Raw genomic sequence first — 57,671 nt, 5'->3', positions numbered from 1 at the left:
TCACCGGCGCCTACTGGCTCTTCTTTTTTAGGAAGGTCAGCAATCATGCACTCGGTAGTGAGCATCAAGCTGGCTACAGAAGCAGCATTTTGCAGAGCAGTACGAGTCACTTTGGTTGGATCCAGGATACCCATTTCAACCATGTCACCATATTCACCACTGGCTGCGTTAAATCCAAAATTGTCTTTGTTATCAGCAACTTTGTTAACAATTACGGAGGATTCGTAACCAGCATTAGCAACGATTTGACGCAATGGTGATTCAATAGCACGACGCAGAATGTTAATACCCATGTCTTGATCAGCATTTTCACCTTTTAAACCATCCAGTGCTTTTTGTGCACGAATCAAGGCAACACCACCACCTGCAACGATACCTTCTTCAACAGCAGCACGAGTTGCATGCAGAGCATCTTCTACGCGAGCTTTTTTCTCTTTCATTTCTACTTCAGTAGCTGCACCAACTTTAATCACGGCAACACCACCGGCTAGTTTGGCAACGCGCTCTTGTAACTTCTCACGATCATAATCAGAAGTAGTTTCTTCCATCTGTGCGCGAATTTGAGTAATACGTGCATTGATTTCAGATTCTTTACCTTCACCATCAATAATAGTGGTATTTTCTTTAGTCACTACAACGCGTTTTGCAGTACCTAAGTCCTCTAATGAGGCACCTTCAAGGCTCTTGCCCACTTCTTCAGAGATCACTTGGCCGTTAGTCAGAATAGCGATATCCTGCAACATTGCCTTGCGACGATCACCAAAGCCAGGCGCTTTCACCGCACATACTTTAACGATACCACGCATGTTGTTAACAACCAATGTAGCCAATGCTTCGCCTTCAACATCTTCTGCAACGATTAACAAAGGACGACCGGACTTGGCAACACCTTCCAATACAGAAAGCATATCGCGAATATTAGCAATCTTCTTATCAACCAAAAGAATAAATGGATGCTCAAGCTCAGCACTCATGTTTTGTTGGTTGTTAATGAAGTAGGGAGAAATGTAGCCACGGTCAAACTGCATACCTTCAACTACAGATAATTCATTTTCCAGGCTGTTACCGTCTTCAACAGTAATTACGCCTTCTTTACCCACTTTTTCCATTGCTTCAGCAATAATATCACCGATAGATTGATCAGAGTTTGCAGAAATTGTACCAACTTGAGCAATGGCTTTGCCATCTTTGCAAGGTTTAGACATTTCTTGTAGTTTCTTAGTCACTGCTGTAACGGCTTTGTCGATACCGCGCTTTAAATCCATTGGATTCATACCAGCAGCAACCGCTTTGTTACCTTCAACCATAATAGCGCGAGCCAATACGGTAGCAGTAGTTGTACCATCACCGGCTGCATCAGACGTTTTAGAAGCAACTTCTTTAACCATCTGAGCGCCCATATTTTCAAAGCGATCTTCCAATTCAATTTCTTTAGCAACAGACACACCATCTTTGGTGACTGTAGGAGCACCAAAAGATCTTTCCAATACAACGTTGCGTCCACGAGGACCCATCGTTACGCGTACGGCATTTGCTAAAATATTTACACCGGAAATCATTTTTTGACGTGCATCGTCACCAGAACGTACTTCTTTAGCCATTATAATAGTCTCCTTTAAATCCTAGATAGTCGATTTACTTCTCAATAACACCCATGATGTCGTCTTCACGCATCACAACCAATTCTTGGCCTGCTACTTTAACTTCTGTACCAGAATATTTGCCAAAGAGAACTATATCTCCAATTTTCACAGCCAAGGCGCGGACATCACCATTATCTAATACCTTACCTGCACCAACAGCGATAACCTCGCCACGCATGGGCTTTTCAGTAGCGCTATCTGGAATAACGATACCGCCGGCTGTAGTGCGCTCTTCTTCCATACGACGAACAACAACACGATCGTGTAAAGGACGAATTTTCATACTTGTTTTCTCCTGGTTTTTTTGATTATCACCTATAATTTTCAGAGTAAGCTCTGATTTTTTAGCGTTACACAATGCCGATACATAATGTTTCATTCATTGTACTTCGCTGATGACTGCCATATGGGGATTCCTCCAATAGCTTTCAAGGGGTACGTTAAAATTTTTTTTGGTTTTTTTTAATACTGCTACTACAATGAATTACTATTTGGCTAGCTATAAGGTATCAATGAAAAAGTGGTTATTGTTTTCATTACTCTGTTTTATCTCATTTGTTAATTATGCAACCCCTCTTCCTGCAGCGGAGGTTTTTCAAGTTAATGCAAAACAGATTGATCCAAATACCTTCTCTCTTATTTGGCAAATTAAACCCGGCTATTTCCTTTATGCTGATCGCATTAAAGTCACCACTCAACCCCATAGTAATGTTCACTTAGGCAGTTTACGCTTCCCAACTCCTTTGACAAAAATGGATAAACAGGGAAAAAGCTATCCCATTTACCGCAATGAATTATCGCTTCCCGTACCTATCTTAGGCGAACAACCAGGAGAAACCTTACTTAATTTAAGTTTTCAAGGCTGTGCAGACGATGGGTTTTGCTACCCTCCAGAAATACGACAAATTAGATTAACCATTGATAATGAGCTGGCCTTAACGCAGGTCAATATGGAAAATATTCCCTATCAACAAGAGGAAAAAAGTGGGGCCACCTCGGCGACTGATGACATTGAAGAAGTTTTTACCCAACACCATTGGAGCATGGTTATTTTAATTTTCTTTGGTTTTGGACTGCTTTTATCGTTTACTCCCTGCGTCTTACCCATGGTACCCGTACTTTCAGGCATTATTGTTGGACATGGAAAAAATATTTCTACGCGTAAAGCATTTTTTCTTTCTTTAAGTTATGTTCTAAGTATGTCAGTTACCTATGCTTTCGTCGGTGCTGTAGTCGCTTTATTAGGCAGTAATCTGCAAATTGCCATGCAATCGCCCTGGGTTATCGGATTATTTAGTATGGTTTTTGTCTTATTAGCCCTTTCCATGTTCGGATATTATGAATTACGCTTGCCAATCTCCTGGCAAGCAAAAATTGCAGGAGCAAGTAAAAATCAAGCGAATGGCCATTACCTGGGTGCTGCTGTCATGGGTTGTTTCTCAACCCTTATCTTGTCCCCTTGTGTTACTGCCCCTTTAATTGGGGCATTAAGCTATATCGCACATAGCAACAATGTAATATTTGGTAGCCTGACTTTATTTTTTTTAGGGTTAGGTATGGGCACCCCTTTGCTATTAATTGGAATATCTGCAGGTAAATGGTTGCCTAAAGCCGGACACTGGATGAATGGCGTCAAAACCTTTTTTGGTGTCTTGCTTCTTGCCGTCGCTATTTATTTGGCAAGTCGTATCCTGCCGGGAGCTGTCGTTATGCTCCTATGGTCAAGCTTGTTAATTTTCGTGGGAATTTATTCCGGGGCCTTCAATAAAGCTCTCTCAAATTTTGCCAAGTTACAACAAGGCTTTGGTCTCATGAGCTTGGTTTACGGCTTATTAATATTAATCGGTGCGAGTATGGGCAATACCAATCCCTTACAGCCGCTGACAGGGCTTCAGGCTACTGCAAATGCAAACTCTAATTTTTCTGTTGAAACGGTCAGTACTGTCTCTGAGGTACAGCAAGCCATTGCGAAAGCAAAAGGAAAGCCTGTGATGCTTGATTTTTATGCTGATTGGTGCACTTCCTGTCAAATTATGGAATCTACTACTTTTAAAGATCCACAAGTCGAAGCAGCGTTAAAAAACTTTATTGTTTTAAAAGTAGATATCACCGCGAATAATGCACAAGATAAAGCATTACTACGACAATATGGCGTTGTCGCTCCACCTACCTTTTTATTTTTTAACAAAAAGGGTTACGAGCAAAGCAAGCTACGTCTTGTAGGCGAAACTTCAGCAAGTCAATTTTTAAAGCAATTAATGCAAGCCTCAGCCCTTGATTGATTAATCAATTAGACAAAATTACTCTAGAGACGCTATAATTCGCCCATTTTTTTTACAGATGAAAATTATGAATCATAAGGTAGGCTTTGTCAGTTTAGGTTGTCCAAAAGCGTTAGTGGACTCAGAGCGAATCATTACACAGCTTCGGGCTCAAGGGTATGAACTGGTTTCCAGTTATCAGGATGCAGGCGTGGTTGTAGTAAACACCTGTGGCTTTATTGATGCAGCGGTCACTGAATCCTTGGATACGATTAAAGAAGCCATGGCTGAAAATGGTCGAGTCATTGTCACAGGATGCCTTGGTGCTAAAGCTGACGTCATTCGGGAAGCTTGTCCTGATGTGCTTCATATCAGTGGAGCCCATGCTTATGAAGAAGTAGTTCAAGCCGTGCACCATCATCTTCCCCCCCCTGCAGATCCTTTTACTCAATTAATTCCTCCTCAAGGCATTAAGTTAACACCACGACACTATGCTTATCTAAAAATATCTGAAGGCTGTAACCAAAAATGTACTTTTTGCATCATTCCTACCATGCGAGGTAAATTGCAAAGCTACCCTATAATTCAAGTACTCTCGGAGGCAAAACGCTTAAAAGAAGCAGGTGTTCAAGAATTATTGGTCATTTCCCAGGATACAAGTGCTTATGGCGTTGATACGCGTTACCAAACAGTCGATTGGCAAGGAAAAACCATCAACACTAAATTTTATGATTTATGTGAACAATTAGGCGAATTGGGCATCTGGGTGCGCTTACATTATGTTTATCCCTACCCTCATGTGGATGAAATTATCCCTTTAATGCGCGATGGCTTGATTTTACCTTACCTTGATATTCCTCTTCAGCATGCTAGCTCACGCGTGTTAAAAGCAATGAAACGGCCTGCAAGTAGCGAAAATACCCTGGAAAGAATTACCCAATGGCGTGCTATCTGTCCTGAGCTGACGTTGCGTTCGACCTTTATTGTCGGATTTCCTGGTGAAACCGAGGCTGAGTTTGAAGAATTATTGAACTTTTTACAAAATGCCGAGTTAGACAGGGTAGGTTGTTTTCAGTATTCACCGGTGGAAGGGGCGAAAGCAAATGAGTTGGCAAATCCTGTTCCTGAACACATTAAAGAAGAGCGCTATCATCGATTTATGCAAGTTCAAGCTGCGATTAGCCGCAAAAAATTGCAACAAAAAATTGGTTCCGTACAAACGGTATTGGTCGACCATATTGGCGAAGAACAAATAATTGCCCGCAGCAAAAGTGATGCTCCTGAAATTGATGGTTTAGTCTATCTCGCCCCTGTTGAAGGTATCCATACAGGTGATAAGGTGGAAGTTTCCATTACATCCAGTGATGATTATGATTTGTATGGTGAGATACTCAATAAAGTAAACTAACGTCTTGCAAATGCCAGAGCAATAAACTCTGGCTAGACATCAAGCTAAAGCAGGCCTACTTGCCAAATATTCACGCCAGGGCACAATTTCCAAACGTTCATCCTCTGAAAGTCCTGCCATCATTTTTCTTACCGTACCCTCTTTACCAAACGTTTTATCTAAAAACTCTTCCCATTCTTTTTCCACTTGTTTCTTTATGCAAGATACTTCTCCATTGCTAAAGAAACGAGGTGATAATAGTCTCTCCTTCTCTCTTTCTTCAGGAAAAATGTTTGATTCAGAAGATTCGGATAACAATGTCTTCACGAGATTATGAATACTGTTTAATTCTTGCAGCTGTGATTTATAGTTTAAACAATCGCCGGTTTTGTTGATAACCTGATTAAGCTTGCTATTAATTTCTGCGTAAATGGCTGGATCATTAATTCTTTGTAGTTGCTGGTCAATGCTCGTTAATAACTCTGTCTTCCTAACCTGTCTTGCTTCAAGCAAACGAGATTCGAGTCTATCCATTAACTCTTCCAATTCTTTTAAATTTTTGCTACAGGTTATTCGCATTAAACCTGCTTTTTCTGAGACCCCATAATAAGACAGAGGTGCAATCATTATCGAATCTTGAAATAGAAGATAATAAGTTAACTCTTCATCGGTTGTAATCTGCCCTCTTTTCCCCAAAGCCCTTATAGCCTCTTCTGGTATCTCCAAACCAAACATATCACTAAAATCTGCCAGCACATAAAAAGTTCCTTCTACGTTATAATCAGGATCCGATATCTCTGCTCCCATTTTTTTCAAGCGATTAGTGACATAGTCCACTTTCTCTTTATAAAAATTTTTAAGATCCTTTTTTTCATTTTCGGTGATGTTGCTCATTGTATGAGCATAAGCCATTTGTAAAGAGCGTGGTGCATGGCCACTAATGTTAATATTAATAGCCAGCAGTTCATTCATTAACTTTGGATCGAACGCTAAAAGCATTGCCATACGTTCACCAGCCATGGACAAACCTTTCGTGGCTGAGCGCATTATTACCGTTCTCCTTTGCAAATCAGGTGCAATTTGTAAAAACGACGGTACATCAACATATGTCATTTCAGTGTAAGCTTCATCAAAAATGAGATGTAAATCTGGATATTTTCTTAAAACGTCAGCAATTTTTTGGAATTCTGCTTCACTTATGACTGTGCCTAAGGGATTACTAGGATTACAAATAAGCACCGCTTTTGGGGTGCCCCCATCGATCTTAGCTAACTCGTAAGCCTCAATAATACTTTTTTCAAGTGCTTCGGCAGTAAGTCGAAACCCAGGTTCTTTCATCACATCAATCGGATGTAAACGGTGCTTTTGATAGTCTCCGTATAGTCCGTAATGCGGAAATGGTGTAATTACTCGATGTAAGGGGATATCTTTATAACGCTCATGCAATGCTTCAAAAACAACGCGTAAACCGCCTGCACCCCCAGTCGTAAATAAAATATGCTCAGGCTTAATGTTTTTTTTATACCAGGCTGTCATGGCATCAGCCATAAGCACTCTTGCCTCTTCATCACCTTGTGGATGACCATAATCAATGGCAGCCGCTTCCTTCATTTCATCAAGGTTATTCAGGGCCCCTTTAACCAATTCTTCCAAATGTTTCCAATAAGCTAAAAAAAAGTCTATAGTATGAACACTTATAGGATAAGTTGGCTGCCCCATGCCTACGGTAATTATAGTTTGAAGCTTTTGCAAAGAATCCTTGATTTGAGCTCTTTCTTTGCGTAAAGCCTTTACCCATAGGGCAAGTAACATAATTTTGTCAATTTTATCAGCAAGTTGACCCTCTGGAGTAAACATGGTTTATTTCCTTGTATACTGAACAAATATTTTGTTGTTTGCTAATATTTTAATTATACCTTCGATATAGAAAACTTGACAATGCAAGAAAAAAAAACCAGATTTCGATTTACACTTGACGAAGTAGGTGATTTTTTAGCCAAACTATCGGAGCATAGTGATCAGGTCTACTGGATCAGCAGTCCTGATTTCTCAAAAATTCAGTACATCAGCCCTTCTTATGAACGCATCTGGGGACGCTCACGCGAACAACTCTATGCTAACCCCGAAATTTGGATAACTTTTTTACACCCCGAGGATGTTGAAAATCATCACCCAATTCATCATATGGCTGAGCAGATAAAGCGCCTTGGAGAAAAAGCGCGCTATTCAGAACAATACCGTATTATAAGGCCTAATGGAGAGATACGCTGGATAATTGATAAAGGCTTCCCACTTATTGATCATCGAGGCCTATGCTACGGTGTTACAGGCGTTGCTACCGATGTTACCGATGAGCTTAAACAAACTGAAGATTTAAAAAAAGCCAAGGAAGCTGCTGAAATTGCAAATAAGGCAAAATCAGAATTTATTGCCAATATGAGTCACGATATACGCACCCCGTTAAGCGGTATTGTTGGTCTTTCCAAGTTATTAGAAGGCGAAGCCCAAACTGATACAGAAAAAGAGTATGCCCGATGGATAAATCAAAGCGGAGAACAATTACTTGATTTATTAAACAATGTTTTGGAATTGATTTCCCTTGAAAATCTGAAAGAATTAGAGATTAATCGGGAATGGTTTTCTTTAAGAGAAGAACTTTTAACAATTTGCAAACTTGAATTGCCAGCAATTAAAGTTAAAAATCTTGAATTTACTGTTGAGATAGAAGAATCAGTTCCTGACTTTATATTCAGCGATCGCATCAAGTTTCATCAAATCCTATTAAATTTACTAGGAAATGCGATAAAATTTACTGAAAAGGGACATATAATTTTAGCAGTTAGATTCCTTTCTTCATCCGAGGAAACCGTGGAGCTTGAGTTTTGTGTTGAAGACACAGGGATTGGAATTGCCGATAATCAGCAGGAGCGGGTTTTTGATCGTTTTTTCCGTATAGCTCCTTCCTACAAAGGTGTTTATAAGGGATATGGATTGGGTTTACATATCGTTAAAAAATACGTCGCTTTATTGGGCGGTGAAATAAGGTTAAAAAGTATGGTCGGTAAAGGAAGTATTTTCGCCTTTAAATTATCAGTGAAATCGAGTAGGGAAGACTCTGCGAAAACTTTTTTCAATTTGAATGAGTTAGAAGAAGAAAATATCCCCGAGAAAGCCCCTATTCCTAACCCCAAACGCTTTAGCCATACTAAAAGGCTGAAAGAGGCTGCGATTGAATTGCCACATTTACTTTTGATTGAAGATAATACCATCGCTTTGCGTTTACTTGAGTCAGTTTGCAAACAAGTCGGCTGTCAATTCACATCCACGATGGATGCTGAAGACGCCTTTGAACTGGTTAAAAAAAATGATTATGACCTAATTATTACAGATATCGGTTTACCCGGCATGTCGGGTATTGAGTTAACCATCTATATTCGTCACTGGGAACAAGCTTTAAATAAAAAGCCAATTCCCATTGTTGGTTTAACAGCACATTCTCTGGGAAGTTCTGTAGATGAATGTCTCGAGGCTGGAATGAATAAAGTTTTTGCAAAACCGATTAATTTACCCACCATGCAAGGCATTGTCTCAGCGCTTATACCAATGAACAAACTTGAATCAAGTGCTAATTTGTTTGATGAAGAAACCCCTTTGGACGAAGAAAAACTTTTTAACCTGACAAAGTACCCTTTGCTAGATATCGAACAAGGTTTGGATAATCTTGGAAGTGTTGATTTATTAAAAGAGCTATTGACCCTAATGGTGAAGGAAGACGTTCCTGATGATAAAGCCAAAATTCAAGAAGCATTTGCCATCAAGGATTGGCCCACCGTTGAAAAACTCGCGCTAAAAATGAAAAGCAGTGCACTTTATTGCGGCACCATACGGTTGCGATACGCTTGCCAGTATTTAGAGGGCTACAAAAAAACTGCTTCGACCCCACTCCTAGAAAAGCTCTATTATCAATTAATACAAATTTTAGACGCAACCAGGCAGGCTATTATTGATTGGCTACAAAAACAAAATCAAAACTAACTAGGTATGTCTTTAACCATCACTCAAGTCACCATAGTTTTCCTGACAAACCTCCAACACATCTTTTTGTTGGCGATATGTCTCTTTAAGCACAGGATTAAGTAAATTCTGATGTAGCAATTGATGGTAACATTTGTAGGCTTTAATCAGTTTTTCAAATTGCTGTCGTGTTAAAAGTTGTTCTGCGAATAGTTTTCTTAACAAACTAAGCGTGTTTGTATAGCGATAAAAATTTTGCTCAGGATGGGTTAATACCAGAAATTGTACCAGAAATTCTATATCTATAAGTCCGCCGGGTTCATGCTTAATTTTCTTCTCCTCATTTTTTGCATGTTTGAAAATTTTTTCACGCATGCTAAGAATTTCGCTGCGGATTCGTCGGGAGTTTCGCGAACGTTTGAAAATAGATTTTCGTAATTGACTAAATACCTGCGATAAACGTTTATCACTTACAATAGCTCTTGCCCTGATTAAAGCCTGGTGTTCCCAAATCCAGGCATGGTGCAATTGATATTCGATAAAGGCATCCATATGACTTACTAGTAATCCAGCTTCCCCAGAAGGTCGTAAACGAGTGTCAACGGTATATAAAATACCTGCCTGTGAACGAGTAGTAAGCATATGCAGAATTTTTTGCGTCAACCGTGTTACAAGGGCCTCCTCCTCAGGAGCAGCTGCATGTATAAATACTAAATCGAGATCAGAGTTATAATTCATTTCACGGCTTCCCAATTTACCATAGGCAATAATTGCAAAATGTGATCTAATTTTTTGCATGCGTGGATAGCGCTGACTTAATTGCTCATAAGCCAATAGAAAAACCTGTTGCACAATCACCTGGGCGACGTCCGCGAGAAAATTGCTAATACGTATTGCGTGATAGCGACCATAGCGCTCTGCACGAGCGGCTGAGAGCCAATGGACGAGTTTAAATTGTCGTAAGGCATCCTCTTTTTGTTCAATTTCAGGACAATTTACCAATTGATTTTCCAAGGATTGCGTCAGTTCTTTTCTAGAATACAAGCGCAGGTGTGGCGGATATAATAATACTTCGAGTAAAAAAGGTTGGTTAACAATTAGGGTAGTTATAAATGAACTATGCGAAAACCAGTATAATAACTCCTTTAAAACTTGCGGATTCTCTGTAATTAATGCGAGATAAGAACTGCGCCCAACAATGTTATCCAGTAAATGCAATATTTGCGCGAGAACTGTATCAGTATCTGTCACATTCACCAGTTCAGACAATAATAATACCATTAATCGGTCGAGTCTTAGCCTTGCTGTTTGGGTTAGTCTTCTACAACGAGGTGCATGGCGAAATGTATTGAGCATTTGATAACAGCGCCCAGCGTCTTGAAAGCCCAAACTTGCCAACAAATTAATAGCCATTGTTGTTTCGACATGTCCCTGCCATATACTCATTAATTGATTGGCTAACAGCCGCTTCTCGTCTTCATATGGGTCTGGTTTTGCTAATATGGCACGAAAAATATTACTAATAATCCGTTGATATTGGTGAAGCTTTTTTACTAGGGTATGCCAATTTTCATATCCCATAGCCAAAGCAATCTGAGCTTGCATAATTTCATGTTGAGGTAGGGAATGCGTTTGCTGATCATTATGGCTTTGAAGGGCGTTTTCTAATTTCCGCAAAAAAAGGTAAGCTTGTTTCAAAGCAGCCGCATGCGATAACAAATTTTCCTGCTGTAAAGCCCTTAGTGCGGCGATTGTATTTTGCTGTTGTAATTGAGGTAAACGCCCCCCGCGAATGAGCTGCATATTTTGAATAATAAATTCAACTTCACGAATACCCCCTAATCCGCGCTTAATATCATCAAGCATAGGATTTAGCTGAACTTCCCGCTCTATCATCGCCTTCATACTACGCAACGATTCAATGACACTAAAATCAACGTAGCGTCTATATGTAAAAGGGGTAATTAAACGGTGAAACCAGTGATAGGGATTTATGGTATCTTCCCCTATCAAGCGCGCTTTAACCATAGCATAGCGCTCCCAGTCTCGTCCCTGTTCCTGATAGTAGGTCTCCATCGCCGCTAAACTGGAGACAAGAGCACCACTATCACCATTAGGGCGCAAACGTAAATCGACTCGAAAAATAAACCCTTCAGTGGTGACAGTTTGCAGCAATTGAATAAACAATTGCACCACCTTAGTGTAATATTGCTGATTGGTTATGGAAGTCTCTCCCTGGGTATAGCCCGCTTCAGAAAAAGCACAAATCAAATCAATGTCCGAAGAATAATTAAGTTCACGCCCCCCCAATTTTCCCATCGCAAGAATATATAATTTGGTAGGTTTTGCCTGCGCGTTACACGGATTTCCATAGCGTTTGGCCACTTCCTTTTCACAGAAATGCATCGCCCTTAAGATAATTGCATCGGCGCAATCCGACCACTGGCTCATACTTTCCTCTGTAGTAGCAAACCCTTTTAACTCTCTAAGTAATAAACGCAGTAACTGTTTATGCCTGAATAATCGTAATGCCCGTGCGAATAAATCGAAAGGCTCTTCTTTTATTTGTGCTAGTAAATAAGCGTAATCTTTTAATACCAAAGGCAGCTGATAACCTTCCAGTATTAATTCTTGCAAGAGATTGACATGCCGAGAAGCATAGTCACTAATAAGCAACAGTTTTTCCACGGCTTCATCAGTTTGAAATGCAGTAAAATTTTTTTGATAAAAAGCAGTTTTTGATTGTAAAAGGGAAGGGACTTCCATCTGTAAGCTTTGCTAATAACAATACTTAAGCCTAGCGGAGAGTAAAAGAAAACTCAATGAATAATAGGGGTCGATGCATTTATCTTGAGACTTACCTTTGTAAAAAGGGTTAGCAAGTTATATCCTTAATTATTACAACTCTAAACGATTAAATTTATGAAACGCTTCATTACTAATATTTTCATTCTCTTCTTTTTTTTCATAACCTCCCTACATGCAACTCAAGGTGCTCCTCAACCTGCGCCTTTACCACTTAGAATCGCTGTAGATACGTTTACCCCACCTTTCATTATGGAAGGAGCAAACTCACAACTTTTTGGGTTTGATATTTCCATGATGAAATATATTTGTCAGGAAATTCAGCGCACCTGTGTTTTTGTTCCTATGCAATTCGATACAATTTTTACATCTCTTGAAACAGGGCGAGTTGATGTTGCAGTGAGCGCCCTCACCATTACTCCCGAACGCTCCAATCGTATTCTTTTTTCATTACCCTATCTGTTAAGCCATGCTCGCTTTTTAAGTCGAAAAGAATTAGCGAATACCCCTTTTACCTTGCAACTTTTACACAATAGAAGGATTGGCATCGAAGAGGGGACTATTTTTCCAGCTGTAATAAACTCCTTAGGGATAAGAGATGCGAAAATTGTTACTTTTGGTGAAGCTCCAAACCTCATTGACGCCCTGCAAGCTGGAAAAATAGATTTGGCGTTGCTGGATAATCCTTCTGCCATGTATTGGCAAGCGCAATCCTCCGGGTTATTAAAGGCATTAGGGGAACCTTTTAATTATGGTTTTGGCCTTGGCATTGCTGTCAGTCGCAATAATGCAGAGTTATTAAACCAGATTAATCAAGCTTTGATAAAATTCCAAAATAGCAAAGCGTTTAAACGCGAGTTTGAGAAATACATTGCCCATTTTTAGGTACATCATGTTCTTCACTACAATGTATTTATTGAAGGATTAACTGATGACGCTTGCTGCGCCATCAAGCCTATGCAAGATCAATGTAACGTTTCATCCTTAGTGATACAGCGGCTGATTACTTGTCTGGTTACAAAATCACCTTGACTTGCACCATAAAGGGACTTGAAGTGTTCCGCCAAGAGTAAAACCCAGGAAGACAAACGAAAATCCATACGTTTTTCTTCTTCATTAACAACAAGTTCAAACAATCCCAAAGAGTCTGTATTTTGTTCTTTTGCATATTCTTCCATGATGCGTTGCGCCGTATACATGTCCTGATCTCTTGTTGGCCAGTTTTTATTCATTAACTACCCCCCTACTACTGTTGGGCCTTTGGAAGATTATATGATAATATGGGGTTAAAGTTATAAATTCCAAGACATCTAAAAATATTTTTAGCAACAACTTACACTTCTTTTCTTACCAAAGCTGGCTTAACATTCCCTTGAGGCTCCTGCCAAAGGGTAACAAATAAAACCATAATTATAGGCCCGACAAATAAACCTAATAACCCTAGTGTCTCTACCCCTCCTAAAATACCGAAAAGCACCGCTAGGAAGGGCAATTTAATGGCGCCACCAATTAAAACAGGTTTAATAAAATGATCAGCCACAAACATCACTATTGTTCCCCAAATAACGACAATGATTGCACTGATCATTGATCCCATTGACAATAAAATAAGTGCTACGATAACAAATACCACCGGAACTACAAACGGAATCATCGCTGCAAATGCGGTTATAAAACCTGTTAGTGTGGGAGCAGGAAAACCAACAAGCATATAACAAACACCCATTAAAAACCCAACCCCCAACCCAACGACTATCGTACCATTCACTGTGGCTCGTAAAGCAGAAGGAAGCCTGTCTGCATAGCGAAACCATCGTTGGCCTAAGCAAAACTCACCGATATGATTCACTTGTTGAATTAATTTATCACCGTCGCGAAAAAAGAAGAATAAAGCTAATAGAGTAAAACCCAATTGAAATCCTCGATGAGCCAGATTAACACCTATTTGCTTGATATAATAACTTGCTGGGGTTAGTGACAGATGCAGATTAGACAATAGGCTCCTTACCATACCAGGCTGGCCTATATTATTATCCCAATAAGTAACCAAATCATTACCAATCACAGGAAACTGTTGCAATAAAGAAGGCGCCTGTCCACCTTGACGATTTATTGTTTGTAGATAGTTAATAAACAATTGTAATTCTTTAATTAAAATCGTTGCTAACCAACTTAAAGGAAGTAAAAACAGTAAAGCGAGAATCGAAGTAAATAGCAACGCTGAAAGATTATGATGATTGCCAAAAAAGTAGCGCCAGCGCAAGTATAGAGGATAGGTAGCAATACCGATAATAGTAGCCCAGATCATTGAAGGAATGAATCGATGCACAATAAACAGTGCAAATAGGATGATACCAATCGTTAAACCGATACTGATCAATTCCTTGTGATTGTCATTCATAATGCCAAACCCCAGCCTAACAATTGTAGGATAAACCAAGCAGGAATAGCCGCCAAAACATCATCCAGCATGATGCCTACCCCACCTCGTACATGTCTATCAATGAATCGAATAGGTTGTGGTTTCCATATATCAAAAATGCGGAAAAGTATAAAACCTGTAACCATCCACCCTATACCTTGGGGAGCCATTATCATGGTTAGCAAATAGCCAACAACTTCATCCCAGACGATCCCTGAATAATCATGAACACCCAAATCCCTTGATACTTTTTCGCTAACCCACACACCTAAGGCGAATGCCAATACAGTGACGGTAAAATAGACCGCTAACGGTTGTCCTGCTAATAGTAAATAAACAGGAATTGCAGCAAGGGTTCCCCAAGTTCCAGGAGCGAACGGCATTAACCCGCTACCAAAACCAAAGGCGATAAAATAGATGGGATCTTGCCAGACTTTATTCTCTAATTTTACTGCATTCATTATTTCTCCAATAAACTGCATAAGAAGCGCAGTATAACTTCCAATGGCTTAACGTTTTAAAAATGACTGTATCCGCGTGGCATAAAAACCTCTGATGTAGCTGCCATTGTTATTCTTAATCCTGGTTGCTCTTCTATCGTTCCAATGAAGTAACATTCCAAGCCCAGTTTATTAAGAGCAGCAATTAATTCCTGCTCTTTCATCGGAGGTACTGTGAAACAGAGTTCATAATCATCACCACCAGTTAGTGAAAACTGAATGGCCTTGTCTTGTTGATATTTTTTTACCAGGGGATGAACAGGAATGCTTTCCCCTATCAGACAAGCCCCCACGCCACTAGAGACGCAAATATGATTCAAATCTGCACTTAATCCATCAGAAATGTCGATAGCAGCAGAAGCGTACTCCTGCAGAATCGCATTTAAATCAACACGAGGCTTAGGGTGTTGTAATTTTTCCATCAAAACTTGTCTATCCTCCTCATTCATATCATGATGATGTAAAAAATAGACAGCAAGTGCGGCTGCTCCTAGCTCACCACTTACATAAATTTTATCGCCAGCTTTTGCACCACTACGACGCACCGCCTTGCCTGCAGGCGCTACGCCATGAATGGTCAACGTCATGCTTAAAGGGCCTCGGGTGGTATCCCCACCGATTAAGGCAATATTAAATTGGTTTAAAACCTCATGCAGTCCCTGTGAAAAACGCTTTAACCAAATGGCATTTGATTCAGGTAATGTTAATCCGAGACTTAGCCAGCATGGGGTGGCTCCCATAGCCGCCATATCACTGACATTGACCATAACGGCTTTGTAAGCAATGTCATAGGCATCCCATGTGTTTAAAAAATGAACTCCTGACACAAGTGTGTCTGTACTAATCAATAGTTCGTGACCTGCTGGAATGGTTACACAGGCAGCATCGTCGCCAATCCCATAAAGTACGTCTTCACGAGGGTGAATGGGAAATTTAAAAAAGGTCTCGATCAAGGAGAATTCATTCATGACTAATTTCAATTTTTCTAGCTTGCTGCGCTAAATTATTTAGTACCCCATTAACATAACGATATCCATCTTGAGAACCAAACTCTCGGGTGAGAGAAATAGCTTCATCCAGAACTACACGATAAGGTATTTCAAGGCAATAAAGAAGTTCAAAGGCACCTAACCGCAATACAGTTAATTCAATAGGGTTTAAACTTTCAATGGGCCTGTCTAAAAAAGGGGTAAAGCTTTCCTCCAATTTTTCCTTTTGCGCAGGAACCCCATGAAGAAGGCGGGAAAAATAACCCCCATCTACTTTTTCCATATTATTATTTACGCGAAATTGGGCTTCAATTTCGTACAACTCTTGACCAGACATATGCCATTGATATAGTGCTTGCAGCGCTAATTTCCTGGCCCGTCTTTTGCCACTAATTTCTTGTTTTTCCACAAATTACCTCATGAATTTCTATCATCTTTCATTTCATCAATCGCTTGCCTGAAATCACTCACGTCTTTAAATCGCTTATAGACAGAAGCAAAACGTACATAAGCGACATGATCAAGGCGATATAATTGCTTCATTACTAGCTCACCTACCTCACGCGAGTCAATTTCTCGCTCACCGCCACGGCGAATTTGTTGCATAATCGTCACAATCGCCTCCTCCAACGCATCAACACTGACAGGCCTTTTTTCAAGGGCGCGTAACATTCCTGCGCGTAAGTTTTGAATATTAAAAGGTTCCCTGCGCCCATCTCGCTTAATAATAGACGGCATTATTAGCTCAGCCGTTTCGAATGTTGTGAAACGCTCATTACAGATAAGACATTGTCGTCTTCTTCGTACCTGGGCTCCTTCTGCGACAAGGCGTGAATCAACGACTTTGGTATCTTCGGCATGACAAAAAGGACAATGCATGTTAACGATACACCGGAAATTCTCGACATAACTGCAACACTTGTGCTCTAACGTTGGAAATGGTTGCTTCGTCATCAATATTATCAAGCACATCAGCTATCCAATTGCTTAACATGCTTACCTCTTTTTCTTTAAAGCCGCGCGTGGTAATTGCAGGAGTCCCTAAACGAAGACCGCTTGTTACGAAAGGAGAACGAGGATCATTAGGAACGGTATTTTTATTGACAGTAATATGTGCCTTCCCAAGCGCTGCATCTGCTTCTTTACCCGTGATATTTTTTGAAATCAGGTTTACCAACATCAGGTGATTTTCTGTGCCACCAGAAACAATAGGATAACCCCGTTCTTTCAGTGTTTCAGCCATCACTTTTGCATTCAATAAAACTTGATGTTGATATTCTTTAAATTCAGGTTGTAAGGCTTCAGCGAAAGCAACCGCTTTTGCAGCGATAACATGCATGAGAGGCCCACCCTGCATACCGGGAAATACGGATGAATTCAATTTTTTTTCGATTTCTTCATTTGCCCTGGCCAGTATTAACCCTCCTCTAGGACCTCGCAGGGTTTTATGTGTTGTTGAGGTCACCACATCCGCATAGGGAATTGGGGAGGGGTATAAACCAACGGCAATTAAGCCAGCCACATGGGCAACGTCAGCCATTAAATAGGCCCCTACTTTATCAGCAATTGCCCTGAATCGTGGCCAGTCAAGAATTTGTGAGTAAGCCGAAAAGCCTGCAATAATCATTTTGGGTCGATGCTCAACAGCCAAAGCTTCTAAGGAATCATAATCAATTAATCCCGTATCTGCATTAACACCGTATTCTACGGCATGATAGAGCTTACCTGAAAAATTAACTTTTGAACCGTGTGTTAAATGACCACCATGAGGCAGGGCCATCCCAAGAATTACATCACCCGGTGAAAGAAGGGCCATCATTACCGCTGCATTCGCTTGTGAGCCAGAATGGGGTTGAACATTAACGTAATCAGCTGCAAACAGTTTTTTAGCCCTTGCTATGGCTAATGATTCGGCGATATCCACATGCTCACAACCACCGTAATAGCGTTTACTAGGGTAGCCTTCTGCGTATTTATTAGTCAAAACTGAACCCTGGGCTTCCAGTACCCGGGGACTTGCATAATTTTCAGAAGCAATAAGCTCAATATGATCTTCCTGACGCTCACGCTCAGCCTCAATGGCTTGCCAAAGCTCCATATCAAAATCTGCAATCGTGTAGCTTTTATCAAACATTTGCAATCCTTATCTTTTAATAATTGAACAATTATAGTACTGCTCACCTGATACTGTCACGCAAACATTTAAGATAATTTCACTCTATATAGTAAACATTCACAAAACAGGAATACTCAATGGAACATGAGTCCGTTTGATAAGCGGCATAAATGACTTACTATCTTTTATGCCCGAGTCTAACTATTTAACAATTAAATCATTACGAACGCGCTTTACACCATCCACTCTACCAGCGATTATGCCAGCACGCTGTTTGATTACAGCACTGTTTACAAAGCCACTTAATTGTACAAGATCTTTATATGTCTTTACCTTGATTGAAAATCCCTTGGCACCTAATTTATCAATTAATTCCGCTTTAACCTTTGCTGTAATTGCAGCACTATCAAGGTATTGTCCGGTACTTTCACGGGTAGGCGTCGCCGTGCATGCAACAATGAAGGTTATCAATAACGAACTAATGAACAGTTTGATTATTTTTAACATGCTATTTCCCTTCAACAAAAAAAGGAAAGATACCACACCCTTTCTTAGGAGTCATGACCGTGGGTATTAATCACTTCTTCCGTTTCATGGCGATGAATTGAATTGTGACCCTGATTTGAGGGATTTTTACTGGCATGACCATGCGTATTGGAATCTGGTTTGTTCTCTGGATGACCGTTTCTTGTTATCACTTCATTGGGGTGGCCATGTGCATTAGGGGCCTTTCGGTAAGAATAAGGTTGATGACGAGGGACATTATTCCTATGTGTATGTTGGTTAGAATGTTTGTAAGCCATTCTCTCACTGTAATGATAATGGGTGTTGGGCGCTCTGTAAGAATAACCATAGGGCACCTCAACGCGCGCTCCAGAGTGGGAATGATAATGGGTACTTGGATGTGAATGATAATTACTATCGTAATAGTCATTTTCAATTGTACATGCACTCAAAGGTAATAAAATTAATAAAGCAAGGAAGCGTTTCATAGTAAACCTCAAGGATACAGATAAAAGAAAGGCACGAATCATCGTGCCTTGGATAAAGGTATTTTAATAATTATTTAGCAGTAATTTCTACTTTGGCTTTGTTGGTCAAATAAGGCACCACGTGTACTGTGCTATTGACATAAGTATACCCTGAGTACACTCGATAACCGCTGAAGGTATCAATGTACAGGTTCATACCTGAATGGCAATAGCCGTAGTAAAACAGGTCAACATAATGGGGGCCTTCGTAGCGGTAAATGTTAAAAGGCGTTAGGCTGGAACCATCATCAAAAACACCGTAAACGCGTACATTGTCATAACTGCTGTTAATAATTTCTATTTCACAGTAGCCTGGTAACTTAGCACTTTTTGCAGCAGATTTAGCATCTGTAGCTTTTGCATTAGGATTATTTGCTTGTGGATGAAAATGGCGATTGTCAGCAAAAGCTGATGTTAGCAAACTCAGACAGCAAACAAAAAGCAGTGACTTAAGTTTCATTATTATAAACCCCTATCATTAGTGGAAGCCAAATGTTAACAAAGGATTTAATTTAGTCAATAGGTTTTTTTTGTGCCCATGAAATAAAGTGCTCAGTCCTCAAATCACACTCACTGCACTTTTTATTAATCTCATGGAAATTTTTTACTCTTTAGTTATTTCCTAAAGTTGACTACAATCAGGCAAAAAAAAGAAAACAGGAATGTTTTATGAAAGCACCGTTAGATATTTTCAACTTATTAAAAGTAGAACCAAACGCTGATTTGCAAACAATAAAAAATGCCTATTTTGCTCGCAGCCTCGAAACTCATTTACAAGAATCAAACCTTCCAGCAATCAGCCCCGAGGCCGAGATACGTCAGATACAGTTAGCTTATGAAACTGTTGATTCCGAGGAAAAGTTAAGTTCCTACCGCACCAGATATTCCTTAAATTGCTTTCTCCGGGAGAAACAAAACTATACAGGCTTTTTTGAGCAAGAAACGACTGGGAAATATTATCTTAGTATCCCTTTTGGCGAGAAAAGGGAAAATTCTAACTATCCAGATATCCTTAGTTTGCCTAAGCTTGCAAACGGAGAACTTCCAAGGGTTGAGCTTGAACATCTTGTTAGCGTATTAAACAATATCTGTTCCAAAACGACTATTCCTGCTGCCTTAACTCAAGAAAAAATGGTTGAAATTAATAATCAACATAAATTTCATTGTCCCCAGCTTTTGGTGTGCGTAAAAATTCCCAAACACCTGGTATCAAGCCGTGAACTATCTGAAAGTGCCCTTTATGATCGTATAGAGCAAATTTCTTTTAACGCCTCTTCTCATCGTTGTTTATGGACCCTTATTGGTTGCAGTTTTTCGCCATCAGATATCCTTGGTATTACTCCGATGGCACTCAAAGATTATAAAAACTCTACCCGATTTAATGTTTGCGATATTAGCTCCTTATGGCCATTTGACTACCATTACGAAGCTCACGACATTCAAAGCGCATTATTACCTTAATTTTGATACATTAGACGTATGAAAAAACAACAGAAAATTAATTGCCCCATCTGTGGCAAACCAAACACCTGGACGCCTGAAAACACGTTTAAACCTTTTTGTTCTGAGCGTTGTAAATTGATTGATTTAGGTGAGTGGGCTAGCGAAACCCGGAAAATTCCTGGTGAGGATGTTTATCCGAGTCATCCTACAAATGAGGATGACAGCGAAAACTCTTGAGGCTGCATAAACTGTGTAGCCTGGTTGTCGCATTTGCGACAACCAGGCTTAGCTGTAAAACTGCACGTATATTAAGTGAGTTTTGTTTTTGAGTTAAAGACCTTACTCTCTTCTTGTGCAGGTGTTTTATCGGACATAGAGGGCTGTCCAGAGAAAAAAGAAGAAATATCAGCTTTTGCTTTTTTCCGTTTTTGCCTTATACATCCATGATTACCACGATCCTCTGGCTGTTCTAGAGTTCGCTTACGCGAAGGGGCAGCCACTTCTTTCTTCTCTTGTCTAGAGTCGTTGTCTGATTGCTGTGAGGAGAAAAAGCTAGCAATGTTCACTCTAGTTTTAACTCTTTTACCTCTTTCAAATTGACAACCAACCTCGTTTTCTTTCATGACGAAAAGAGTGCGCTTACGAGATGGCGTACTAGCAACCTTCTCTTTCTCTGAATTTTCGTCAGACACCTGGGGTTGCTCGGAAGCAAACACAGGTATAACACTCATTCTGGATTTTACCGATTTACGTTGTATGTACTTAATATTAGGGTTCTCGTCTTCTGTAGGGACTTTCAGAATTTGCTCGCGATATTTTGCACACCGATAATCAATTTTATGTTCTTGTTGATGAGATTTATCATTAGCGTTGGCATTCTCTTCTGCTTCCAGATAGGCTACTTTTGCAGATTCAATTGCTTTAAACACTGTATGTAGCTCTGACAATTTCTGTATAAACTGTTTATTTTTAAATAGAGGTGCAAATGCCGCTTTGTCTTCCTTATACTGTCTTTTTTGACTTTCGATATCTTCACCAGTGAATTGAGCACGCTTCTGACTGTTTAGTACTCTCTCAATAAATTGTATCTTTTGTTCGACTGGTAAGAATTCCTCAAATTTTTTCATATGCGCAATGAGAGCATTTCTTTTATCCCTTTCAAGGGGTATATTTTTATAGAACTCAGTTCTTTGAAATTTTGCACTTTCCTGATCCACCATTGTATTTGAGATAATGTTCAATCGATTTAAAACAGTATGCACAGCCACCCGAAAAGGATTACCAGCAGGATCACTATACTCCTCAAATGATTTAATGAGTTTTTTAGCAAGTTTTAATTCCCGTGAGTACGTATTAAATTCTTTTAATACACCTCTTTCAAATCTTTGTAGCGCCACTAACAATTGATCCTTGTCGTCTCTTACTGAAATCTCTGCTTTTATAAATGCTTGTAGTTTTTCTTTAAGCTCTTGGGGGGGTGTATCTTTTTTTACTTCAAGGAAGCGTCGTAACCAAGTGTCAGAAAGGGCAAACAAGTGTAGTGAAGATTTGAGTACTTGCATAATCAGTTTAATATCTTCTGCCTTGATGAAATCAGGTAAATTATCTAGCTCCATTCCTACTGCTTGTGCTTTTCGTTGCATTAAGCTAAACCCAGAAACTACCTTTTCACCAAATTCTATCACTAAATTATCGATTTGCTTTGAGAGCTCACCCAATCCCAGTTTTTTCCGGTCTTCTTTTGAGTATCTAGCAAATAACTTGTCCAAAAAAGCCAGTCTGTGCTCTTCCTGTGTAGTTAATTTCTCTTCTTTATCCACTTTTTGCCGTAAAGCCTGATACTCGCTCCCCACTTCTTCTTTTTTTTGTGGGTTTTTATCTAGTTCACTGATAAGTAACAACACACTCAGTTCTTTTATCTGTTCAAATAAACGCGAATAGTCTTTTTTCAATTGGCCTAAATTATTGAAAATCTCAATCTGGACTTGATTCATTTCAGCGGGGGATACTGGAACAACTGTTGGCATTATAAAATCTCACATACTGCAAAGTTAGAAAAACTTAAATTTTTACCTTATGTAAGGAATGTAGCATTTTTTTATTAAGCGAAAATTATTCAATATCTATTTTTCGTAAAATTGTATTGCATTATTGTTAAGATTTTCAAAATTATTCGCAACGTGAGAATGGAATTTAGCCCTGTTATGAATTTTTTAAAAGTCTAAATTGGGTAAATTTACCTATGTTTCACTTCATCCAACAAAGATAAAGTAACAGTAATTTTAAAAGGCCGTAAAAAAGGACATCCTGAGGGATCAACATGTTCTATTGCGTAAATGTAGAAGGTAACTTTTCAAAAGCTGTTGCTGCAATTCCCATTGCATGCACCTCACTTGAAATAAGCTTCTATGATTTTAATCTAGTATCTAATGCGCTTATAAAAAAAGCCCTTCAGTCTATTTCACAAAACGTCGATTCACTAATCTTAACCCATAATAAATTAAGTGGAAAAACTGGCGAAGAACTGGCACAGATCTTTAATGCGATTCCCTTCCACGTTAAGACACTGAAACTAAACGCAAACAATTTGGGTATCAAATCAGCGGCAGAATTGATACTTGCATTTAAATCACTTCCAAAGAACATCACAGCTTTGTACTTAGACGAAAATCACCTTAGTGATATCCAGGGGAACAAATTTGTCGACGTTATAAAAAGTATTCCAAAAACAGTTAGATTCTTAAGTTTAAAAGGCAATGCGCTTTATGAACGACCAGAAAAAGAATTAGTAGAGGCTTTTACGGCGCTTTCTGTAGACTCACTTGATTTAAGCGCTAATTTTTCCAATGCACCTGAAAAATTGACTCAAGCGTTAAGAGCACTGTCTAAAACTGTTTCCTCGTTGCAACTTAGAGAAAATAATTTTGGCAAAACTAACCTTACCAAACTGCTACCACTCTTTGAAGCGATTCCAAACCACGTCATTGCGTTGGATTTCAGTAGCAATGTTCTCCATTTACTACCAGCTATCTCTTTGCAACTAATCGTTAACGCCCTCTCCGACAATATACGAACACTTAATTTAAGCAAAAATGGTTTATTAAAAGATAGCTCAATAAAGCAAATGGAATTTTTTCAATCTCTTCCGGCTGATTTAATGTTATTGAATTTAAGTTCGAATGAACTTAAGAGCGATTCAGGTGTTGTTTTAGCCAACAGTTTGGGGTTAATCCATCCCAATGTAGCTATCCTGGATTTAAGTGACAATAAATTTTATGATTTAACGCACGATGTTGTAGTCAAAATTTTTCAAGCTGTACCAAGCACGGTAACTTGCCTCAATTTAAGTGCCATTCAAATTTATCGTATGCCTGTTGAAGCTTTTAAAAAACTACCCCAAAATATCACCTTACTGATTCTAAATAACAATTCTGCCCTTGAATTGGAAACAGGACTAACCAAGCTCTTCACAACTCTACCAGAACACGAGATGTCCCTGGATTTAAGCAATAATAATTTGAATACCTTAATGGCTACCACCCTGACTGCTTTATTACGGCTGATTCCCCGAAACATAACTTCACTGCGCTTACGTGGAAATAATCTTGGGCAATTTACCCAGAAGGAGCTAATTCAAATCTTTGCTGCCATTCCACTCACCGTAAAAACAATTGATTTAAGCTATAATGATTTATTTATGGGCAAAACTGGCACACAAAAGGATGCTATCCTTAAAGCGTTGGGTAGTGAAAGGACGCGATTTAACCTAACTGGAAATGGCGAGTCTGATTTGGCGAGAGCACTCGTTACTATGCCTGCAATACAAAAGCATTATAAATTGCCCAATGATATAGCAGGTCATATTCTTTCTTTTCTGAAGGCGGACAGTTGTCATCAAAACACTCTAGGCTTTTTTCCTTTTCAATTACAAAAAACGGAGGAGAAGATTAAATCATTCAAAAAAATCAAATGTACCCTTTAAATTGCGTACCAGAGAATAAATCCCCTCTTTCTTTAACCTTAGATTTCAAAAGATCTTCCCGGCTATTTTTAAAATCATAATGAGTCTTATTTGACGTAAAAGGCTTCTATTTGTTAGCCTTTGTTGGCATTTAATGACGTTAACAACGGTACTTGTAACAAATTAGTCCGTACAAACTGGTGAAACTTCATTAAAAAGCTCATGTGGAAGAAAGAAGTATAAGTAGAGGAGTAATTTATGAATAATAAAAAAATAAATTTATTAACTTTCCTGATGATTTATTGCTTATCAGGAATCGCTTATTCTGAAAGTTGCTCATTTACCCTTCTTTCAAATGACGAAATTTCTCTTCATGGGAATTTGGAATCACCCAAAAAGTTAGTCTGTAAAATAGAATCTAACACTCAAGAACAAGATAATGTTCTTAATTTTATTTCAGTTAAAAATAACAGCATTGTTAATGACATCCTCGTTAAGGAGGGCACTATTTTGGTCATACCCTTTATGAGTGCCAATGATAGATTTTCATTTGAATTAGCCCCTCAGGCTGTTTTAGAAATAGTGAATCATAATGAACAAGCTGTGCAATTTGATTGCGACTAACCTCTATACAATCACATTTATCAACTTGTGCGGGTATTCACCCGCAATCCACTCCAATAAAAAATTTATGATTAAAGTATTTATGATATAGTAAATGCCGCTTAATTGATCGCGCATCTGTTTGAGGATTTAAAATGAAAAAACGCATGACTATCATGATAATTGCTCTTGTGGTTGTATTCGGGGGAATTATTGCGTTTAACCTCTTTAAGAGCTTTATGATTAAGCGATTTTTTGCGAGCTATGAACCTCCTGCCGTCAGTGTCTCATCGGTTACAGCTATCAAAAAAAAGTGGGAACCCACCATTGCTGCGGTTGGTAACTTTGTAGCCATAAACGGCGTTGATGTAAACTCACAAGCGTCAGGGAATGTTATAAAAATCCATTTTGAGTCCGGCCAATATCTCGAAAAAGATCAACCGCTTATAGACATTGACGATAGCGTGGATCAAGCAACCCTAAAATTTAATAAAGCGGATCTGGCATTAAAAGAATTAAGTTACAGGCGTCAAGCTGATTTATTTAAACGTGGAGCCACGCCAAGCTCGAATGTTGATGAGGCGCTTGCAAGCTTACAGCAGGCACAAGCCAATGTCGAAAAAACAGAAGCGGAAATAAAGCAAAAACATATTACCGCACCTTTCTCAGGCCAACTTGGGATTCGCCAGGTTAACCTGGGTCAATACGTAACCCCAGGGCAAACATCCATTGTTACCTTACAATCCATGGATCCACTGTTTCTCCAGTTTTACCTGCCCGAGCAAATGTTAAAGCGCCTACACCTTGAGCAACGGATTCAATTTAACGTTGAGGGATTTCCTAATCGTATATTTGAAGGAAAAATAACCGCTATCAATGCCAAAGTGGACACGAATACGCATAACGTTCTGGTACAAGCAACGGTCCCTAATTGTTCAGCAGTTAATCCGCAGTTGAAAAATAGCAATGCTCAAAAAAATCAAAAAGACAATCAACCCGTTGTTGTTCAATGTGATAGTAATACAAATGCGAAAAATCATACTACCCAGTTTGCGTTTATTCCTGGAATGTTCGCCTCAATTTCTGTTGAACAACCACCCATTCCTGATACGGTGGTTTTACCTTCCACAGCAATTTCCTACAGCCTGTATGGCAATTCCGTCTTTATTATAGAGAAAGATAAAACTGGTAAAAAGGATAGTGAAGGCAAGGATATTCTGCGTGTAAGACGCGTCTTTGTTAGCACTGGTGAGCAGGAAGGTAATTTTACAGTTATTAAAAAAGGAATTAAACCTGGGCAACAAGTGGTGAGTTCTGGTGAGTTGAAACTGCAAAATGGAACGCGTGTGGTCATTAATAATAGCGTGAAATTGCAAGATATCACGGATCCAGATCAATTAGGTCAATAAACATCGTAAGGCTTGTTTAAACCAATGGCAATGTGTCATTGGTTTATCTTAAAGCAACTACATTCTTACGCAGGTATTGAGAATTAAGTTTTATCAGGATAATCATGAAATTCACAGATATTTTTATCAAACGCCCTGTTCTGGCTTCTGTTATAAGCCTTTTGATTTTTTTATTTGGCTTAAATTCAATTTTGACGATGCAAATACGTCAGTATCCACGGATGGATAACACGGTGATTACCATAACAACAGCCTATCCTGGAGCTGATGCCAACCTAATCGCAGGTTTTATAACCACCCCTCTTGAAGCAGCCGTGGCCAGTGCTGAAGGGATTGATTACATGACCTCTTCAAGTACGCAGGGTGTTAGTACTATCACCTTAACAATCAAGCTTAACTTTGACCCCCAGGTTGCCTTTACTGATGTCATGAGTAAAGTGCAGCAAACCTTAAATCAGTTGCCACCCGAATCCCAACAACCTGTTATTGTCAAAAGCTCTGATACTTCAACGCCGTTAATGTATATCAGCCTCGATAGTACTGATATGACACCACAACAAATCACGGATTATGCAACGCGCGTCGTCCAACCACAGCTTGAAACTGTCGACGGTGTGGCAAAAGCGGAAATTCTTGGGGGAGCCACTTATTCCATGAGGATTTTTCTTGATCCTGTCAAAATGGCAGCCTTGAATGTCTCTCCAGCCGATGTTTCCAATGTTCTTGCGCGCAATAATTTTTTAACAGCAGCAGGCAGTACAAAAGGTGAATACGTTGCCATTAATATGACAGCAAAAACTGACCTTAATAATGCTGAGGAATTTGGCCAATTGATTGTCCGTTCGAATAATAATTCTATTATTCGACTACGAGATATTGCCCAGGTCGAATTAGGTTCCCAAGATTATAATACGTCTGTTCGATTCGATGGCAAAAAAGCTGTTTTCATTGCCATTACGCCAACCCCTACGGCAAACCCTCTTACGGTCATCACGAATGTGCGTAAAATTATGCCTTCTATCCAGCACGAATTTCCTCCATCATTGAAGGGAACCATCGTTTACGATGCAACGGATTTTATTCGCGCGTCCATTGAAGAAGTAGTACACACTATTCTTGAAGCAGCGTTAATTGTTATCGTAGTCATTTTTCTATTCTTAGGATCTGTGCGTTCCGTTATTATACCTGTCGTTACCATACCGTTATCCCTTATCGGTGTCTGCACGTTCATGTTGTTTCTTGGCTATTCGGTCAACCTACTGACATTGCTTGCTTTTGTATTGGCAATTGGACTTGTCGTTGACGATGCCATTGTCGTGGTCGAAAATGTGCACCGTCATATCGAAGAGGGGCGAACACCACTACAAGCATCCCTTATTGGTGCACGTGAAATTGCAACACCGGTTATTGCCATGACCATTACGTTGGCTGCCGTTTATGCACCCATTGGTTTTATGGGGGGCTTAACAGGTGCTTTATTTAAGGAATTTGCATTTACTTTAGCGAGTGCCGTGATCATTTCTGGAATCATCGCTCTTACCTTAACACCTATGATGTGTTCCAAAATTCTTTCTGCCGATATTAGCAGTGGGCGCTTCGTTCATTTTCTCGATGATAAGTTTAACCGATTGAAAGTCCGCTATCAGCGCATGCTCCATAGTTTATTGGATACAAGAGCCATCATATTGCTATTCGCCGCAACCGTTTTATTAATGCTCCCTTATCTTTATACCCATACACCCGATGAAACAGCACCTGAAGAAGACCAAGGTTTTTTCTTTGTCGTGGGTACCGCCCCGCAGTATGCAACCATTAATTACATCGAAGCGTTTACCAAGCCTTTCGATGAAATCTATAAAAGTTTTCCAGAGGCTGAGCATTATTTTACCGTTAACATGAGTGCACCCATTTCCGGGATGGTTTTAAAAGCCTGGGATAAGCGCGATAAAACGCAATTTCAACTAAAAGAGCCCCTGCAGCAAAAATTGGATGAAGTGGCGGGATTAAAGTCATTTGCCGTGATTCCCCCACCTTTGCCGGGAGGTGGTAGTGGAACACCTATACAATTTGTTATTAAAACGACGAATGATTTCCAAACGTTATTTGACGTTTCTAATAAATTAATGGATAAAGCACAAAAAAGCGGTCTTTTTATTTATCTGGATAACAGTTTGAAATTCAATCAGCCGGAAGTAGAATTTCAAATTAACCGTTCAAAAGCGTCCGATTTAGGGTTGGACATGCAAGCCATTGGTAGCAGTTTAACCAGCGCATTATCGGGCAATTATGTTAATTATTTCAATCTACAAGGTCGAAGTTATCAAGTTATACCTCAACTGGATAGAAAATATCGTCTTAATCCCCAGCAGTTAGGTGAGATTTATGTCCGTACTGCCAATGACACGATGGTACCTTTATCAACCGTCGTTACAGGGAAGGAAATAGTACAACCTAACGCCGTTACGCATTTCCAGCAGCTTAATTCAGCCACAATCCAAGGGGTAATGATGCCTGGACAAACGTTAGGCCAAGGGTTGGCCTTCCTTGCTGAAGCGGCCAAAGAAGTCTTACCTAAGGGATTTACCTATGATTACGGAGGTCAATCAAGGCAATTTATTCAGGAAGGAAGCGCGCTAATCCTTGCTTTTTTTATGGCGATTATTGTTATTTTCCTGGTACTGTCAGCGCAATATGAAAGTTTCAGGGATCCTTTAATTATTCTTATCAGCGTGCCTATGTCCATTTGTGGAGCCCTTATCCCACTTAACTTAGGTGCGGCAAGCATTAATATTTATACACAGGTAGGTTTAATTACGTTAATTGGCTTAATCAGTAAGCATGGAATTTTGATTGTAGATTTTGCCAATCAATTACAACGCGAAAAAGGCCTTGATCGCAGGGCTGCCGTTGAGGAAGCGGCCGGCATTCGCTTACGTCCTATTTTAATGACTACTGCGGCTATGGTATTTGGAGTTATCCCTTTGTTGATTGCCACAGGTGCAGGTGCTGTGAGTCGATTTGATATCGGGCTTGTCATTGCCATGGGATTATTGGTGGGCACTGGATTTACACTTTTTGTTGTACCTACAATGTATACATACCTTGCTGCTGATCATCGCCATGATTTGGCTAAAGAAAAACAAGCCAGTTTAAATGAAGAGTTAATAAATGACCCATCAAAATCTCTATGATTCTGGTAATTGTGCTGGCTCAAGCCCTGAGAACATAGGTTTGAGTCTCTTCTTAATTAACGATGATTTATGCTTGTGGTATATGTTAATATTCGCAACTTTGATTTGTACGGGTTAAACGATGGATAAGACTTACGCTCCTCATGCGATTGAACAAGCTTGTTATGAAAAATGGGAAAATCATCATTATTTTGCACCGCGTGGTGATGGTAAGAGCTACTGCATCATGCTGCCTCCTCCTAATGTAACTGGCAGCTTACACATGGGGCATGGCTTTCAGCATACCTTAATGGATGCATTAATACGTTACCATCGAATGCAAGGCTATAAAACACTGTGGCAGCCTGGTACTGACCATGCGGGTATATCCACCCAATTAGTGGTTGAACGGCAACTAGAAGCAGAAGGTCTTTCGCGCAAAGACATGTCGCGCGAGCAATTTCTAGATCGCGTTTGGCAGTGGAAAGAAGAATCCGGTAGCCAAATTACCCGACAAATGCGCCGCATTGGTTCTTCTGCTGACTGGTCCCGCGAACGCTTTACAATGGACGAAGGTTTATCTGCGGCAGTGCAGAAAGTGTTCGTGCAATTGTATGATGAAGGATTAATTTATCGGGGTACACGTCTGGTAAACTGGGATCCTAAATTGGGTACAGCAGTTTCGGATCTTGAAGTACTTTCTGAAGAAGAAGATGGCTTTTTATGGCATATTCGTTACCCTATCGTTGACTCACAGGAATCACTTGTTATTGCAACCACACGCCCTGAAACCATGCTTGGGGATACAGCGGTGGCTGTCCATCCTGATGACGAACGTTATAAGCATCTTATTGGTAAGCAAATTCAACTTCCTCTTAGCGAAAGAATTATTCCCATTATCGCTGATGATTATGTTGAGCAAGATTTTGGCAGTGGCTGCGTAAAAATTACTCCAGCGCATGATTTTAATGATCATGAAATTGGAAAACGCCATGATTTGCCGTTAATAAATATTTTAACCAAGAAAGGTACTATTAATAAGAACGCACCTCTTAACTACCAAGGGATGGATCGTTTTGTAGCGCGGGAACAAATTGTTCAGGATCTGGATAAAGAAGGGTTATTGGTGAAGACCGAACCCCATAAATTAAAAGTTCCACGCGGAGAAAAATCCGGGGTAATCATTGAGCCCCTTTTAACGGATCAATGGTATGTGAAAATCAAACCTTTAGCCGAACCTGCTGTTGAAGCGGTTAAAAAAGGAGAGATTCGTTTTGTTCCGGAAAATTGGACTAAAACCTATTTTCAATGGATGGAAAATATTGAAGACTGGTGTATTAGCCGACAATTGTGGTGGGGACATCGCATTCCTGCATGGTATGACAGTCACGGCCACGTTTATGTCGGCTATAGTGAAAACGACGTACGTTTTAAATATAAACTCGATGATTCGATTCCCTTAAAACAGGATGAAGATGTTTTAGACACCTGGTTTTCCTCTGCCCTTTGGCCCTTCTCTACCTTGGGCTGGCCAGAGCGTACCCCTGAATTCGAACAATTTTACCCAACGTCAGTGTTAGTAACTGGCTTTGACATCATCTTCTTCTGGGTTGCCCGAATGATCATGATGGGTCTTAAGTTTACCGGGAAAGTACCTTTCAAAGAGGTCATTATTACCGGCCTTATTCGCGATAGCGAAGGCCATAAAATGTCGAAATCCAAGGGTAATGTACTGGATCCAATCGATATGATCGATGGCATTGATCTTGAAAGTTTGGTTGAAAAAAGAACCTCCAATCTCATGCTAACCTCGGTTCGCAACAAAATTGCTAAAACAACACGTAAAGAATTTCCCGAGGGGATTACTGCCTTTGGTACTGATGCTTTACGGTTTACATTCTGTTCCCTGGCATCCACAGGGCGCAATGTACGCTTTGATATGGGACGTGTTGAAGGGTATCGTAATTTCTGTAATAAATTATGGAATGCTTCTCGCTACGTTTTGCTCAATACGGATGAAGAACAAATCGATTTCGGTGACGGCGCTTTTCAATACAGCCCGGCTGATGAGTGGATTTTATCCCGTTTACAACACACCATAGCACAATGTCATCATTATTTTGAAACCTATCGTTTTGATTTACTGGCCAATACACTCTATGAATTTGTTTGGCATGAATACTGCGATTGGTATCTCGAATTATCAAAGTCGGTACTCTATGATCAGCAAGCCTTAGGTGCTATGAAACGAGGTACGCGTCGTACCTTAATTCATGTGCTTGATCAGATTTTAAAATTATTACACCCCATTATGCCCTTTATTACGGAAGAAATTTGGCAACGAACCAGTAAGTTAACCAGTATTAATGGGGAAACCATCATGTTAAGCCCTTTTCCAAAGGTTAATGAAGATTTTATTAACCCTATGGTAGAGGAAGAAATCGATTGGCTAAAAACAGTCATCCAGTCGATACGTACTATTCGCAGTGAAATGACTATTTCCCCAGCAAAACTTATTCCCTTGTATCTAAAAAATGTAACACCTGCTATCAAAGAACGTGTGGACAAATATCAAACCACCCTACTGTCTCTAAGCAAACTCACTCACATTCATTGTATGGACGATGATGAAAAAACCCCTGTTTCTGCCTCAGCCGTGGTGGGGGAATTGGAGTTATTAATTCCTATGGCGGGATTAATTGATAAAAATGCTGAGCTGGCACGTCTTCATAAAGAGCTTGCTAAATTAGACAAAGATATTTCGCTGGCTGAAAGTAAACTGGGAAACCCCAAATTTACCAACAATGCTCCTGCAGATATTATTGCCAAAGAACAAGAAAAACTTGCCCAGGCCTTGCTTACCAAGGATAAGTTGCTGCATCATAAGAAAACAGTTGAGTCTCTTTAAAAGTAAATGAAAACCTTGATTACGTGCTAACCAGATATAGCCTTATAGCGTGTAATCAAGGTTATGCATATAAGTTAATCATTAAGCTTGGATACTCTCATTAAAGACTATCCATGGTTTTTTACTCAGCAAATTTTATAGATTTGTTGCCTGCCCGCCATTAGCGATGGCCGCTTTTGCTGGATTTTTTCTCTTCATGATAAGGCTCATTTTTAGCAGGCATTTTTTTGTGAAGATGTTTAACAGGTGCAGCTTTTTTCTTTTTTGCAACCGTTTCTTCCTTGGCGACTTTTCCTTTTCTAGGCGCTGAAGCAGATTTTCTTTTAGTAGCAGCCACATTTTCTTTCCTGGGTTTTGTTTTTCTCTTCTCAGTTGCCTCTTCAATCTCTTCTTCCAGTGTAGTGGTTAGTTCTTTTAAAACTTTCACCAAACGCTTTTTTTGAGTTAATTCAGAAATATTCCAGTCGTCTTTGTTGGCTCGCTGATGGGCGACTTTATATTTTATACCACTCATTTCTGTTGAATAATCGTTGGCATTTAATTTCTCGACAATCTGATGGGCGAGGATATACCAATGGTACTTGGTTCCTACAGGAACCCCAGAACCTTTAGGTGCCCTACCTTTTCTTCGTTTAGTGACTGAATAATGAATTTCCCATTTATCCGGTGTTAGTTTGGTTTCTTTCCACGGTCCTGCATCATAAATCCAGGAATGGCTACGTCCAACCTTCATTCCTGTATAACGTTTTCCTTCAAATTCTTTAAACTTATTGTAAGACTGGGTAATATCCTTTTGCTTACCAGAATCCTTGGATTCTTCCTTTGTACTCATTTTACCTTTCCTCCGTATTCCTTGCTATAGGATTAAGTTTAGCAAATGGCGTTTTGCAGCTTGTTAATTCTATCCAAAGGTTTAGTAAATCATCCAAACCACCTTCATATTTTCTTAAGGTTTTTTTGTTAAAATTTTGCACATCTAAATCATTAATGGTTTAGATGCGACCTATCTTCTCCACAAGGATAATTGGAGGACTGGTGAAAAACACTTAGTTTTAATGACTAAACGGGTTTGTCGCTGAGGCAAAGAAGATGAAGTCAATAATCGAATTATTGTACTGTTCGTTAACTTTAATTCAGCGAAGTGTTATCACCAAGCTTAAAAGTTCCCCCATCTTTTTTTGTCTCTTATTTAACGCTTAAAGCTAATTGTTCTCAGTAGCTTTTTTGATTGAATTGGAGCTTAAAAATGAAAAAACCCATAGTATTTAAAGGAAATTGTTCTTATAAAGATCTTAAGGACACTAGTGATGCTTATTTAGTAAGAGAAAGCAGTGATCCCAACTTTTTAACAGTTTCTTATTATGATAAAAAGCAAGGTTTATTGCATACTCGTATTTGTTTTGCAAATGGCGGGTGGCATTTACCGCACGAAGTTAATCCTCAAGATATAAAAACGCATGATGGAGATTCTCAAAAACTGCTTGATTTCATCCATGCTAGATTTAATCGTACGGATTTATTATTACCTAAAGCCCATGAAGCAAGCCAAAACCTTAGTCATAAAATATTAACTGCTATTGCTGGGTTGAATGAAGAACCAGAGAAAAATCCTAGTCCAACCACTCATGTCCCATTATCTAGAACACATCATCCAGAAATAAAACTTGTTTTTAATAAAAATGGCGATTCCGCATTAGAAAACAAAAAAGTAGGAAGCTGGCTTATTCGCGAAAGTTCAGACAGTAGAATGATTACTGTGTCACGGAAAGATTTTATCCAAGGCACGCATAAAATTCTGTGTTTCCGTTGTATGTGCATCAATGGGGAGTGGTATACAGAAGAAAATATACCAAAAAATATCGTTGCCAGTTCAACTTACCAACCAAATCCAAAGGAAGAAGCGGCTAGTTTGTTAAAATTTCTCGAACAGGAATGTTTTGAAGAAAAGGATAGAATTAGTCCCAGCCTCGAAGAGGAATCAACTCATCCCTACTTTAAACAATTCCCCGGAAAAACCATTGAACAATCCCAGCAAAAAAAGAATCTGATAACTTTCGAAGAATATTGGCAAAAAAGAAAACAGAAACGGCAAAAGTCAATTGTACCACCCAATCCACACACCGACTCAGTCTTTAAAGATACTGTTGAAATTGAGGGTGTCAATATTTATGAATGTCCTAAAACCAACGAACGTTATCAGCTAAAACAAGGCAGTGAAATTACCCTAGGTGATCTTCATGCCAATACCATGAAACTTCTGTTTATGTTGGTGTTTCACGGTATTGCACGCATCCCAGAAGAAAATTACCTGGCACTTTCTGAGATCTATAACAAGGATACGCATAACAAAGAAGATTTCCAGCGCTTTGCTGAATTATTAGATAGCATGGAATTCATCGATGACACCATCCGTAACACCCTATTAATCAGGTTAATCGGTGATGAGCTTGCTGATAGAGGCAGTAACGATTTCTTGACATTGCTAGTACTCAAAAAATTACATGAAGAAAAAGTTCCTGTTCAAATTTTATTGTCTAACCACAGTATAGAATTCATAGAAAGTTTGGAGAGAGAGTTAAAAAAACTTAAGGAGGAGGATGCCCTACCCTCTTCTCAACACTCGATGGACGAAGAAGAGGAAGAGGCTCCAACTCCACCATTCGCTGGAAAAAACGATTTTCTCCCTGAGCGCTTTTTAGGCTTTTCTGCTCAAAAGTCAATGCTAACTCTTAAATGGGCTATTGATGAGAAGAGAGTAGATTGGAAAGAGATGGTAGAACTCTATAAGAGTGTATACCCTTCGATGTCCTGTGTTCTTTCTTATACTCTGGATAAGGAAAACAATGGAATTACTCTGTATAGCCATGCCCCTATTGATATCGAAGTGGTAGAAAATTTAGCAGTGTCCTGGGGAATTGATTATAACGACAGCACGCCACAAGCATTGGCTGAATCAATTGATCGCATTAATCAACACTATCACCAACAATATGCTTGCAGAAACAGAATCCACGAATTATACAATGGACAAGACTTGACCAAAGCTGCGGAACCCAATGGCAAAATTAGCAAAAAGGAAAATCCACTACTTTTTCTAATGTGGAATAGAAGCTATACAAAAATTAACCGGGACGCTCAGCATAAAGGTTATTTTGTGAGTTACGTTCATGGGCACGACAGTAGTGAATTCGTCGCAAGTGCCAATGTTCGAAATCTCGATAACATATTAGGGAAGTTTCCTTTGGAACCCATGGGTAAATACACGGCCGTATGTAGCACAGTTAATAATCCAGTGATGGCAAATGACGCTGCTGCGGTAAATAGCCCTCTAGGCACATTTGGTTTATTTCGCCAATGTAATCGACGTGAGACTGAATTTTCATGCAGTTCCACTCCTGATTTTACCCATAGTTGATTATTAATCTTGATAAAGCCAGTGGAAACTGGCTTTATCAGTTTGTTTTTTAACAGAAAGAACAAGCCCATATAATCAAGCGTTTCTCTTTAAAAACCTCCCGGCAAATTAATACTACCGGCTTTATCCGGCGTTGCTGGCGTTGAGTTAATGTAGCAACCCTTTGATTTTTCACCATTCACGGCGACACCACCTTCCTTACTGATTGCCAAGGTACACAGGTTACTATTACTTCCAGTTATAGTCATTACCGAGGGACCTGCAATATTTTTAACCAAACAAGCTGGATTCTTGGTGACTGGATCAGGACAAGTGACACTATTATTAATCGATACGGGTTTAAAAGGATAACCGACATAAACCATATAAGAAAACTGGGTTGCTGGCGGTGGGGGCTCATCCTCGCCACAAATACTTCCTTTCACTTCCCCAGGCTGTATATTTTCCAAACGACAAACAAGACTTCCTTCTCGGTAGAAATTGACAGCTTTTGGTGAAGCTTCATTATTGTAAGCCGCGACATAAAGACTCTCCCCTGCACCAAAAGCAGCATAAGCAGGTGTATCAGCATTGATTGTTTTATTTAAATGCCCCAATGCTTTGAGATTGTGAATCCAATAGTAAATACTAGGTTTGGATTCTCCAGGATCAGGCGTGTTGGCTTGTTCATCAAAGTAACGTGTATAATATTGGGACGCTTTTGTGGCATCACCAAGGGCTAAGTATTTTAATAATGTTCCGCAATAAGCAGAATTTGATGAATCCCCTGAACATGGATTTTTAGCATCCTCAATGTATGCTCTGTTCACAAAATCCGGTTCAAAGCCTAGATAGAAAGAACCTGCGCTAACTGGTAAGGTATTTGATGCAAGATTTTGATAATAGCAAGGCTGTCTTGCACAGAAATAGGTGGACCTATCCAGTTTACCACCCCAGACATTGCCGACTAATAAATAATTTTGTCCAGTGGAACTATTGGCCCAGCCCGTAGGGAAAACACCTGACGCCGGATTTTGATTAAAATGATAATGATTTAATCCTTGCTCTTCGGTGGTGTATAAGTATAAACCGGTTTCTACCAAGGTTTGTGGTAAGGTATCATCCCCTTCAAACGTAATTCCCTGTGTATTTAATCCCCATAAAGCAATAGCTTGCGCTAGATTCATAAATTCAGCACTGTCCTCTTCATTGACATTGTCAGGACTATACGGCATTCCCAAAACAGAAGATAAGCCAGAATAGGGATCAAAACTTCTAAAGTGAGGGAATATTGTAGGCTCCGCACTTCCCTGCGGATACTTGTAATTGCAAATATCGCGAATAAGTAAATTAACCATCGCACCATACTGGCGTGCCCAGGTTTTATCAAATTGCGCAATGGTTGCAGCCCCATCAACGAGATAACCCCAATGAAATGGGTGATCAGTGAGCATCGTGGCGGTAAAAAAACCACTTGGAAAGCCCATCATCGTATGCCATTCACTGTTATACGTGTAAAACCAACTTCCCTCAGCACGTGGACAATCAGAGGTGCCGTCTGGACAAGGGTCGGTATAATTTAAACCTGTCAAAAAGCTGGTCATCTGTTTTTTTAGATTCGCTAATAAATCATCACGCACCTTTTTATACTTCGCATCAGGATTACTTGAGGAGCCCATCAGGATGTTAGCAATTTTTATAAGTTGCGATTCCCTGCTTAATAATTTTCCTGTGGCATAAGTATCCGTCCAGGGATTTTTTGCATCCAAATGTGGATCGGGAGGCAAACTAAACGAATAACCTGCAATTTTATCAAGCTCAGCCTGGTTAAGGCGATTGGGCAGTGCCGGGAGGAGGCCACGAAATGCTACTTCAGTGGTAAAAGACGATTTTCCAGACGATGTTGAATTGAGAGGCACAATAAAGGCATGCATTGTTCCTTTAAGTGTTTGTATAGTCCCTCTATTGCTAGCACAATCATCCTGAAAAAGACAACTTGCTTTTGAATCGCTACTCATGTTTTTAATATGCCAGGGATACAGCATAACCAGTGGCTGCTTTTTCAACGACGAATGTTGATAAACCGTTTCAGCATCAAAATTAAAATGAGTAATCACCTCTGCTTTATTCTTATCATACTCATAACTAATCGACGTATTGGTAATAAACGTATAAGCATAAGGTTTAAATTGATTGGCGATGTCAATGGCGGTTGAGTCGGAGGACGCAGGGATAACCGCCAAGGAAAAATAGCGATTGGTTTCTGCAGTATTGATTGACGTTCCAGGTACAATTGCCCCACTCCCCCCTTGATTGACCGGAACGATGACACTGCCAGAACCTGTTTTCCAAGGATTGGTTGGCGAGTCAGGATTGGTAAAGTAAGCATAATAACGATAACCTGAATCGGAAGCATTTTTTGTTTTAAATACACTTAACCCGGCACCCTGACTTAATAATTTGACTTCCTGTGAGTTATTGAATTGAAGATAGGAAGCCGTTTGATTATTTTTTCTTTCAAGAAAAACGAAAGGGGAGCCTTCTATGACACTGGCAGCAAATAACGGTGTGTTATTTCGAGCCCATTCTGCTTTAACCATCCAATCCGAGTAATCGGCGACCAGAGGTGCAGTTCCACTCAAATCTCCCGTTGTGAGAGTAACATCGAGTGTATTATCGTATCCCCTGTCAACATGCACATTATCAACCTTGGCTGTTTGCAAGGGGATTCCTAAAGAAACGCCCCGCTCCGTTAATCGCACAGTCAGAGGATTAGGAATAAGTAATAGGGGAGAAAGATAGTCACTGTCTTGTATTTGTGAAGCCGGCTTATCCACCGCCAGTAAAGGTGTCCACCATACGCCGGTAGTGGTAGGTTTATTGTTAAGGCCAAATTGACTGCCACGAAATATTGATTTCAAAGTGGAATAGTTATTAATCAATGGATAACCAGCATCCTTCGAAACACGACCCGGATATTTTTGAGCAAGTTTTGCAATTTGCTGTTCATCATAATAAATTCCCTGCCCAAGCTGCGTGGCACCAAAACTAATTTGGGTTTGCAAAAGAAAACTGATAGTAATAAGTGAAAAAATTTTTTTATTTCTTGAGTTAATTGTCTCTAACATTGATCCTCTCCTTAGTATACAAGTTATAAATATCAATCCTTTTTATTATCAAATGAATGTAACGGATTACAGTTTGGTTATAAACCTTCAGGAAACAGGTTATTTTTTCGGTTAACAAACAGACCGAATAATTCAGCCATTCGTAATAGGAAAAGGCTCTATCACAGAAAGTACGTGTCTTCCAGCTTTAGTACTCGCCTGGAAGCGTTAAATTGCCCGTTAAAACGTTTGAGAGCATCTTCACGCATTTGGTTTGCATGATTAGTCACATAGTGACTATAGGTGTCATAATCTTTGAGATAATAAGCAACGGTAATTTTTCTAGTTTCTTTATCATCTTTGCTATCAACATCAAATAATAAATCAGCTTTGATAAATCCATCCAGTGCCAGCAAATCTTTAATATGAGGTTTTAACCAACTAATGTAGGCATCAAAAATAGCAACCTTAATTTCCAAATTAACTTCATAGACGATCACTTGCTAATCACCCCTTAGACCTTACCACAAACACGATGACCAATCCAACCTGCAAGCAATAACGTTGAAAATACCCCTAGCAGGGTACCATAATTATTCCACCCTGGACCAACGAGAGTCAACGCATCTGGGGTATGAAAAATGGAAAAAGGAATGGCTAATAGAACATCAACCAAAGCTGAACCCGCCACAAGACCACAGGCAATCAAAACACCCTTTTGTTTGCGCTGGCGCATTTCCTCTTCCGCCAAAGCTTGTTTGCTTAAACGCCATTGCACAATCATTGCTATCATACCACCTAAAAATAAGGGAAATGAAGATGCCAAAGGCAAATACATGCCAATAGCTACGCCTAAAATAGACAATCTGATGTAGCGCGCTAATCCAAGTACTCGATTTAGAATAATTATCGATAAAATGATGGCTGCACCAACAAACATCATTGTCCAGGGAAGTGTGTTACGAAAAACCGCTTCTGTGATGGCCGCCATTAATGCAGCGGTAGGTGCTGGCAAAGTCTGGCTTGGATCCATACCATCATGGGGCATCACTCCTGCTATGCCATAGACATCAAACAAAAGCTGCATTACAGGAGGTATTACCAGTGAAGAAATCACAACTCCTAGTAATAGCATGACCTGTTGTTTCCAGGGGGTAGCGCCCACCAACTGGCCAACTTTTAGATCCTGCGTATTATCATTGGCAATCGCAGCAATCCCAGTCACCACCGAACCAATAATAATAGTAATTGCTTCGGCTGCTCTAATTTGGTTATTGGTGAGTGGCAAAGAAAAAAAATGATTCATTACTGTTAATAATATCCAGGCGGCAAATAACATGCCGGCAATAACCACGGAACTACCAGGGCTTGCAGTGACCCCAACCATTCCTGAAAAATACCCAGTGATGACTGAAAATAAAAGACCAATGACTAAAATATAAAGCACAGCGCCAAACACCATACTTGGGCCGAAATCACCATCAAAACCAGCTTCTTCTAGAGGAAAAACCATTTGAAAAAATAGAAACAATACCGCTGCGATAAAAAGGACACCAATGATAATAAAGGGCATGGGTATATCTTTGTCGGTGCGTAGTAACTGGGCGTCTGAATGGCTTTTAGCCATAAAAGCCCTATAGGAGACCTGCATACTTTTTAACAATGGCTTTATTAATTTTAAAAATGTCCAGGTACCTGCAAAAAGCATTGCCCCAATTCCCAAATACCTCATTTCGCTATTCCATAAAAACCCAGCTGCTTGATCAGCAGGGTATTGTTCTAAAAACTGAGGATAAAATTGGCTTACAATAGGCATGGCTATTAGCCAGGAAATAATGGCGCCCAAAAATATACTAATCGCCATTTCATGCCCTACTAAATAACCAGCACCTATCATGGTTGCTGAAAATCCGGCACCAAAACCAAACAGGGAACGTCTCGCAACAAACCAGTAGTTCCAATTGTTAGCAATTACTTTAAATCCAGTTTGTAAAAGCTCAATAAAACCTCCAACCGCACCCCCTAAAAAAATATCGCGGACGCCCGCTTTTTCGGCAGAAGATTTTAAAACTTCTGCAATAGCCCGTCCCTCGGGAAACTTTAAAATAGGCTCATTAACCAAGACTCTACGCAAAGGGATAGAAAACAATACCCCTAAAATTCCCCCCGTTACCGCAATTAAAAAATTGGTGAGATAATCAAACCCATCCCAGTATTGGATAATAATTAAAGCTGGAATCGTATAAACAATCCCTCCTGCAACTGCCTCCCCAGCAGAGGCAGCAGTTTGCACAGCGTTGTTCTCAAGAATTGTGGCATTTTTAAAAAAACGCAGAATCCCCATTGAAATAATGGCAGCAGGTATGGATGCTGAAGTTAAAATACCTAATTTTAGAGCCAGATAAGCATTTGATAGCGCCAATAACACAGTGAGAATAACGGCAAGAATAACCACACGAAATGTTAATTCTGCAATTTTTTTATCCGCTGCTATAAACGGAGCAGGTTTACTCATTGATTACCCCATAATGCTTTGGCTACTTCTGGGCGCAACCAATTTGCAAGCTTTGATTTGGAAATTATTACAGTTTGCGGCCCATAGACATAGGCTGCTACTTGATAGGTATCAAATACAATTGCCACCCCGTCTTTGACAAAATGCCAGTTACGATAATTTTCTTCGGTAGGCTCTGTCCCTTTAGCGACCCATTCTTCATCGGAGATTTTTTTCTCAAGAAGAGTCATGCGACTAAATTTAGCAATTTCAGGCAAATAATTGGTATCCGACTTAAACAAATCCGCTAAAGTGACCTCTTTTCCATCAATAAAATTGAAGGTCTTGATGGAGTTATTAGGATGAGCTGCACCACGATTGTTAACAGAGATGGTAAATAATAAACTAACCGCATTTTGATTCTGGAACTCAAGTTTATAATCAATATATAAACTATTCTTTCCCGGGGCATCACTTGCTTCATCTGTATCGGGATTGAAATCAGCACGTTGCGTTTCATCAATAAAGTTTTTTACTGTTTTATCAATATTTTTATTGGCAAAACCCTGGGGATATTTAATGTCCAAATCAAACGTGGCATTTTCTTTTTTAATCTTTACCGTTGTGGGCGACTCGGCCCAAGTAAGGTTCGTTGCCAAAGCAACAACTAACATCAACCCACCCAGCAATTTTTTCATGATTTGCCCTCCCTTAGATACTTAACCAGTTTCCAGCGATCATTGTGCTATGTTCCAGTGGATAACCAAAATGATAACAAAGTGCTGCACTGTCGTTTGTTGACCAGCGCACTAAATCGGCTTTTAATCCTATCGCAATTGTACCTATTTCTTCCTCCAAGCCAAGCGCTTTTGCTGCATAAAACGTTACACCTGCCAAGGCCTCAGCAACCGTTAAATGAAATAACTGACAAGCCATATTTAGCATGAGTGTCAATGAAGTAGTTGGGGATGAACCAGGGTTTGAATCGGTAGCTATAGCCATACCAACTTTCATGCTGCGTAAACTTTCCACCGGCGGTTTCTTTTTTTCGCGCAGGAAATAATAGGCGCCAGGCAATAAGACAGCTACAGTACCGCTATTGGCCATTGCCGCAATGCCTGAATTATCCAAATACTCCAGATGATCACACGATAAAGCGTCAAATTGCGCAGCCAATTTGGAAGCACCAAGGTTTGATAGTTGTTCTGCATGGCATTTAATGGGTAATCCTAGTGCATTCGCTTTTATAAAGAGTTGTTCTGTTTGCGTCAAACTAAAACCAATTGACTCACAAAAAACATCCACTGCATCGGCCAAACCTGCTTCTGCTATTGCCGGTAACATCTCAGCACATAAAAAATCCACATAGCCTTGTGCATTGTTGTGAAATTCGGGAGGTACTGCATGGGCTCCTAAAAACGTTGTTTTCACTCGAATACCACTCATTGTGCCTAATTGTCTGGCCACTTTAAGCATTTTTATTTCATTTTTTAGATCAAGACCGTAACCTGATTTAATTTCAACGGTGGTAACGCCCTCGGCACGCATGGCTAAAATTCGAGGCAATGATTGTTCTATTAACTCTTCTTCAGTTGCAGCCCTTGTGGATTGAACCGTCGATAAAATACCACCGCCCGCTTTTGCTATTTCGGCATAGGTTTTCCCTAAAAGACGCTGTTTAAATTCATCAGCACGATTTCCGGCATACACCAAGTGAGTATGGCAGTCGATAAGACCGGGCGTCACCAATTGGCCATCGCATTCATGAATTGCTATTGCATGGTGTTTATAATCACTTGGCAGTTCAGCCATGCTGCCACACCAGAGAATATGTTCATTTGCAATAGCAATGGCTTGCTGTTGACATTCCTCACCGGCCGGATTAATTGTCGTGACATTTAGCAATAAGCGTTCACAACGTGTCATTACTCCTCCCACTCCGGAACCTGGTGCGGGGGAATAAGCCAACATTGATGATGGCTTTTATCATAAATGTCCCATTCCCTGGCAACAAATTCATCCCGGCTTACCTTAAGAAGCAACCAACTTAGAAAAAGCGCAACAGTTTCCGTGGTTAATAAACGTTGCTCAGCCTTAAGGATATGAAAAAAGTTTTGTTTTTCTATATCCATGCATTGCGCCTGACGGATTAAAGCTTGCATATCTGTATCAATAATTCCTGGCATCACAGAAGCAAAAGCAGTCCCGTGGCTTTCCAGTTGCCAGCAACGGGTTAACATGGATAAACCTGCTTTTGAAACACAATAGGCAGCCCACCCTGTGACAGGAAAATAGGCAGCACCGGAGCCTATATTTAAAACACGTCCTTTCAGTTTAGGTAACAGTAACTGCGTTAGAAACAAGGGGGCATTTAGATTGGTAGCTAATGTTTGTTGCCATGAAAGTTCATCAATCTCAGCAATAGGAGCAATTGGCTCAATTGTCCCTGCATTATGCACTAATCCTTCAATTGAAGCAGTTGACTGTAGCGCTGTTGCAATTTGCTCCCTTCCCTCTTTAGTAGCCACATCTGCCGCAAGGTAAGAAATGAGTGGTGAAAAGGAAGCAGTCTTTGCAAGCACTTTTTCACGTCTTCCCACAATTAATATTTTTTTACCTTGCATGGCCAGATTTTTTGCCAATGCACGTCCAATTCCACTGCCACCTCCAGTGATTACAAACACAATAATACTCCTAATAGCAACTCAACCTTTAATCCTGAGTTGATAACATATCTCTGCACAGGACGAAATTTTAAAATTGAATCATGGCAGTGACAATCTAGACGACTTTTAAACAAGAACCTGTTCTTGATTGCTTTACGTTGTTTACACGACCCTATAAAAAATTTGCCTTGTGCTAACAAATATATTTCAATGCTATAATTTATAATCTGCTTCAGGGTTATCAAGGATTCCGATAATTTTCGCGCCCGATAATAACAGACATTCTATTGAATTGGCATAATTTGAATAAATAAAGGAATAAGCGGGATTAAATTTTCGTCTACATTAAGTAATTAAAACTTTAGCCCCAGGATTGGCCTTTACCCAATTAGCCACATATTCAATATAGTTATTTTTGCCGACAGCAATGCATCCACGCGTTGAACTTGGTAAGTTGTTTAACCAACCCAACAAGCTAGATGACTGCGTTGGCCCATGAATCCCTACATCTCTACCAGAGTATCCTGCAGCTAATTGCTTTGAAGTCGGATAGAGAATTGGAATAAAGACTTTAAATTGAGTAGATTTCCTTGGATGGGCTAGCCTGTATAAACCGATGGGTGTTTTATTATCACCGGCTTTTTTTTTCCCAACACCTTTGTATCCGAGCGCTACTTTAAAGGTCTTAATGACAGTGCCGTGCCTACAAATATTTAAAATCCGCTTTGTGGTGAGTACATTAATGCCATTGGATAAAGGACAAGCCGCAGTATCAGCAAATAAGGCCACAGGAAATAAGATAGAGATCATTAATAAAATTGTTTTTACTTTCATACAGATAGACAAATATTACCAAAAGTGGTTAATAATTATTCCATAGCTTTGCGTTTATTCCTAGTGTTAACAGACTAAATATCCACCACAGTTATTACGAGGACGCCTAAAATTGAATTTAACTAGTTGATTTATATTTTTTATAGAAACCAAAAGGGTTGAGCCAGCTTAAATATTGCTCATAATTCACTTGGGTAAATGTACCCATCCTTTTTTTGAGCTTATTGGGTTATTATTGTCCAAATAAAAAATTATAGGCATTGAGGACGATGGGCAAAATTAAGGTTTATTATTGGCAAGGTATCTTAGGGGATGCCGACTTATTTGCGCCTTATCAGGCAACAATCAATAAGCTGATTCAGGGGAATTACAAAGCCGCTGATTTGGATTTAAAACAACTTGATGGCCACCGTGTTTACAGTGTGCGTGTTAATAAAAGTGATCGCTTAATATTTACCACATTTGAGAAAGAAGGCAAATCCTACCTACTTTTGTTGGACGTGGTATTAAACCACGATTACAGAAAATGTGCTTTTTTTAATCCCTCTGTACTTAAAAATTATTTGGTGAAAAATGCCGACGACATTCACCGGCAAATCGATAACAATAATTTCATTGATATCAATGACGTTCCATTGCTTAACCAAGAAGCTGCGGATTCAGCGCCTTCATTGCAATTTACCCCCATTAATTACTACAACCAAATGTATATTGAGTTCAATGATGAGCAACAAATCGCGAGAGGGGCGACACTTCCGGCCGTGATTAGTGGTCCACCTGGTTCAGGAAAATCCTGTGTTGCCCTTTCACTTTTAGAACAGGCAGTTAATCAACAAGCCCATAATGATGCACCTATTTTGTATGTTACTCAATCAGAGCCTTTAAAAAAGCTACTCGAAACAGCCTGGCATGAATTACCTGTCGCTCAAAATTTACCACCTAATTCAGTGCAATTTTGTACGTATATAGAGCTTTTAAATAAATTAAATATAGAGCAAGAAGCGGTTGGGGAGTCGTATTTTCAAACGTGGTTTAAGCAATACAATGTTAAACAAAAACAGCGTAAAAAAACGATTTCAGGATATGAGACTTTCTTAAAACAAACATCTCTCATTTACCGTGAATTACGAATTCTTACAGCTTATACACCTGAAAACTACTTAAAGCTCGGTGAGCGTCAATCATTGATTTATGATGCCAATGAAAAGCAGTGGATGTTAGAGATAGCAAATGCCTATTTACACCACCTTAAAGAAACAAAACATCTTGATCCTGCACTTTATCAATTGCCAATAAACCCTATTTATTCACGTATTGTTGTCGATGAAGCCCAGGATTTGTCACATTGTCAGCTGAAAAATTTACGCGATTTAGCCAAAGAGAGCCAATTGGCCGCGTGTATGGATACGCATCAAAGCCTGGAAGATGAGCAAGCTAAACGCGATTATCTGCTGCAAATGTTGAGTGAACGTCATTATAAAGCACAACATTTGCCATTAAGTGCTACTTATCGCTGTCCTCCTGCCATTGTTACATTGGCCAATAAAGTGATTGAAATCAAAAATAGCTTGACTGGTGGTATCGCCGATAAAAAAGAATTTACAACAATTTCATCTGCCTGTGCTTCGCAAACTGAAACGGGATTTGTACAGTGGCTTGATTATTCCGCAACCGAAGAACTACTAAATTTACGTCAGAAAGAACTTGTCGTGGTTACTTATGAGGAATTTAAAGACGAAGCAATCAAACTCTTCCAAACTCCTCTTGTGTTTACGCCTGAACAAATTAAAGGACTTGAGTACACAACTGTTGTTGCATTTCGCTTATTTGACAAAGAGGAGTTTAAACAAGCTAATACGCAGCTTAAGGATAAAGTGAAGGAAGGCACTCTGGTTGCACCAACACACCGCGCTAAGCAAGGTCAAAGAAATTCAAGTATCGGGCCTTTATGGAACAAAATATTTACGGCATTTACCAGAACCAAAAAGAATTTGATTATCGTACAGGATACTAAACGAATATTGCAGCTTAGCAATGTATTACAAAACGCCACGGTTAATCAGAACACGCCATTACACGTTGAACTTACAGAAGATTCTCAAATCGATTGGCGTAAAGAAGCGGATAAACAACGCCAACACGGCAATGAGGAAATTGCTAAAAGAATTGAGATGGAGAAGCTTCAAGAAAATGTTAAACCTGTGAAACAAAGCATGAAGTCCTCTTCCACAAATCATGAAGCCCTAAAAAATAAAAAAACCAATCTCCAATCACTACCAGCCAAAGGAAAGCATGGGGCTCCAGGGGTTGAATTTAAGTTCCCAGCTAATTTTTCAAGAAAATTACTCGCAAAATTACTTAATAGCCCGCTCATTAATGACTATTTTTTTCAACCTAAAGGTGATTCCTGTCCTTTTATCGATTTTATTGCCAAAGAAGATAACGTAAGGTTATTAGCTTCTGTGTTAGAACAACCCGAAGAAGTGTTCACCTCTGCACTCGAACAATTTAAAAAATGGTTAGTGTCACTAGAACAACATAAAAAAATAGCCCATATTCCAGAAAAATACAGAACATTAATAGAGTCACATAAAAAACTGTTGGAATCCGTTTTAAAACACCCTGAGTTATTCTCGCTATCTACGTTAGAACTACATAAAAAGTTATTAGCGTCCTTGCCAGCGCAACATAAAAAATCACTAGAGCTGGAACAGCATGAAAAACTATTACTGTCTGTCATAGAAAATCAAAAATACATCAAGATGATAGCGGATGGTTTAATGGGTGATTTTAATGGCCGCCCTCTTTTTCTGGAGTTGTTTAAACGGGAGAGGCTGCATAATTTGATCAAATATATCCCCGCAATAGCCAGGTACCTATTACCGAAATTTTTGACACAAAACTATTCATACGGTGAAGAAGAAAGCACCATTTTTCTAGACTTGACCCAAAGGCCCGAAGGTCATGAAATTTTATCGATTTTGTTCAAAAAAAATCCCACCCTGCTGAATCTATCTTTTTTAGATATGACTGCCAGTTATATGGCGAAAGATAATTTTGCGCTAATGCATTTAATTACAGCTCAACTTCTCTCGGACAATTATAATTCCGATGACATTCACTTATTGCGATTGATATTAAAAAACAATCCGAAATTAATTACAGAGCTGTCGCCTGTCTTGATGAAACCCGTCGACAAGGGTGATTTTAAAAATACCTCGCCTTTTTTCTGGTTATGCTTTTATTCACCCAGGCTATTAGGTGAATGGATGGATGTAAGTCCAGAGCTGATAACACAGCTATCAGCTGAAGAGTTAATGGAGGCCTTGTTTTCTATCACTTCGCCAGAGCTCGATATGGCTTTCTATTGGCTGACGATGGACAGGGAGTATTTATCGGTCTTTAAAAGAATATTAGAACTTAAACCTGATGTCATTGCTAAAATCCCGGCAGAAAAATTAGCGTATGCACTGACCCTAAATAAAAGCGGGGCTTGTGCATTGTACTCTTTATCTAAAATGGCTGAAGGATGCACCTGGTTAAATGAGCTTTTGAAATTAAAACCTGACATTGCAAATTATATTTCGGCCCATGATTTAGGATTAAACGTTAAGGACGAAGACGACTCCCCGCTCTATTGGCTGAGTTTTAGCGCTGAAGGCCGACTCGTATTAAAGAACCTATTTGACTTAAATAAAAAACTCGCCACTGATTTAAAACTAGAGGATTTTGTTCGTCCAATAACCAGTGCAAGTGCCATTAAATCAGGTGTCAATTCAACGCCTTTTTACTGGTTAACCACTTGTCCTGATGGTCGGCAGTTGCTTGTTACATTACTGGATTTAAATAAAGCCCTTAGGAAGGGACTTCGTTCTTCAGACTTATTACGCCTACGCCCAGAAGAAGCTGAAAAATATGCTTATACCACTCCATTTTATTATCTAACCTCTGATCTTTTAGGACATAAAATTTTAAACCAACTTATGGAAAGTAATCCCAAGTTACCAACAGAAGTTTCCTACGCTCAATTAACACAACTATTAAGCGACAAGTCTCCTCCAATGCTTGTAAATACGTCACCTTTGTATTGGCTGGTTTATCACTATGGACTAAGTGACTTGCTAGATAAGTTTCTAACCCCGGAGATGGAAAAAAATCTTTCGTCACACTTATTAACTATTAAGACCTACGCAAGAATAGAAGCAATTCCACAGTGTATTTTAGATGGTTTTAGCCGTAGCAGAAATGGTTTACAAAAACTATCTCAGATATTCTCAAAGTACCCAGGGATCCTTGATAATTGTATGAGTCGCATCTTAATGGTGTTTTCAGATATTAATGTAGCCCTTCCAAATTCGCAGTTCTCATTAGGGCCTAAGTACGCTCTGCTACTGTCCTATGAAGGGCGATTGCTATTGTGCGAAAAATTACGACAAGACCGTTCCTTTGTAAAATTTTTTCCTACCAAAGACTTAATCATAAAAATGGGGCCTCCAATATTCAATCATTCCACTACAATTCTACAATATCTCTGTCATGCAAAGTATGGCATTCCCGCATTGACCGAATTATTGCTGGCAAACCCAAACTATATCAAAGAAATTCCAGCCACTGCCTGGATGAAGGTTATTGATATAGAGAAAGAAACTGGTGCTTGTTGCTTATATTGGTTAGCATGTAGTGGTGAGGAAGGGCTAAAAATTTTAGCAACATTAATTCGGCAAAATGAAGCACTTGTTAAACAAATTTCAAATACAGAATTGCTCAGGCCTGTTATCTGTAGAAAAACACAAGAAAAAACAAATTTATCAGCGGTGTTGATGCAAAGTAACAGTGGCCGTCGCGTGCTTCAAAGTATATTTCAAAAAAGACCCGAGTTAGAGGGGAGAGTGCCTGAAGATAATTCATTACATGACTCACACCAAGCTCAAGCAGTGAATACAGGCACAACAAATGATCACACACCAAAAAGCCTAAAAATTACACAAAAATTAGCTCCAAAACAGCTAAACTTACCAACAATACCTGAAGAAAAATCATTAAGCGACTCGCATCCGGCCCAACCAATGACTACAGAGACTGTAACTAACAATAAGCTTGATACAGCCACAAATTTAAAATCGCTACAGGAAGAATCGCAATTTGAAAAACCAGGACCGGTCGGTGAAAGTTTCAGGTTGTTTAACCAGGCCACCAAGGAGAAAAAAGGGGAACCCTCCCCATCAACCCAAAGTGTCATGGAATTACAATAACAACATTGGTGCAATTCATAACTGTGTAGAGAGTTGAGGCGAAGCAATTCAATAGATTCTATTGAATTGCTTCGCCTCACAATCGCCCTGTAAAAATGTCTGTACAAAGGCTTATTGATGAATTTTCTGTTTTTTTAAACTTTTTTTTTATAGAATGTTTAATTGACAAGAATATCATCTTAGAGTCGGGATCTAATGCCACTTGATCTTTTACATTATAATCCGCCAGATTTTTCACTTTGGCAGGGACGTAAGGATAGTCTGCCAGGCGAACGCTTTTTTCAACGAGTTAATCTGATCGATTTGTCGTTGCAACAGTTAAGTGATGGACAAAATGATATCGCGATTCTTGGATTTTGCAGTGATGAAGGCATAAAACGTAATGAAGGACGTATAGGGGCGCAATTTGGTCCTTTAAAACTACGGGAGCAATTTGCCAAACTACCCTGTCATACCAGCAAGCAGTTGTTTGATGTGGGTAATATTGTTTGCAATGATCATCAATTAGAAGAAGCTCAAGCGCAGCTTGCAAAGTTAGTTTCTTATCTACAAAAGAAACAATACAAAACGATTGTTTTGGGTGGCGGCCATGAAATTGCCTGGGGACACTTCTTAGGACTGGTTTCCTCCTACCCCAAGCTTGGAATAATCAATTTTGATGCCCATTTTGATTTACGACCCTTAGTAAAAGAAAATTATGGAACATCCGGTACTCCCTTTCGCCAGATTGCCCAGTTTTGCGAGCAGAATCAATTGCCTTTTAATTATTGTTGTTTGGGTATCCAGGCACTGGCCAATACGAAGAGCCTTTTTGAGGCTGCAGATACGTTAAATGTTTCTTTTCTTACTGCAGAACAAATTCAGACGGAAAATACCGCCTGGCAAACAGCGTTTCTTGATTCTTTTTTATTAAATCATGATGCGATTTATTTAACAGTCTGCCTTGATGTATTTGCTGAATGTTTTGCCCCAGGGGTTAGTGCACCTCAACCCATGGGTTTAACCCCATGGCAGGCACTCCCCCTGTTGAAATACATCTTACAAACTGGCAAAGTTGTAAGTTTTGATGTAGCTGAACTTTCGCCGCCACTCGACAGCGAGCAGAAAACAATACGCCTTTCTGCAAATTTAGTTGCAGAATTATTGGATTATTATTAATAAGGAGTGTTTCAATGAATAAATCCATGCTGTATGCAGGATTAATAAGTATTTTATGTACTTCGGTATATGCTGAAAGCCCTGAGCAAACCCGTGAGAATCTGGTAGCTGCCATACAAGATAGTATGCCTATGCATGATGCTGTTACTGAAACAAATACTATACAGAAACAAAGATTGGCCTCCCAAACCGTTGCTCCAACGAGTAGTGGCGTTCAAGTTCCAAATCCGCAAGGTCCGGAAGTGCCCAATCCGCAAGGCGTGCCAACACCACAAAATACACCCTCACCTACTCAAGAACCAACTCCAGCTACAGACACATCAAGCTCTCAAGGTGCCGTGTCAACAACTCAAACCCAGGACTCAACGAGTCAAACTACAACTACAACGGGTAATGTTGTAAATACTCAACCAGTACCTGCTGCTACCCAAACAACAACGACCACAACAACGGTCACTCATCCAACCCCACAAAATGCACAGCCTGGGGCGGTTAAAACGACAGACCCTCTTGATTGTAATTATCGCATTCCTCCCTCTGTCGCAACGGTAGATCAAGCACTGGTATTAAAATGGGCAGAAAAAGCAACCGTCCAGTCCTTTGATTTTGACTATAACACGATGGATTCACAGCTTGCGGCGCTTAAACTCTGCTATACAGATTTGGGTTGGCAGGGCTTTAATGATGCTTTGCAAAAATCAGGAAATCTTAATGCCATTAAGTCTCAGCAATTAATGGTAAGTAGTATGATTAGTGGTCCAGGACAAATTACGGAAGTGAAAGAAAACCAATGGAAAATTAGCTTGCCTGTGCAAGTAGTTTACCAAAATAATAAAGAAAAGCTGACGCAACCTCTCACTGTAAATTTAGTCGTGGGCCGCAAAGTTTCTGGTGATTTGGGTATCATGCAAATGATAGCCATGCCCCGCAATGTCAATGCCCCTGCAACCTCACCCCAGGTAATGCCGGATAGTGGTACCATATCGCCTTCAACCACAACTACGGTACAACCGCAGTAATTTAATTAAATCGGGATGCAAGTAAGATCGCTTGTATCCCACCTAAGTAGAATGAATTATGCGCTATCCTTTAGTTATTATTTTAAGTATCTCAAGCCTTGGTAGTTATGCGAATGTTCTCCAATATTTTGCAGGGATAAGCTATAGCAATCCTGCAGAACTTTTTAAAGTAAAAAAAAATGAGTTTTTAATTGGGGGTACAGGATTCTATGGCGATGTGCGGTTTGCAGGCAGTGTTTTAAATTTAAATACATTTCAATATGACAGTGGTGTAAGTGCCTCAAGAAGGTTTAGTTTCTTACCTTATGGTCGTATTGCTTCACGAATTAACCAAAAGCTTGTATGGGGTGTCGATGTGACTCAACCCTTCCATTCAAATTTAATTTATGGATTGGATGCGTTTACCCGCTATGCAGCCACAGAAACCTTAATGACGGATGTTGATGTCAGCCCACGCTTTTCTTATAACATTGTACCTCGACTCAATATCGGGGCCGGTTTAAATTTTAACTTTCTTAAGGACAATGAAACCAACTGGGCTTTACCTGTCAGTCAAACAAATTATGCCATGTTTATTAATCGCACTTCAGGATTTGGAATTGGCTATAACGCAGGAGTCTATTTTATGGCCAACTCCAATAATTTTTTAGGTGCAACCTATTATTCTGCGATTAAACAAAAAACGCGTGGTGAAAGTATTTTAAACGGTAATGTCAGCACGGACTTAAGCTTTAATTTCCGCATGCCTGCAACTACAATATTGCACTACACGCATCTTTTTAATCAAAAATGGCTTGCAAGCCTTCAGGTTTTTTGTTCTGAGTGGAATGCCAATCAATTTGCGCGCATCCGAAATACAGCAGCCCCCCCGCCCGCCGGACCAAATTTTACGTTCACCATGAAATACAATCCTTCCTGGGCTTATTCAGCAGCCGTACGGCAGCAATATAGTGAAAATTTAGGGCTGACATTGATTGGACTGCTTGATAATGGTCCTGAACGCGACCATCTTCGTACGATCAACTTCCCTTCCGACACCCAATATTTTCTTGGATTGGCAACTGATTATCATCTTTCTAAGTTAACAACATTGGAGTTCTTGTATGGCCATGTATTTTCCAAAACATTAATCGGAAATTATTTATTTATGAATGGCTTACAGCTTCCTTTTACCACAGGACGGGTTCGTATTAATGCAGATGTATTTGAGCTTAGAATTAAACTTCAGGCTTAACCACTAGGCAAAATCCATATAGCCTTTAAAAGCAAGAAGTTCTTATGTTGACAATGGATTCCACCTGGTAGGACGTGGGATACATTTTCATGTACAAAAGAAAAGGACAACGAACTACACCAGGTTTAAGTGGTTGGAATTATTTCGTCTGATGTACCAGTATCTAGGAGGGGATCCTTCTTTTCTTCATTCACTTTGTTAAACTTTTCTTTAAATTCGGAAAACTTGATTTTACCTACTTTTGCAGACTCAGGAGACTCATTACTTTGGTTCGTTTTATGTGGTGAACTACTCTCTGTTTTAATCACTTCAGTTCCCAAAATCGCAGCAGAGGTTTGGTCCCTTAAAAAACGAATGCCATCATCTGCTAACTTAGCCAAGGGTTTAAGACCAAACGATTGTCTAATAACAAAGCCAACGCCTTGTAAAAGGGCTGAAATCGCCAAGAATGGGGCTTTAACAATATTTAAGGCAATATTGGAACCGAAACCTCCTACTATATGAGAGAGGCGCTTACCCATATCTTGAAGCAACGTACCTATAACGCTGAGCATTCCGCCCCCAATATAACCAAGGTTCAGTACAAGGCCAACCGCCTCTTTAACTAGACTAAAGGCAATATAAGATGCAGAAGCCGCCGCTGAACGAAGGATGGATTTTTGCTCTTGTATTACATAGTCTTGGCCATAGCGATGTAGCAATTTTTTTAACATTGGGCAAAGTTCTGACATGCTATTCGATTTAACCAGCTCGATATATTCTTTTTCAAGATAATCTAATATCTGTTCTTGCTTTATTTGAGCAATTTGTTCTGCTGAATAATTATCTTGGTCTTTTATTGGCTCATTTACTATCGTTTGTATATGCTCTCTAATTTCAATCGCTAGAGTAGAACGCGAACGGGCGGAAAAAGGGGAAAATTCTGATTTTTCCCTCAAGTATCGAAACACCATGCGATAAACGTCTTTTTCAAGACGCTCCAATGGGCCAAAAATATGGTTTTGCTCTCTGATGGTATCAGGAACCATACCAGGAAACATTTGTTGCAGTGTTTGACAACTTTCAAGCATATACTTTCCATGCGGCTGTCCTAGAATGATGTTATTTTCCCTATCGACAGCTACGCCCCGTGAAGCCAAACGCGCAAAAAGCTTAGGATGCTTTTCCCTTATACTTCTGAGCTCCTCTATTACTTCGAGGCGGTGCTCGCTTTCATCGCTAGCTCTCTTTGGGAACCTGGGATCATTTTGGTTTTGTTCAAACAAATAATTAAACACCTGTGGATAGGTGACCTTAAATACCTCTCTTTCTAATTGATTTATAAAAAAATTAGAATCCCTCACATAAAATTCAAGATGATTGTTTAGTGAGCGCTTTTTTCTAGGAACAGGTATACCATCAAGTAATTTAACCACTTGGCCAGATTTTAAGTAATCGTTTCTTTGAGCATGATGCTCTTCAAAGCCACTTAGAAGTTGGGCACTATCTTTTACAGGTTTTATATCAATATAAGGTCCCTCATTCCTGCTTATTTGAGGAATGGCACCTCGTTTAAATTGCGTTCCATGTTGCGTCAGAAAACTGAAAAGACTTTGCCAAATTATTTTAGGCCCACTTCCCAGTTTGTCGGATTTATGCTTGGTATTATCACTGTGGTTTCCATACATAGGCAACATGGAAACCTTGGTTTGCTCGGAAGCTACAATAGCTCTGGACATGTCTTGAGGTTTAAAGTCCTTTCTCATTTCATCACGTTGCAAAATTGCGACATAATTTTTGACATTACTTGGAATAACTCTAGACTCAATCACTGATTTATCACTAAGGCCGGCTACGGGATCATTGGCAAAGATATTAATTTTTAATCCTTTTAATTTATCCAATAATAGACGCTGGCGATCATTTAAAGTGTCTGAGTAGTGCTCAAGATAAAGTTCTAACTTTTTTAATTCGTTAGCAATTCTAATACAAGTCACCGAGCCACGGCTAAAACCCGCTAAATTCAAATTATTATCGGTGGTAGTTTGGTTCTCTAACCATTTAAGGACTTGCCGCGTTGCTTCAATACTGTTTGATTCAACTTCTTTTCCCAATGCTGACGGTCCATCAAATACAGCAAAATCACCCTCGCAGGCTTCAGAGAATTGGGAAATAATATTTTTAAGCGGCATGCGTCGGGATTCACCTGTCCCGAAACAAAAGGTTGTAAATGTAGCCATGCTTCTGCGCTCGCCTACTGATTATTCTATTATTATAGAAAAAAGTTCTTAACAAATTATTAAAACCTGTATGCTTATCGATGTGAATTGGGAATTGATTTATCCAGAATGATAGGGGCCTTCACAGGCCTTTCAGTCCTTAATTTTTTCATCCAACCGTTGAGGTTAGTCACCAGAGTCTTTTTACTATAAGCGTAGTCATGGCTTGCCCCCGGGAGTTGCCGATACAAATATCGCTCATTTTTTATAGAAAATTGGCGTAATGAAGCCTGTTCCAATACGGGGGTATAATCAAATTGTCCAGTTATATCCAATAAAGGAAAGGGTATTTTTTGGATTAAATCTATTAATCCTTTATTTTCAGGTTGGTCAAATGCCGACAGTAAAATCAAACCACTGACTCGTTTGGATTGTGGTGTTGTAAAATAATTGACAGATTTTTCTAGCTGTGAACCATAATGTATTACTACTATTCGCTTATTGTTCTTTTGACGAAGGGCTGAAAGCGTTTCCGGCAACTGCTCAGTCCAAGGCACAGGAATGTGTAAACTTGTATTGAGCAATGCCACTGACCAACCATGTTTTGCCAATTCCTTACTTAAGCTGTTTGCCAGAACGGAACCTTCACTGTCTTGTTCGCCATTAATAAGCACAACAGCGCCACGTTGTTTTTTTCCTTTATAATGCCAATAAGGCAGTACAATTTTTTGCTGATTGACAAGAATATCCAAACTTGCCGCCTCAACTTCGGCAAAATTTAAAAAAAACAACAAACAAAAGCCTAGGAGTAATTGCATAGCCCTTATCTCTATGTTTGATGTTTTGTAAGCTAAGCAAATTTCCTGCCTACTCTATGGTTTTTTTATTAGTGGCGGTGAGAAAGCAAAAATAGAGAACTAGCCTGATTAATCAGGCTAGTTGAGGAATATTACTCAGTAAATTCTATGCCTTCAGCGTCTAAAAAGGCTTTGGCATGTTCAGCCATAATTTTGTGAGCTGGTCCGGTTGGATGCACCGGGTCAAAAAATAAAAATCCATCGCAAGCATCCAATTCCTTTTTGGCTTTAATTTTTGCTGCCATATGAAGAATAGCTCGATGGGATGGCTTTTCTACCATTGCTTCATAACAGGTGTCAGTAATATTCGTAAATCCATATTTTTCAGGATAAACCACTAACTCACTTAGTGTTTGATTGACATCGAAGAGAAGCCACTGAATCTCTGGAAATTCTTGTTTGAGGTTGTTGATACTCGCAGCCAGTAATTCATTATGTCGATTAGCCAGATAGGAGAGTTTCTCTGTTGAATCAAATGCAAGAGCGATGGGTGTTTTTCCCAAATCGGGTAAATTTACAATTAAAATATGCTTTGCCCCCGCTTTTGCCAAACGCTGCAAGTCATGGGTAATCCCCTGGTTTACTTCGTTAAGCGCTTTTTCCATATCATCCGGAATGCCCAAATAATTATTAGCCCCTATCCAAATGATGAACAAGCTATCTGCATCCGCTTTATTTTGATGGGCCAGAAAATAAGTATCAATTTCTTTCCTTAAAGTAAATAACACATCGTCATCAGGATCTTCGGAGATACCCGCACCGCCAAAAGCATAATCAAAAAAATGGCTGGAAGAAT

General features: G+C 39.6%; 42 protein-coding genes (2 of these 42 only partly in view). 16 read left to right on the top strand and 26 right to left on the bottom strand.

Annotation, left to right across the window (positions count from 1 at the left end; genetic code table 11):
• Together groL and groES are read right to left on the bottom strand one after the other, a co-directional pair.
• Positions 1-1,601, bottom strand: the 5' portion of a protein-coding gene (gene groL / locus Ljam_RS00945) for a chaperonin GroEL (RefSeq protein ID WP_058448265.1). Its footprint begins 43 nt before the window's first position; only the first 1,601 of its 1,644 coding nucleotides appear in the window; it begins with the start codon at positions 1,599-1,601; its stop codon lies off the left edge, out of view.
• A gap of 34 nt (positions 1,602-1,635) precedes the next feature.
• Positions 1,636-1,926 carry a co-chaperone GroES gene (groES, locus tag Ljam_RS00940; protein ID WP_058448288.1) on the bottom strand — a complete coding sequence of 97 codons (291 nt, stop codon included), beginning with the start codon at positions 1,924-1,926 and terminating at the stop codon, positions 1,636-1,638.
• Between the two features lie 229 nt (positions 1,927-2,155).
• Between groES and dsbD the strand changes: the two genes are divergently transcribed.
• Complete coding sequence (dsbD, locus tag Ljam_RS00935; RefSeq protein ID WP_058448264.1) at positions 2,156-3,925, top strand: protein-disulfide reductase DsbD; 1,770 nt, start codon at positions 2,156-2,158, stop codon at positions 3,923-3,925.
• Positions 3,926-3,992: 67 nt separating this feature from the next.
• Entirely contained in the window at positions 3,993-5,312 is a 1,320-nt protein-coding gene (rimO, locus tag Ljam_RS00930; RefSeq protein WP_058448287.1) for a 30S ribosomal protein S12 methylthiotransferase RimO, read from the top strand.
• A gap of 39 nt (positions 5,313-5,351) precedes the next feature.
• Here the strand turns inward: rimO and Ljam_RS00925 are convergent, their stop codons facing one another.
• Complete coding sequence (locus tag Ljam_RS00925; protein WP_065235497.1) at positions 5,352-7,148, bottom strand: pyridoxal phosphate-dependent aminotransferase; 1,797 nt, start codon at positions 7,146-7,148, stop codon at positions 5,352-5,354.
• Between the two features lie 81 nt (positions 7,149-7,229).
• Here Ljam_RS00925 and Ljam_RS00920 point away from each other — a divergent pair, with 81 nt between their 5' ends.
• Positions 7,230-9,326, top strand: coding sequence for a PAS domain-containing hybrid sensor histidine kinase/response regulator (locus Ljam_RS00920; RefSeq protein WP_058448263.1), 2,097 nt, complete (start codon positions 7,230-7,232; stop codon positions 9,324-9,326).
• A 12-nt stretch (positions 9,327-9,338) separates the two neighbouring features.
• Here the strand turns inward: Ljam_RS00920 and glnE are convergent, their stop codons facing one another.
• Positions 9,339-12,071, bottom strand: coding sequence for a bifunctional [glutamate--ammonia ligase]-adenylyl-L-tyrosine phosphorylase/[glutamate--ammonia-ligase] adenylyltransferase (glnE, locus tag Ljam_RS00915; RefSeq protein ID WP_058448262.1), 2,733 nt, complete (start codon positions 12,069-12,071; stop codon positions 9,339-9,341).
• 156 nt (positions 12,072-12,227) lie between these two features.
• Here glnE and Ljam_RS00910 point away from each other — a divergent pair, with 156 nt between their 5' ends.
• Positions 12,228-12,995, top strand: coding sequence for a transporter substrate-binding domain-containing protein (locus Ljam_RS00910; protein WP_058448261.1), 768 nt, complete (start codon positions 12,228-12,230; stop codon positions 12,993-12,995).
• Positions 12,996-13,075: 80 nt separating this feature from the next.
• Here Ljam_RS00910 and Ljam_RS00905 read toward each other — a convergent pair whose 3' ends face one another.
• The 10 genes from Ljam_RS00905 to Ljam_RS00860 form a co-directional block, all read right to left on the bottom strand.
• The gene (locus tag Ljam_RS00905) at positions 13,076-13,342 is read right to left on the bottom strand and encodes a hypothetical protein (RefSeq protein ID WP_058448260.1); all 267 of its coding nucleotides are present in this window, start codon (positions 13,340-13,342) and stop codon (positions 13,076-13,078) included.
• Between the two features lie 101 nt (positions 13,343-13,443).
• Positions 13,444-14,511: an AI-2E family transporter gene (locus tag Ljam_RS00900; protein ID WP_058448259.1), complete on the bottom strand. Its 1,068-nt coding sequence runs from the start codon at positions 14,509-14,511 to the stop codon at positions 13,444-13,446.
• Entirely contained in the window at positions 14,508-14,993 is a 486-nt protein-coding gene (locus Ljam_RS00895; RefSeq protein WP_058448258.1) for a phosphatidylglycerophosphatase A family protein, read from the bottom strand. Before Ljam_RS00895 ends, Ljam_RS00900 begins: the two co-directional genes overlap by 4 nt.
• Positions 14,994-15,049: 56 nt before the next feature.
• Positions 15,050-16,000, bottom strand: coding sequence for a thiamine-phosphate kinase (gene thiL / locus Ljam_RS00890; RefSeq protein ID WP_058448257.1), 951 nt, complete (start codon positions 15,998-16,000; stop codon positions 15,050-15,052).
• The gene (gene nusB, locus Ljam_RS00885; RefSeq protein ID WP_058448256.1) at positions 15,993-16,430 is read right to left on the bottom strand and encodes a transcription antitermination factor NusB; all 438 of its coding nucleotides are present in this window, start codon (positions 16,428-16,430) and stop codon (positions 15,993-15,995) included. The genes thiL and nusB overlap by 8 nt, the downstream gene beginning before the upstream one ends.
• An 8-nt stretch (positions 16,431-16,438) precedes the next feature.
• Entirely contained in the window at positions 16,439-16,900 is a 462-nt protein-coding gene (gene nrdR / locus Ljam_RS00880) for a transcriptional regulator NrdR (protein WP_058448255.1), read from the bottom strand.
• Between the two features lies 1 nt (position 16,901).
• The gene (gene glyA, locus Ljam_RS00875) at positions 16,902-18,155 is read right to left on the bottom strand and encodes a serine hydroxymethyltransferase (RefSeq protein ID WP_058448254.1); all 1,254 of its coding nucleotides are present in this window, start codon (positions 18,153-18,155) and stop codon (positions 16,902-16,904) included.
• A 183-nt stretch (positions 18,156-18,338) separates the two neighbouring features.
• Complete coding sequence (locus Ljam_RS00870; protein WP_058448253.1) at positions 18,339-18,644, bottom strand: BON domain-containing protein; 306 nt, start codon at positions 18,642-18,644, stop codon at positions 18,339-18,341.
• 44 nt (positions 18,645-18,688) lie between these two features.
• Positions 18,689-19,129 (bottom strand): hypothetical protein, encoded by a 441-nt coding sequence (locus Ljam_RS00865; protein WP_058448252.1) that lies wholly within the window; start codon positions 19,127-19,129, stop codon positions 18,689-18,691.
• Positions 19,130-19,199: 70 nt separating this feature from the next.
• Positions 19,200-19,628, bottom strand: coding sequence for a hypothetical protein (locus tag Ljam_RS00860; RefSeq protein ID WP_058448251.1), 429 nt, complete (start codon positions 19,626-19,628; stop codon positions 19,200-19,202).
• Between the two features lie 209 nt (positions 19,629-19,837).
• Between Ljam_RS00860 and Ljam_RS00855 the strand changes: the two genes are divergently transcribed.
• Positions 19,838-20,629, top strand: coding sequence for a J domain-containing protein (locus Ljam_RS00855; protein ID WP_058448250.1), 792 nt, complete (start codon positions 19,838-19,840; stop codon positions 20,627-20,629).
• An 18-nt stretch (positions 20,630-20,647) separates the two neighbouring features.
• Positions 20,648-20,848: a DNA gyrase inhibitor YacG gene (locus Ljam_RS00850; protein ID WP_058448249.1), complete on the top strand. Its 201-nt coding sequence runs from the start codon at positions 20,648-20,650 to the stop codon at positions 20,846-20,848.
• A gap of 71 nt (positions 20,849-20,919) precedes the next feature.
• Here Ljam_RS00850 and Ljam_RS00845 read toward each other — a convergent pair whose 3' ends face one another.
• Complete coding sequence (locus Ljam_RS00845; protein ID WP_058448248.1) at positions 20,920-22,638, bottom strand: hypothetical protein; 1,719 nt, start codon at positions 22,636-22,638, stop codon at positions 20,920-20,922.
• Positions 22,639-22,931: 293 nt separating this feature from the next.
• Between Ljam_RS00845 and Ljam_RS00840 the strand changes: the two genes are divergently transcribed.
• The 5 genes from Ljam_RS00840 (at position 22,932) to Ljam_RS00820 (ending at position 32,662) form a co-directional block, all read left to right on the top strand.
• On the top strand, positions 22,932-24,593 hold the full coding sequence (locus Ljam_RS00840; RefSeq protein WP_058448247.1) for a leucine-rich repeat domain-containing protein: 1,662 nt from the start codon (positions 22,932-22,934) through the stop codon (positions 24,591-24,593).
• Positions 24,594-24,830: 237 nt separating this feature from the next.
• Positions 24,831-25,196, top strand: a complete 366-nt coding sequence (locus tag Ljam_RS00835) for a hypothetical protein (protein WP_058448246.1) — start codon at positions 24,831-24,833, stop codon at positions 25,194-25,196.
• A gap of 134 nt (positions 25,197-25,330) precedes the next feature.
• Positions 25,331-26,584: an efflux RND transporter periplasmic adaptor subunit gene (locus tag Ljam_RS00830; protein ID WP_058448245.1), complete on the top strand. Its 1,254-nt coding sequence runs from the start codon at positions 25,331-25,333 to the stop codon at positions 26,582-26,584.
• Positions 26,585-26,688: 104 nt separating this feature from the next.
• Positions 26,689-29,775, top strand: a complete 3,087-nt coding sequence (locus tag Ljam_RS00825; protein ID WP_058448244.1) for an efflux RND transporter permease subunit — start codon at positions 26,689-26,691, stop codon at positions 29,773-29,775.
• A 121-nt stretch (positions 29,776-29,896) separates the two neighbouring features.
• Positions 29,897-32,662 carry a valine--tRNA ligase gene (locus Ljam_RS00820; protein ID WP_058448243.1) on the top strand — a complete coding sequence of 922 codons (2,766 nt, stop codon included), beginning with the start codon at positions 29,897-29,899 and terminating at the stop codon, positions 32,660-32,662.
• 160 nt (positions 32,663-32,822) lie between these two features.
• Here Ljam_RS00820 and Ljam_RS15385 read toward each other — a convergent pair whose 3' ends face one another.
• Positions 32,823-33,494, bottom strand: a complete 672-nt coding sequence (locus Ljam_RS15385; RefSeq protein WP_058448242.1) for a hypothetical protein — start codon at positions 33,492-33,494, stop codon at positions 32,823-32,825.
• A 414-nt stretch (positions 33,495-33,908) separates the two neighbouring features.
• Between Ljam_RS15385 and Ljam_RS00810 the strand changes: the two genes are divergently transcribed.
• Entirely contained in the window at positions 33,909-36,077 is a 2,169-nt protein-coding gene (locus Ljam_RS00810; protein WP_058448241.1) for an SH2 domain-containing protein, read from the top strand.
• An 89-nt stretch (positions 36,078-36,166) separates the two neighbouring features.
• Here the strand turns inward: Ljam_RS00810 and Ljam_RS00805 are convergent, their stop codons facing one another.
• The 7 genes from Ljam_RS00805 to Ljam_RS00775 all read right to left on the bottom strand — a co-directional run bounded on the left by Ljam_RS00805 (position 36,167) and on the right by Ljam_RS00775 (position 45,157).
• On the bottom strand, positions 36,167-39,184 hold the full coding sequence (locus tag Ljam_RS00805; RefSeq protein ID WP_058448240.1) for a glycosyl hydrolase: 3,018 nt from the start codon (positions 39,182-39,184) through the stop codon (positions 36,167-36,169).
• Positions 39,185-39,345: 161 nt separating this feature from the next.
• Positions 39,346-39,663, bottom strand: coding sequence for a DUF4286 family protein (locus tag Ljam_RS00800; RefSeq protein ID WP_058448239.1), 318 nt, complete (start codon positions 39,661-39,663; stop codon positions 39,346-39,348).
• A 14-nt stretch (positions 39,664-39,677) separates the two neighbouring features.
• The gene (locus Ljam_RS00795) at positions 39,678-41,678 is read right to left on the bottom strand and encodes an OPT family oligopeptide transporter (protein WP_058448238.1); all 2,001 of its coding nucleotides are present in this window, start codon (positions 41,676-41,678) and stop codon (positions 39,678-39,680) included.
• Complete coding sequence (locus tag Ljam_RS00790; protein WP_058448237.1) at positions 41,675-42,355, bottom strand: DUF3298 and DUF4163 domain-containing protein; 681 nt, start codon at positions 42,353-42,355, stop codon at positions 41,675-41,677. The genes Ljam_RS00795 and Ljam_RS00790 overlap by 4 nt, the downstream gene beginning before the upstream one ends.
• A gap of 13 nt (positions 42,356-42,368) precedes the next feature.
• Positions 42,369-43,583, bottom strand: a complete 1,215-nt coding sequence (gene hutI / locus Ljam_RS00785; protein ID WP_058448236.1) for an imidazolonepropionase — start codon at positions 43,581-43,583, stop codon at positions 42,369-42,371.
• Positions 43,583-44,341, bottom strand: coding sequence for an SDR family NAD(P)-dependent oxidoreductase (locus Ljam_RS00780; RefSeq protein ID WP_058448235.1), 759 nt, complete (start codon positions 44,339-44,341; stop codon positions 43,583-43,585). Before Ljam_RS00780 ends, hutI begins: the two co-directional genes overlap by 1 nt.
• Positions 44,342-44,668: 327 nt before the next feature.
• Positions 44,669-45,157: a L,D-transpeptidase family protein gene (locus Ljam_RS00775; protein WP_058448234.1), complete on the bottom strand. Its 489-nt coding sequence runs from the start codon at positions 45,155-45,157 to the stop codon at positions 44,669-44,671.
• 269 nt (positions 45,158-45,426) lie between these two features.
• Between Ljam_RS00775 and Ljam_RS00770 the strand changes: the two genes are divergently transcribed.
• The 4 genes from Ljam_RS00770 to Ljam_RS00755 all read left to right on the top strand — a co-directional run bounded on the left by Ljam_RS00770 (position 45,427) and on the right by Ljam_RS00755 (position 53,820).
• Positions 45,427-50,409, top strand: coding sequence for a DEAD/DEAH box helicase (locus Ljam_RS00770; RefSeq protein ID WP_058448233.1), 4,983 nt, complete (start codon positions 45,427-45,429; stop codon positions 50,407-50,409).
• A gap of 195 nt (positions 50,410-50,604) precedes the next feature.
• Entirely contained in the window at positions 50,605-51,567 is a 963-nt protein-coding gene (hutG, locus tag Ljam_RS00765) for a formimidoylglutamase (RefSeq protein WP_058448232.1), read from the top strand.
• A 14-nt stretch (positions 51,568-51,581) separates the two neighbouring features.
• Complete coding sequence (locus Ljam_RS00760) at positions 51,582-52,586, top strand: DotI/IcmL family type IV secretion protein (RefSeq protein WP_058448231.1); 1,005 nt, start codon at positions 51,582-51,584, stop codon at positions 52,584-52,586.
• Between the two features lie 58 nt (positions 52,587-52,644).
• Positions 52,645-53,820, top strand: coding sequence for an OmpP1/FadL family transporter (locus Ljam_RS00755; RefSeq protein ID WP_058448230.1), 1,176 nt, complete (start codon positions 52,645-52,647; stop codon positions 53,818-53,820).
• A gap of 125 nt (positions 53,821-53,945) precedes the next feature.
• On the opposite strand, the gene Ljam_RS00750 is transcribed toward Ljam_RS00755, so the two are convergent.
• The 3 genes from Ljam_RS00750 to plaA form a co-directional block, all read right to left on the bottom strand.
• Entirely contained in the window at positions 53,946-56,039 is a 2,094-nt protein-coding gene (locus Ljam_RS00750; RefSeq protein ID WP_058448229.1) for a DUF5621 domain-containing protein, read from the bottom strand.
• Positions 56,040-56,113: 74 nt separating this feature from the next.
• Positions 56,114-56,836, bottom strand: a complete 723-nt coding sequence (locus tag Ljam_RS00745) for a type 1 periplasmic-binding domain-containing protein (RefSeq protein ID WP_058448228.1) — start codon at positions 56,834-56,836, stop codon at positions 56,114-56,116.
• Positions 56,837-56,967: 131 nt separating this feature from the next.
• A protein-coding gene (gene plaA, locus Ljam_RS00740; protein ID WP_058448227.1) for a GDSL family lysophospholipase PlaA crosses the window boundary here: on the bottom strand, positions 56,968-57,671 show its 3' portion. Its footprint extends 217 nt past the window's final position; only the last 704 of its 921 coding nucleotides appear in the window; its start codon lies beyond the right edge, outside the window — the gene reads right to left on this strand; it ends in the stop codon at positions 56,968-56,970.

The sequence above is a fragment of the Legionella jamestowniensis genome, assembly GCF_001467745.1.
Taxonomy (GTDB): domain Bacteria; phylum Pseudomonadota; class Gammaproteobacteria; order Legionellales; family Legionellaceae; genus Tatlockia; species Tatlockia jamestowniensis.
Note: the sequence above shows the minus strand (reverse complement) of the source record. Positions and strands in the feature narration are given on the sequence as shown.

What these genes read in the sequence shown, in the direction of transcription:
- Ljam_RS00905 (WP_058448260.1), bottom strand. Translation starts at nt 13,342, where the DNA reads ATGAATAAAAACTGGCCAACAAGAGATCAGGACATGTATACGGCGCAA.
- nrdR (WP_058448255.1), bottom strand. Translation starts at nt 16,900, where the DNA reads ATGCATTGTCCTTTTTGTCATGCCGAAGATACCAAAGTCGTTGATTCA.
- hutI (WP_058448236.1), bottom strand. Translation starts at nt 43,583, where the DNA reads ATGACACGTTGTGAACGCTTATTGCTAAATGTCACGACAATTAATCCG.
- Ljam_RS00830 (WP_058448245.1), top strand. Translation starts at nt 25,331, where the DNA reads ATGAAAAAACGCATGACTATCATGATAATTGCTCTTGTGGTTGTATTC.
- Ljam_RS00805 (WP_058448240.1), bottom strand. Translation starts at nt 39,184, where the DNA reads ATGTTAGAGACAATTAACTCAAGAAATAAAAAAATTTTTTCACTTATT.
- Ljam_RS00870 (WP_058448253.1), bottom strand. Translation starts at nt 18,644, where the DNA reads ATGTTAAAAATAATCAAACTGTTCATTAGTTCGTTATTGATAACCTTC.
- Ljam_RS00845 (WP_058448248.1), bottom strand. Translation starts at nt 22,638, where the DNA reads ATGCCAACAGTTGTTCCAGTATCCCCCGCTGAAATGAATCAAGTCCAG.
- glnE (WP_058448262.1), bottom strand. Translation starts at nt 12,071, where the DNA reads ATGGAAGTCCCTTCCCTTTTACAATCAAAAACTGCTTTTTATCAAAAA.
- Ljam_RS00860 (WP_058448251.1), bottom strand. Translation starts at nt 19,628, where the DNA reads ATGAAACTTAAGTCACTGCTTTTTGTTTGCTGTCTGAGTTTGCTAACA.
- Ljam_RS00750 (WP_058448229.1), bottom strand. Translation starts at nt 56,039, where the DNA reads ATGGCTACATTTACAACCTTTTGTTTCGGGACAGGTGAATCCCGACGC.
- Ljam_RS00820 (WP_058448243.1), top strand. Translation starts at nt 29,897, where the DNA reads ATGGATAAGACTTACGCTCCTCATGCGATTGAACAAGCTTGTTATGAA.
- Ljam_RS00840 (WP_058448247.1), top strand. Translation starts at nt 22,932, where the DNA reads ATGTTCTATTGCGTAAATGTAGAAGGTAACTTTTCAAAAGCTGTTGCT.
- Ljam_RS00825 (WP_058448244.1), top strand. Translation starts at nt 26,689, where the DNA reads ATGAAATTCACAGATATTTTTATCAAACGCCCTGTTCTGGCTTCTGTT.
- Ljam_RS00850 (WP_058448249.1), top strand. Translation starts at nt 20,648, where the DNA reads ATGAAAAAACAACAGAAAATTAATTGCCCCATCTGTGGCAAACCAAAC.
- glyA (WP_058448254.1), bottom strand. Translation starts at nt 18,155, where the DNA reads ATGTTTGATAAAAGCTACACGATTGCAGATTTTGATATGGAGCTTTGG.
- Ljam_RS00925 (WP_065235497.1), bottom strand. Translation starts at nt 7,148, where the DNA reads ATGTTTACTCCAGAGGGTCAACTTGCTGATAAAATTGACAAAATTATG.
- rimO (WP_058448287.1), top strand. Translation starts at nt 3,993, where the DNA reads ATGAATCATAAGGTAGGCTTTGTCAGTTTAGGTTGTCCAAAAGCGTTA.
- Ljam_RS00895 (WP_058448258.1), bottom strand. Translation starts at nt 14,993, where the DNA reads ATGAATGCAGTAAAATTAGAGAATAAAGTCTGGCAAGATCCCATCTAT.
- Ljam_RS00790 (WP_058448237.1), bottom strand. Translation starts at nt 42,355, where the DNA reads ATGAAAAAATTGCTGGGTGGGTTGATGTTAGTTGTTGCTTTGGCAACG.
- Ljam_RS00855 (WP_058448250.1), top strand. Translation starts at nt 19,838, where the DNA reads ATGAAAGCACCGTTAGATATTTTCAACTTATTAAAAGTAGAACCAAAC.
- Ljam_RS15385 (WP_058448242.1), bottom strand. Translation starts at nt 33,494, where the DNA reads ATGAGTACAAAGGAAGAATCCAAGGATTCTGGTAAGCAAAAGGATATT.
- groES (WP_058448288.1), bottom strand. Translation starts at nt 1,926, where the DNA reads ATGAAAATTCGTCCTTTACACGATCGTGTTGTTGTTCGTCGTATGGAA.
- hutG (WP_058448232.1), top strand. Translation starts at nt 50,605, where the DNA reads ATGCCACTTGATCTTTTACATTATAATCCGCCAGATTTTTCACTTTGG.
- Ljam_RS00810 (WP_058448241.1), top strand. Translation starts at nt 33,909, where the DNA reads ATGAAAAAACCCATAGTATTTAAAGGAAATTGTTCTTATAAAGATCTT.
- Ljam_RS00910 (WP_058448261.1), top strand. Translation starts at nt 12,228, where the DNA reads ATGAAACGCTTCATTACTAATATTTTCATTCTCTTCTTTTTTTTCATA.
- dsbD (WP_058448264.1), top strand. Translation starts at nt 2,156, where the DNA reads ATGAAAAAGTGGTTATTGTTTTCATTACTCTGTTTTATCTCATTTGTT.
- Ljam_RS00770 (WP_058448233.1), top strand. Translation starts at nt 45,427, where the DNA reads ATGGGCAAAATTAAGGTTTATTATTGGCAAGGTATCTTAGGGGATGCC.
- Ljam_RS00920 (WP_058448263.1), top strand. Translation starts at nt 7,230, where the DNA reads ATGCAAGAAAAAAAAACCAGATTTCGATTTACACTTGACGAAGTAGGT.
- Ljam_RS00755 (WP_058448230.1), top strand. Translation starts at nt 52,645, where the DNA reads ATGCGCTATCCTTTAGTTATTATTTTAAGTATCTCAAGCCTTGGTAGT.
- Ljam_RS00900 (WP_058448259.1), bottom strand. Translation starts at nt 14,511, where the DNA reads ATGAATGACAATCACAAGGAATTGATCAGTATCGGTTTAACGATTGGT.
- Ljam_RS00745 (WP_058448228.1), bottom strand. Translation starts at nt 56,836, where the DNA reads ATGCAATTACTCCTAGGCTTTTGTTTGTTGTTTTTTTTAAATTTTGCC.
- thiL (WP_058448257.1), bottom strand. Translation starts at nt 16,000, where the DNA reads ATGAATGAATTCTCCTTGATCGAGACCTTTTTTAAATTTCCCATTCAC.
- Ljam_RS00835 (WP_058448246.1), top strand. Translation starts at nt 24,831, where the DNA reads ATGAATAATAAAAAAATAAATTTATTAACTTTCCTGATGATTTATTGC.
- Ljam_RS00760 (WP_058448231.1), top strand. Translation starts at nt 51,582, where the DNA reads ATGAATAAATCCATGCTGTATGCAGGATTAATAAGTATTTTATGTACT.
- Ljam_RS00775 (WP_058448234.1), bottom strand. Translation starts at nt 45,157, where the DNA reads ATGAAAGTAAAAACAATTTTATTAATGATCTCTATCTTATTTCCTGTG.
- Ljam_RS00795 (WP_058448238.1), bottom strand. Translation starts at nt 41,678, where the DNA reads ATGAGTAAACCTGCTCCGTTTATAGCAGCGGATAAAAAAATTGCAGAA.
- Ljam_RS00865 (WP_058448252.1), bottom strand. Translation starts at nt 19,129, where the DNA reads ATGAAACGCTTCCTTGCTTTATTAATTTTATTACCTTTGAGTGCATGT.